The sequence below is a fragment of the Pseudomonas sp. WC1 genome, assembly GCF_050586565.1.
GTDB lineage: Bacteria > Pseudomonadota > Gammaproteobacteria > Pseudomonadales > Pseudomonadaceae > Aquipseudomonas.
Map to the genome: position 1 here is coordinate 1 of NZ_JBOBDQ010000045.1, position 48,639 is coordinate 48,639.

A 48,639-nucleotide genomic window follows, 5' to 3' on the forward strand; every position below is an offset into this window, starting at 1 on the left:
CATAGACAGCCCTGACACTCAGTCCACGACCACATGCGGCACGAACCGCGAGCTGTCCTTGGTGATCAGGGTGTCGTCTTCACGAATGCCGATCCCCGAGGCCAGATCACCGACTACCCACGAGCCGATCAGGGTGTAGCTGTCACCGAACTTCGGCAAAGGCGCAAAGCCTTGCAGGATATAGGGTGCATCGTCGTAGGGCCCGTCCTCGAACACCCGCTGGTCATCGGTGGTGCGGATATCCACGTTGGCCCCCTCGCGGGAGAAGTACGGCTTGCGCACCCAGCCCTTGGGCACCGGCCGCCGGGGGTCTTCGTCGAGGAAGGCCGGCAACAAGTTCGGGTGGCCCTCATGCCATTCCCACAACAACGGCAGGATGCCCTTGTTGGAGATCAGCGACTTCCACGCTGGCTCGACGAACTGGGTATCGCAATCGGCGATGGCCTGGCCGAAGTCCTCGTGGAAGATATGCTCCCAGGCGTGCAGCTTGAACAGGCGCGGGATCGGTCGGCCTTCGAGGTCGACGAAACGCCCCTCGTCGTTCAGACCGATATCCTCCAGGTCGATATGCCGCGTACTGATACCCACGTGCCCAGCCATCTTGCGCAGGAAATCCGTGGTGCCGCGGTCCTCGATCGAGCCGCCGATGGCCGAGAAGTAGAACGGGCTTTCACGCTCGAAGGCGGCAAAAGCCCGCACCAGGTCTTCAGCCAGGGTGTTGAACTGGCTGGCATGGGTCGGCAGCACGCCGCGCTCGATCTGCTGCTCAAGCCAGATCAGCTGGAACGCCGCGGCTTCGTACAGCGAGGTCGGCGTGTCGTAGTTGGCCTCGATCAGCTTGGCCGGGCCCGTGCCGTCGTAACTGAAGTCGAAACGCCCGTAGAGGTGTGGATGCCCCTCCTTCCACGAACGACGCACCAGGTCGAAGAACGCCGGCGGGATCGCCAGGCGGGTCATCAGCGCTTCGCTGTCGACGATGCGCGCCACCGCGTCCAGGCACATCGCGTGCAGCTCCTGGGTGGGCGCCTCCAGGTCACGGCTGACCTGGGCCTCACTGAACTGGTAGTAACCGCGCTCATCCCAGTAGCGCTCACCGTCGATGGTGTGGAAGGCGAAGCCCTCACGCTCGGCGGTGGCGCGCCAGTCCGGGCGTTCGTCGCAGTGGACCTTGCGCATGCTCAACCACCGAAACTGAAGCCGCCGCTGCTCTTGCCGCCCCAGCCGCTGCGCGCAGTGGCCTGGCTGCCGAAGCCGCCACGGGAGATCGACGAGGACACGCTGGAGCGGGTCGAGGTGCTGGACTTGTAGCTGCGGCCACTGGAGCTGCCGGAATAGTAGCTGGAATAGCTGCCACCGCTCTGCTGGGCCTGGTCGGAGCGCTCGAAGCGCTTGCCCTGGTCGATCTGCTGGCCGAGCGTGGTGTTGCGGTATCCACCGTTGCTATCACGGTACTGGTAGACCGGCTGCGAGTAGTACTGGCGATTGCCGCCACTGAGCACCTGGCCGAGCAGCAGGCCGGTAAGCAGGCCGTTGAAGTTGCTGCCACCGCTGCTGGCCTGGCCGCTGTTCTCGACCTGGGCGCGGGCCGCGTCGACCTGCGACTGGCTCACCTCACCCGACACCGCCAGCTCGAAACCGCCGAGGCGCGGCATGTAGCGGTTATCGCTGGTGACCTGGCAGTAGTCCGGCACGAAGTCGGCCTCGCAGGCGGCCTTGTCGCCGTAGGTCGGGGCGATGCGGCGGTGGTCGGCCAACGCCTGCATGTAGGCGTCGGAACACACGTCCACCGGCATCTTGTCATCGACACAGGCCTGGACGGTGGTGTAGTTGCTGCGCTTGCTGACCGTGTAGGTCTCCTCGGGCGCGCTGCACGCGGTGAGCGCCAGCGGCAGGGAACTGGCCAGCACCAGCTTGACGGAACTGCGTCTCATGTATGGCTCCTTGCGCGCAAACGGCTCAGACCGACGGGGTCATGCAGGCCGAATTGAGGAAGCCCACGCTGATCGCCACGGCGGCGGCGTAGATCGCGGCGGCCATCTCGCCCTTGGCGATGCGGCTGGCCAAGCCCTTGAGCACCAGGCTGGTGATCCCGAAGGCGAGCAGTTGCACCACGGCGGCGATCACCACCCAGACCACGAAGTCGAGCAGGCTGACGCTGTAGGCGATGATGTTGCTGGCCGGCAGCGAGAAACCGATCAGCGCACCGCCCAGGGCGATGGCCGCAGCGCTGTTGTTGTCGCGGATCAGGGCGAATTCGCGGTGCGGGGTAAGGTGCGTATAGATGAACTGGAACAGCCAGAACAGCACCAGCGCCACGCTGATGTAGAGAATGAAGCCGATCACTGCCTGGGCGTTGAGCGACATGCGAAGTGCGTCGAGCATGGTGAATCCTTGTCAGATGACGTTGAAGTCCGTTGATTGCAGGGTGACACCCACCGAAGTGGTCAGGCTGACATTGCCGTCCTCGTCTTCCTCCACCGACAGCAGGAGGAATTCGCGGCGGTCGGTCAGACCGGTTTCGCGGGCATACAGCATCGACAGGTGCTGGATGCGGTAGCTGGTTTCGGGGCTGGTGACCCACTCGCTGATCGGCGTGAGCTCGGTCTGTCCCTCTTCGCTGCCCCACTGGCGAACGAACTCGTAGCCTTCGTGCTCGTAGTACGGCAGGCCGATGTTCGACTCGGGGCCGACCAGGCGTTTGAGTTCGGCGTCGCTGGTGACCGGCACCACGCTGTAATAACCGAACAGGATGATGTCACGGACATCGTCAGCGGACGCGCCGTTCATCACCACCTGCAGCCAGTAGTCCTCGTCTTCCATATAGAAGCGCGCCAGGCGCACCGACTGGCCGAGGTCGACTTCACCGACCGCCCAGACCACTTCCTGCTCGGGGACCTCCAGCTCGGAATGCCCGTCGAGCAGCAGTTTGAGCGAGCGATCGAGCTTGAGCATGCGCCCGCTACCCAGGCCAAATGGCAGGTTGCCTTGGGCCTGGCTGCCGGCGGCAGGTTTGGGGGCTTCGAAGCCCATGAAGCGTTTCAACCAACCCACGGGGCATCTCCTGGGTGAAAGGGGGACGGAACAGGAGCCAATCGCGGAGCTGTAGCGAACAGGCTGGGCCTGTCGGGAGAAGGCGACATTGAAAATCCCTTGGGTCGCGGCAGTCCTTTGGCGGGGGCGACACGATACTGCTTTTCGTGCGCCCCGCCAACGGGTCTGCAGCAGGGTTTTGCGCCAGCCGGGCCGGCTCCATCGCGGGGCAAGCCCGCTCCCACGGGCCCACGATAGGCCGGCCCGGTCAACGAATCACTCCGCCGGCTTGGCCGCCTTGGCCTTCAAGCGTGCCAGCACATCGTCGGCACCACTGTTACTGGCGCCGATCCCGGCCGACTTCAGGCGTGCTTCCAGATCGCTGCCGTCAGCCTTGCCTGCCAGTTCCGCCGCCGCTTCCAGCTCGGCGGCACGCTCGGTCTGACGCTTCTTGATGCGATCCAGCGAGCCGACCGCCGTTTCCAGGCTGCCATTGGCACCGCCGGTGGCCGAGGCCGCACTGACCTGGGCACGCTGCACGCTCTCGCGGGCCTTGACCAGGTCCACCTGCTGCTTGAGGCCCTTGATCTGCGCCTCGGTCTTGCTCACGGTGGCGGTCAGGGTCGTCACCGACGCACCGAACTGGTCGGCCAGCGCCTGCTCGCTGTCACGCTGGTTGGTCAGGTCGGCGATGCGCGCCGCGCATTCGTGAGCCAGGCCTTCCTCGCCCTTGTCCAGCGCGGCAATGGCCTTCTGCTCCCAATCGCCGATGGTCTTGTCGAACTCGGTGATGCGCTGCTGCGCGGTCTTGTGCTTGGCCATGATCTTGACCAACTGGTTGCGCGCATCGATCAGGTTGTTGTCCGCGTCGCGGATCTCCTGGTCGAGGATGCGCAGGGCCTGGGAGTCGACGATCGCCTCACCGACTTCCGAAGCGCCGCCACGCAGGGCGGTGACGATCTTTCTCAACAAACTCATGGTGCAATCTCCGGAATCAGTGGGTGAAGTAGTCTTCGAAATCTTCGGCGGCGGTGATGACGTTGTCGGCCAGGGTGTGGATCTCCTGGACGATGTTGTCCAGCGACGAAGCCGCGCTCAGGGCGCCGAACATGGTGTACACCGACTCGCCCGATGGCAGTGTGTGCAGGCCGATGGACGACAGCGGGAACACGTCGCGGGTGCGCAGCACCGCATCGTTGAATGCAGCGCGGTCTTTCACCTGGTTGGCTTCCACCAGCAGCGTATCGACCAGGATCTGCTCACCGGCCACGGCGATGTACAGCGGCAGGCCGTCCAGTTCGTTCATCACCAGCTTGAGGCTGGGCTCGGCGCCCTGTTGCAGGGACAGGCCGATCGACCCGTCGCGCACCTCGTCCAGGCCTTGCAGGGCGCCGTGCAGCGTTTCGATCGTCCAGTGGGTGTGCTCGGTCATGAAATCCTCCGTTCTGACCTGTTTGCCCGCGTGGGGCTGACGTAAAGCCTTCTCTATACCGCGCAGGGCGGCGGCGTGCTCGGGCAGGATCCACAGCTCACGCTTGACCAGGCCCGCGGCCTTGAGCCGGGCGCGCATGTCACGCATGTAGTCGGTGGAGCTTTTCTTGCCTGCCATCGAAGGGGGTATCCTTGTCTCACATGTGATGCACGTTACGCCTGGATCACGAGCTGCGCAAGCATCACATGTGAGGAGCAATGTCCGCACGGTGCGCCCGCCCCAACCTACCCCGCCACTCGCGTCAGCCGCTGCAGCGCCTCGATCACCTGCGGATCACGCGCCTCGAGCACATCCATCTGGATCCTTGCGATCACCGCCTTGAGTAGCTCGGTTTGGCTCATCCGGGTTTGCCCCAGCAGCGTCAGGAAATCCTCGGCCATGTGCGCGTTGACCTTCATCGACAACCGCCGCGTGGCTCCGGACGCCGGCAACCCCCTCTGACGCCGCTGCGCGTCGAGTGCCTGGACGAAGGCCTCGTGGCCGGGCTGCAGACCCGCGCCCTGGCGGGCCTGCACCAGCCAATGGAAATAATGGGCGAGGAACAGCTTGCGCAGGTGTGCCCCTGCCTCGCTGCTGACCGCTTGCATCGCCGCGTCGAGCACATCGAGATACACCGCCGGAAGCCTCGCCTCGATGGACTTGAGCTGCTGCTTGCGCGCCTCGCGGATTGCCGGAGTGGACTGCGGCGGGATGGCCACCACCGTATCGCAGCCATCGCACACGCCCACCAGGATGTCCCGCGCCACGCCCAGGCCGTCACTGAAAGGCACGTCGCGCCGGGTGTAATGCATGGCGACCAATGCCTGGCAACGCTCGCACAGGGCCTGGCCGGTGTCGCCCTCGAACAGGATATTCATGCTTGGGTTACTCATTGGTGAACACTGATGAACCACGTCTGCGGCTCGATGAAATAGAACTTGATGTACCAGTCGGAGCGCCTGAGCACATGGACTTCGATGGCTGGCACGGCATGGTGTGGGCTGCAGCTGTAGTGAGTGCCATTGCAAGCACGGATGACCTCGATGATATCGCCCGCACTAACCGCGCCAAGGGCCAACAGGTTCTTTACCTCGATATCGCCCCGCGCTGCATGCAGGTACTTCCCGGATTCGAGCGCGGCAATCACCGCGCTCTTGGCTGCCTTGAAGCCTTTTGGCATGACCCCTCCCTGGCATTACGAAAATCATCGTACATTTTTCTGGCCAAATCCAGCTTGCGCTGCGACTCAGTCGACCAACGGCGCTGTCGCGCACCGATGAAGCCTGGGCATGAACTATGGCCGCGGGCGCGCAAGTGTGTGGCCTGGATGTGTAACCGGCGCTTTCGGGGAAATACAGCGTGTTTCGCGCGATCCTTGCCGACTCGATGATGACCCGCTGATCCGTGCGCCTCGATTGCCAGGTAATGCGCTGCGATAGCTGGGGCTGGCTATCAAACGGCGATCCCGGAAACAGCATTGACGCCTTCCAGCGTCGCGAAGGACATATCCTTTGCCGTGAGCAGGAAGTCGCTTACATAAGGCACTTCGAGCATGTCGCTGCGGACCGCCGCATACAGTTTTGCCTGCAGCCCCTTCTCCCCCAGTCGCTTGGTGGTCACGTAACCGCGCGAACTGTATTCATGCACGGCCCAATTCGGCAGGCAGCACACACCGCGGCCGCTGGCCACCAGTTGCATCATCATGATCGTCAGCTCCGAGGTGCGTACTTGCGCCGGCTCGATGTCGGCCGGGTCAAGGAAGCGGGTGAAGATGTCCAGCCTGTTGCGCTCGATCGGGTAGGTGATCAGCGTCTGGCTGGCAATATCGGCGGGCTCGAGGTACGGCCTTGCGCACAAGGCGTGGTGATTGTCGATGGCCAGCAGTGCCTCATAGCCGAACAGTGGCACGTAGCTGATCCCCGGCAGTTTCATCGGGTCGGACGTCACCACCAGGTCCAGATCGCCCCGCTCCAACGCCGGCAGTGGCGCGAATGAAAACCCCGACGCCAGGTCCAGTTCGACCTCCGGCCAGGCACCGCGAAATTCGTCCACCGTCGGCATCAGCCATTGATAGCAGCTGTGGCACTCGATCGCGATATGCAGCCGCCCAGCCGTACCGCCCGCCAGCTTGCCCAGGTCCCGCTCGGTGGCGCGGATCTGCGGCAGCACCTGCTCGGCCAGCTCCAGCAGCTTGAGACCGGCGCTGGTAAAACGTACCGGCTTGGACTTGCGCACGAACAGCGGCATGCCAATACGGTCTTCGAGCTCGCGGAACTGGTGCGACAGCGCCGATTGGGTCAGGTGCAGCCGCTCGGCGGCTTCGTACAGGCTGTCGGTTTCGCGCAAGGCATGGATGGTGCGCAGGTGCCTCAGATCGATCATGAGCAAAACTACACTTGTATGCAAAAAAAATGAGTTTGTCTCATGAAGAGCTGATCTTTGACAATCCCCTCATCGAATTTGCGTGAGCGAGAAAGGCAGCCTGGCTTGGCGCGACCGCCATGACCTCAACCCTGGCCTTTCTTGCCTCGCTTCAGACATCAGGGTACACGACCACCATGAATAACGAGTTTGCATTCACCCTCAAGCGTATTTGTTTCGATGAGCACTACCAACCTTCGGACAAGACCCGCACCACCACCAACTTTGCCAACCTGGCCAGGGGCAAGAGCCGCCAGGAGAATCTGCGCAATACCTTGAGGATGATCGACAACCGCTTCAATGCCTTGGCGCACTGGGATAACCCCAAAGGCGACCGCTACACGGTCGAGCTCGACATCATTTCAGTGGAAATGGATATCGGCTTCTCGGGCACTGCCCCTGCCCTGCCCTTGATTGAAATATTGAAAACGACGGTGGTCGATCGACAAACCAACGAGCGTATCGACGGCATGGTCGGGAATAATTTTTCCTCGTACGTGCGCGATTACGATTTCAGCGTGCTGCTGCAGGGGCACAACAAGGATCGGCAAACCTTCAGCACACCCGATGATTTCGGAGACCTGCACGGAAAACTGTTCAAGTGCTTCGTGAGTTCGAGCGCCTACAAGGAGCATTTCAGCAAGCCCCCCGTCATCTGCCTGAGCGTCTCGAGCAGCAAGGTTTATCACCGCACGGAAAACCAGCACCCGGTCCTGGGCGTTGAATACCTGCAGGCTGAATACTCGCTGACCGATGAGTACTTCAAGAAGATGGGTTTGAAGGTGCGCTACTTCATGCCGCCCAACAGTGCCGCGCCGCTGGCGTTCTATTTTGCCGGCGATTTGCTGGGCGACTACACCAACCTGGAACTGATCAGCACCATCAGCACGATGGACACCTTCCAGAAAATCTACCGGCCTGAAATCTACAACGCGAACTCCGCCGCCGGCAAAACCTACCAGCCCAGCTTGCACCACCAGGACTACTCGTTGACGCGCATCGTTTACGACCGCGAAGAGCGCAGCCGGTTGGCTGTCGAACAGGGGAAGTTTGCGCAAGAGCATTTCATCAAGCCCTACCAGGCGATCCTCGAGCAGTGGTCCGCCCGTTGCGCGCTTTGACTCAACCAGACACAAGGTTTTCCAGTATGAAAAAGCTGTTACCCACCTCCACTGCCGGCAGCCTGCCCAAACCCGCCTGGCTCGCCGAGCCCGAGAAGCTCTGGTCGCCATGGAAGCTGGAGGGTGATGAACTGATCGAGGGCAAGCAGGATGCGCTGCGCTTGTCCTTGCAAGAGCAACAGCACGCCGGCATCGATATCGTCAGCGATGGCGAACAGACACGTCAGCATTTCGTCACGACCTTTATCGAACACCTCGACGGTGTCGATTTCGAGAAGCGCGAGACTGTCAGAATCCGCGATCGCTACGATGCCAGCGTGCCGACGGTCGTAGGCGCTGTTGCGCGCCGCAAGCCTGTGTTCGTCGATGACGCCAGGTTCTTGCGTCAACACACCTCGCAACCCATCAAGTGGGCGCTGCCAGGCCCCATGACGATGATCGACACACTGTATGACGCCCACTACAAAAGCCGCGAAAAACTGGCCTGGGAATTCGCCAAGATCCTCAACCAGGAAGCCCGCGAACTCGAAGCGGCGGGTGTCGACATCATCCAGTTCGACGAACCCGCCTTCAACGTGTTCTTCGACGAGGTCAATGACTGGGGCGTGGCCACCCTGGAGCGCGCCATCGAAGGGCTCAAGTGCGAAACCGCCGTGCACATTTGCTACGGCTACGGCATCAAGGCCAACACCGACTGGAAACAGACCCTCGGCTCGGAATGGCGCCAATACGAAGAAGCCTTCCCCAAGCTGCAGAAATCCAGCATCGATATCGTCTCGCTGGAGTGCCACAACTCCCACGTGCCGATGGACCTGATCGAGCTTATCCGTGGCAAGAAAGTGATGGTTGGCGCCATCGATGTCGCCAACCACGCCATTGAAACCCCCGAGGAAGTTGCCAATACCCTGCGCAAGGCCCTGCAGTTCGTCGACGCCGACAAGCTCTACCCTTGCACCAACTGCGGGATGGCGCCCCTGCCGCGCCAGGTGGCAAGAGGCAAGCTCAATGCGTTGAGCGTGGGCGCGGAGATTGTTCGCAGAGAACTGGCAAACCAGCGCTGAGCCCAGGTCGGAGGTAACAGGCGAAGGCCCGGACAGATGCGGGCCTTCCCACACCTTCGAGCGGCACCCACACCCAGGACCTACTATGTCACTCCCTATCGAGCCATCGAGCTTTCGCGAAGCGCTCGGGCACTACGCCTCCGGTATCACGGTCATTACATCGCACACCGATGACGAGCCGATCGGCTTCACTTGCCAGTCGTTCTACAGCGTGTCGATGAACCCGCCACTGGTGTCATTCAGCGTGATGGCCAGTTCGGCCAGCTACCCCAGGATTCGCCAGGCCGGCCGCTTCGCGGTCAACATCCTGGCGGGTGAGCAGATCGAGATTTCCAACCAGTTCGCGCGGCGCGGCACGGACAAGTGGCACAAGGTGCAATGGCAACCGTCACCGCTGGGCAATCCGATCATTACCGGTAGCCTGCACTGGATCGATTGCGAGATTCACGCTGAACACGCCGCGGGCGATCACCTGATCGTCATCGGTGAAGTGAAGGCGTTGAACTTGCAGCAAACCACGTCCTCGCAGCCTTTGCTGTATTTCAAGGGGCAGTATTGCAACCTCGCGGCGCAGGGTGCGACGAGCGCCTGACGCTATCGCCAACAAGCCATGGCCATCAGAACAGCCCACCCATGGTCAACGCCAGGCCACCGCCCGCCTGCACGCCGATGTTGAACCCGGCGGAGAAGATCACGCCCTTGGCCGAGCGCAGCAGGCGCGGCAAGGTTTCCTGCGGCAGGAACGCGCCGCCGCCACCAATCGCGGCGGTACCCAGGACCAATAGCTTGGGATCCAGGCCGAACAGCACGCCCGAGCCGCTGCCACCGCCAACCAGGCCCAGCCCGCCTTCGAGGAACACGCACCCGCCCTTGAAGTCGTCGCGCACCAGGCCCCGGGCCGCGACCGATTCGGCCACCAGCACCGTGCCGACCGCCGGGAAGTCTTCATTGGCGCCGACCGCACCCACGCTCTTGCCCGCCACCAGCAAGTTGATCTTGCCTACCCGCGGCAAGCGTGCGCCTACGCCAACACCGACCCCGAGCGAGCCATAGCGAAACTGCTGCTCGGCCTGGTTGGGATCGGTCAGGGTCAACAAGCCACCGTTGGCGGCGGCAAACATCACCGTCAACCCACCCCCGCTGGCAGTCTTGTATTTCCAGTCGCTGACACTCAGCGGCAATGTGATCTGCATGTGCACCTCCGTGTAGTGGCAGCGCCATTCGACGCCGGCCAATCCCTGTGTCCAGATCGACAGCAGCATAGCAACCCGCGCATAGCCAAGCCCATAGCTCCAATTAGCTATTGCCTGGCGCTTGCAAGGCATCTACGCCTCCTGGCCGGCTATCAACAGGCGCCGATATCAAGCGCCGACGCTGCGAGCCTCGCCAACTCGAGCCGACCGCCTGGCTCGATACCGTCTTCGAGCATCCAGGTCACCGACAACCCAGTCCATGCAAGCACCCATTGCAGAAGCCTGCGACGATCAATACCGGAAGCGTCCGAGATCAGCGCTATCCGGCGCGCAAAGCATCCCGGTGCCAGCGCACTCGCCTCGTCTGGGTTGCATAAAATATTGGCATAGTCGAAGCCCCGTTCACCGTGCAGCCCCTTGGGATCGATGGCGAGCCATCCCGCCTCGTCGAAATCAAGCACATTGCCGTGATGAATGTCGCCGTGCAGCACTCCCACGTCGCGGGGAGCCGCCAACAACGCCCTTGCAGCCGCTGCACAGTGCGCAAGAACCCCGGCGTGAGCTGCCGCTGCGCTCCACAGCGCGGCGAACCATTGCTCCAGCGGAACCAGTGCAGGCACAGGCTTGCAACGTGGCGCATGCAGGCGCGCCGCCACGGCACAGAGAATGCGCGTGGCCTCGTCATCCCTGCCATCTGCGACCATCTGCGCAAGCGACGCCGAACCTTGCGCCCGCTTCATCAGCAATGCCTCGCCGGCATGGGCCAGCACAGGGGCTGCACCTTCGCCTGCCCACCAGGCCATCAGCTGGCTGCCGGCCTGCTCTTCCGGCGCCTGCGAGACTTTCAGCATCGCCGGTGTATCGCCTTGGCGAACGGGCAATAGATTGCCATTGAGTGAAACGAAAGCTTCCCCATCGATGGTCAGCCCCCACTGCTTCAGGTATCGATCAAACATAGGCTCGCTGGTACTCACGCTTTCCATTTAATATGCCGTTTGCTCCTGTGGACCTAGGGTCTGTACGAAATGTGTCTGCGCGAAGGCCAGACAAGGCGAAACGGGGGGAGGAAGCGGAGTGTACTGGAGTACATGAGCATTCCGAGCCCCGTTTCAACGCAGTATGGGCGAGTGCAGATACATTTCGTACAGAGCCTAGGGTTGCCAGGTACGGCCAGTGAAACAGAGTCCCGAGTCGGTGACGGAGCACGATGAAAAATATCCCGGGACTGAATGTGGTTGTGGTGGGGGCAGGTATCGTGGGGCCTCCGTTGCCTACCACCTTTCCTGCCAAGGCGCGCAGGTGACCATCGTGGAGGCTGGCCATGTAGCGTCTGGTGTGACCTCCACTTCCTTTGCATGGATCAATTCCGCCTGCAGTGACGCAGACCCTGTCGCCGCACTGCGGGCCGCAGCCGTATCGGACTATCGTCGCCTCGAAGCGCAGTTGCCAGACCTACACATTCAATGGACCGGTTCGCTAACCTATGGTCTCCAGGAAGTACCGGCCACCCCTGCCACGGCTACAGGGATCTCAACGGTATCCCGAGCTCAGATCCTCACCCTGGAACCTAATCTGAAACACCCTCCTGCCCAGGCCAACCATGCTCCAGAGGAAGGCGCGCTGAACGCAGTAGCGGCCACCCGGGCCTTGATCAAAGGCGCTCAAGCCCGAGGCGCCAGGTTGCTGGAGCAGACACAGGTGGAAGGGTTCACGGGTAGCGCAGAGAACGTCTCAGGCGTGAAAACCACCCAAGGGGTAATCGATGCGGATCTGGTGGTGATTGCGGCGGGAACGGGTACCACGCTATTGACGGACTTGTTGGGCTACCCACTTCCACTGGAAGCCTCTCCTGCCATCTATATCCGCTACAACTCGCCGCCCCACCTTGTCCGAGGGATCCTTTCCAACGCAACCATGGAGGTACGGCATGCTGATGACGGCAGCCTGTTGGCGGCAGAGGATTATCTGGACGATGCCGCAGATAACCAACCAGGCGCGATTGCACTGAGAACCGCCGAGGCCATCAGAGCAGAGTTGCATGGCGCCGTTTCACTCGACGTGGAAAAGGCGTGCGTGGGTTTCAGGCCAATACCCAGCGATGGTGCACCGCTAGTTGGTTATCTGCCGGGTATCAGCGGCGTTTACGTTTGTGTCATGCATCCTGGTGTCACGCTGGCCGCTACCGTAGGCCGCCTCGTGAGCATGGAAATCGCCAGTGACACGCCATCGCCCGATTTGGCGTCGTGCAGGCTTGGTCGATTTGGCCGGTGAAGTGGGGCCTATTGCAACTTGATACCTAGGCTCACTAATGCGGCCAACTCCAGTGGGTTAAACTGGTTGAGGTTGGTGCTACGATCCGTGATGCTAAGATCACCAGTAACTTTGAACTGCATATTAATATCGGGCATATCAAGTTTCGCGCGAAGTAAACTGATCAGCTTGTCAGCCACGACCTCAGCGCGGACCAGACGGCACAGTAGCTCATTGTCATCATCGGCCTCTCCCACTAGCATGATAGCCGCCCCCACAACCTCATGTGCCCGCTGACCGAAATGACCTTCTAGTTGCTCAAGAATCTTGTGTGCCTCGTCAGCACCCAATTTATTTATATGCTCCTGAAACCCTTCGATAATGAAGCAACTCTGCGCTTCAGCATCCATCACCACCTTGGAATTACTGGCTTTTTCGAACCAACGGCTTTCCTGTTCGTGTATGAATGCCAACAGTCCACCTAGAAATATGCTTGTATTTGGACGCTGGCTGGCCAAGTTCGCTAGTGCTGCCTTGACTGAGGGCTGATGGGAGTCAGCAACATGAGTCAAGCTCAATGCGAGGGTTCGCACACATTGCAAGTCCCCGCGGGTTTCCACCATCATCTCAATTTCTTTGAAATTTGCACGCCCCTCGACAATGGCACCTTGCAAGCTATTAATCTGCTCGGCTTTCAGCGTTACATCGAAGCGTTTGTGATCAACTTTGGAGGCAGTAGCGAGCAGGCTTACTGCATCGAGCGCGGCCTTGAAGCCATTGCCGAAACTGCGGCGAAAAGGCGCTGCGGTGCCGGTCGGTTCGGCGTGTTGCGGGTGTAGATCCTCCGCCGCGCCCGGGGCCGCTGCGCTTCGGCCGAGAAAACTGGCCAACCATTGGAGCAAGTCCTTCAGCGGCTGGGTCGTGGATATATTCAGGTAGTGGAGCAAACTCTTACCTGCACTATATTCAATTCGCTTGGCCAACCGATTGGCCTCTGGCGAGGTAGTGACCACGCTCACCTGCGCCTCACCAACGGTACCTGAATAAGTCTGCTCGCTGATTTGGCTGGGCAGGTACTGGAAGCTCTGATAACCATTGATCAGCATAGGTAACTCCTTGGTTTAACCTAGCCATCAATGTATGACCCTGGGCAATGCAGCGGCTATCAATGCTGATCGGTTTGTTTTAGGTGGCGCCTGTCCCCACACCCTGTTCCCGAAAAGCGTCGATGTGGATCATCAACAATCAGATTTTGCCCCTTCCTTGTAGTCCATTCCCCAAACATACTGCTGCCGCCTGTTTTCCGTTGCGGCTGCTCTGTGGGCGCTCTAGTCTCGGCCTGTCGTTGCACATCAACGACACAGCTTTGACAGGCTGTGACGGTAGAATCACGCAGGCAGTCCCCGTTCAATGGTGGCTGTACGTGTGGGCACGCTTGCGTGCGCCGGAACTTTTGCGTGATTTACCGCCGGTCTGTCGGAACTGGCACGAGATAAACTGAGTAATTTTGTCAACAATGGTCAAATTTCATCCATTTTGACGGAGGCGCCGAATAATAGCGATTATATTTGTTGAACGGATACTGCTCACCATTAGCCTGCAGCTGGTTATTGTTCAGCCCGCTTTTATTGGTCGGCATGCTGGTACTGCCCAGCCACAGCTCGACCCGTGCGATGCCACTGTTGCTGGGCAACGAAACCGAAATGGTCTGGGTATCGGTACCCGGAACAAAGCCCAGTGAGGCCAAGCCGGCATTGGCAGTGGTACCTGGAACAGTAATGCGTGCAGGGGGTTGGCTTTTGCTCCATACCACATTGACAGTGGCATTGTTGTCACTACCTGCAGAGTTATAGATGAAAATCCCGTAAATCTGGCCAAGGCGCAACGTCGTACAGGTAGCCGTATCACCCGGAGTCAAAGTAATCCGCTGGCCACCGTTCCAGTTTATTTGTGAGGCTGCGATAGCGAAGCTTTCCATGGGATAGTCCTTTAGTAGATGCAGCATGATAGACGCGCGTACTTCCCTAACATCCGTTGCGCGACTACGAGCTTAGCCATCACAAAAAATATGCTACGGAGCATTAGAATCATTGGCGATCAGTGAATAGTGGCTAAGAGACATTTATCTTTCAGCACAAACCTGAACACCACTTATACTAAAGTGATTACTGGAATAGCACTTTCTACAACAAGCTGACACCATTACTTTTCAGCGTTCGTTGAAACACTCGACCATTTGGCTTTCACGATAGAAATACATGCGATAACGGTTGATCGCTTTATTCAGACTATCGTCCCGCCATAGATATCGCTTGGCGCTGTACGAAATCCCGAGAACGCCAATCGTCATCCCTCGGCCGCTGAGATACTGTCAATTCCGTGCACGCCCTCACCTGGGCTGAAAAGCCTGCAGGATTAATCACGCCCCAGCGTAACGGGAGAAGAGCGGTTGGCAGATCTTCTGATATCTGACTGCTCAGAGGCGTGCGGGCAATCGGCCTGATCGTCTCGCATCTCGGGACATGTAACGAAGACCCCAGGCCTGCCCCTTGCTGACCAGGCACGTCGATCAGCAAGGGCGGAGAGAAGAATGGGCACCCAAAGAGTGCCGAGGAGGCGTCATTCCAACCCACAGCCCATCTTTCCATACACCTCGGAAAACGGCATCAAGGATTGGAAGTCGCCATTACCGCCGTTGGCAGATCTTCAACCGTCAATCCCCGAGTAATCAGGAATCCGTGTTTATCCTCACTGGCCAAGTAATCCGTACTTGCCAAAGAGGCACGTAGCAGCGGGTAGTTGAAGGAATCCGGCCCCATAAGAACACGGCTGCCCGGATGCTGCTTGATGGTGGCACTGAGACAGGCGATGTCCGGACAGAGCCGATGGCGCTTTTCCAAATCCGGCAGCAGGGCAATGAACTGGTAGTTGGTAATGATCAAGCCGTCGCCCAGATTATCGATATCGGTATAGGCCAAGTGGTTGACTGTAGGCCAGACAATTTCACGACGGGCCTCTTTGGCTGCCTCCAGATAGCGCGCCTCGCCCACTACCAACTGCAACAGGCCAGCGAAGACTACGGCGATAATCAGCCCCATGAGCTGCAATGTCGCACTGCCACGGGTACGTTGACGCCACAGGGCACTCTGCGCCGATCCAAAGGCTCTCTGTAGCGGCACCAGTTCGCGCATCAATGCACCCTCAAGGATGGACGCGCCGCAGATCGCAGACATACCCAGCAGCGCCATCAAGAACCAGCCGTTGCGTTCATCATAAGCGCAGCAGTTCGAATAGACGCCGAAGGCCACGGCCGAGCATACCAGGTAGATCAAACCGATCTGGTTGACCAGGCGCTTCAGGGTGAATACGTTGAATGCGGCCAAGGTCAGCATGAGGAACAGCGGGAAGCGCCCAAACATGCTAGTCACCAAGCTCCAGCCATGCTCATAGATCCCCCCCCCATCGGATGCCCGCGAGGTCAGACTCATGAGAAAACTGAGATTCCCCAAAGCGGTCGGCATCGAAGGCGCGGAGTAGAAGATGATCATGAACGTTGTAGGCGGTACGACAATCAGCAGCAACCGCGCCAAGTACCAGCTAAGCCCTTTAGATGAGCGCAAACCGATCAGGATCAGGCTCAATGCGATCGCGACCGCACCAATTGCACCCGGCTGCTTGGTAATAGCACCGATACCAGCAAACAACGCGGCGCACAGGGTGTAGTGGTCGACCCGCTCGTCTTGACGACCAAAGCAGGTCGCCAAATACAACACCGTACCCGCGATCAGCGTGAGCATCATCACGATCGGGTCGGTGATGCCGGCCAATAGAGTCGGGTTGAGCATGAAAATGCCCCACACCAGGAGAAACACAAGCAGCGCCGCCAGCGGCCGGCGGGCATTGGCTAAAGAACCAATTTGCACAACCAGCAACAATGGGAAGACACACAGCAACAAACGGGTCATGACCCATACCATCGGGTTGGCTTGGGCCTTGTACACAAGCGACCACAGCCCCGGCAGGAACAAAGGATAGGCGGCGGTGTATGGGGAATAGGCGTTGTTGAACAATTGCATGGCCCAATTGTTCCAGGAGGCATTGACGTCCCATCCGGAGAGAACAATTTCTCCGCCAAAGATTGGCTTGAGCGCTCCTAACGGACTCAACAGCAGGCCGAGCGACATGAATGCCAGCATCAGCATCAGCCCGCCAAAACTGAAGGCGACGCTGGCGTCGTTCCCCTTGAAAAAACGGCGCACGGTCACCATTACCACCAGTATCAGTATCGGCAACGACAGGTCGCTCAAGTTCAGCCAGTAGGATACGAATACCACCAGCCAGCTCAACCAAAGCGACCTGGCCACAGTCAACGTTGCCAAGCATGCGCCATCAATACGCCCCCTGATCGGCCAAATGTACCCGATCAGCAACATGAACAGCACGACCGCCATGAAACCAAAAAATAGCGTCATTTGTTGTCTCCAGCGCCGACGTAGGGCACAAACTTGATGCTAGACAGCATCACGGATGCCTTGGGGTCGGCGTAGTTGAGGCTAAAAGCGATCTTCATGTAGTGGGCATTGGGTGGGATACGGTTCGGTCCCTGCCCGGTTGGTGAAAACACACCACTTAGACTAAGTCGCCCATTGGCACGGGTAATCATGTGATTCGCGGCCACGCCAAACATGTGCGATTGCGGGTCGAGGATGATGTTCTTGTGCTGGTCGTAGAACATCAAGCCGGCGTACGTGGAGGAGCCCTCGTCGTCAGAACCATCGGCGACAGCCATCAGATCAAAACTCATCTGGTAGCTCTGGCTGCTGTCGATGGGCAACAACTGACGGCTGTAAAGGTCGTTAGGACCTACGAACAGCGCACCACTACGGTAGCCCTGGCGGACCAAGAACAACTGGTTTTGGAACAACTGTTCGGTGTCACGAGCGTCGCTATAGCGGGAGTAATTCACCGCATTGATGTCGAAGTTGTCCCACAATCCAAAGCGTATGGACAACTCTTGCCGATACAGGTAGCTCGCGCCGATGAAAAACCACAGCGCCAGTAATGCCGCGATCACGCGAAAAGTGCGCACAGGCAGTTGTACTTCGTTGCCCGGTGAGGAAAGGGGCGCTTGATTGATCCGATTCATGTCTGACTCGCAAAAACAGGGTAGAGGCGGCGACTTAGAATGGAAGCCGCTGGCCGAAGGCCAAAGCATCAGGGATGAGATGCTTTGGCCTGGCCTGGCCTGGGCTGGGCTGAAAGGAATTACCGAGTTGCTTCGGTACTTGGCAACACAGGTGTCACAGACGTGCCCGCAGTGGCCGGCTTGAAGATAACGGCTTTTTGTACGAAGAAATTGAAGAAGAACAGGCTCAGTGTACCGACTATATAGGTCAGCACCTTCGGCATTTCGAACTGTTCTTTGGCCAGATCGATTAACGGCGCCAGAATTGAGATATTCAGGAGCACCAGAAGGAGGTACTTTATGAAGGTTCTGACAGTGTCCCCTCCAACCTTGTATATAAAGCTTCGGGCAAGATAGAAGTAGCCCAGGGTACCAACAGTACGGGCCACGACCACAGACAGCAGGGTGGAGCCTGTCAACGAATCGAGTAGGTGGAACGTCAGAAAGTCCATCAGGGCGAGGAGCAACGAGACCATGCCCCCACGCAATAGCACGGCATAGATCTTGGCGGAATCCTGCAGTTTACGGAAGTGTGAAGACGGGTTGCCCGGTTCATAGACAGTTTGAATCACGACTTCCTGCAGTTTGTTCCTGCGCGCGAAGAGAATCAATGCCGCCAGTTCGAAGTCATATCTGTCCTTGGGGATACCCAAGAGATCCTCATAAAAAGCTGGAGGAATGAATCGCAAGCCCGTCTGGGTGTCATTAACGCGTTTTCCGTGCACCAAGTGGAAGATCCGGATAGTCAATTCGTTGCCGAACTTGGAGCGCAGCGGCGTGGTCTTGTCAAACACTCGGCGCCCCAGAATCACTGAATCGTCGGCCTCAATGCCGGCCGCCATTACCCGGAGAATATCTACTGGCAGGTGCTGACCGTCGGCGTCAGCGGTTACCACGAAGGGCATTCCTCGAGCACGTGCGATCGCGATGCCGGTTTTCAATGCCCCGCCCTTTCCCTTGTTTTCAGGATGGGTCACAACCTCGACGCCCAGTGCCTCCAGATCGGCAAACACCTGGAGCGCACCTTCCCGACGGGAACCGTCATTGATAATGAGCAGCGGCACGTTCTGCTGGGTGGCGCGCATCATCTCAGTTAGTTCATTTACTAGCTTGACTAGGGTTCCATCAGGTTCGTACGCAGGAATCAAGATCACGACAAAAATCCGTATTTTAGGTCGAGGGCGGCGAATTCTATAGCCGAACGAAAGTGCCGTCAATCGGAAATGGAATAAAAAAATGAACTTAAAAACGAAAACGATGTCCTCTCGACCGCAAAATGCAAGCCATTGATTTACAGATAAAAACCAGAGCAAGAATCAGCACCACAACATCTTACAGCGATGAAAAAACCTCGAGCATGGACACCCCCAGACAGAAGACCCAAGCCACGGTGCTTCTATCGACACATAAATGATTGCCCCAACCAACCTCGCTGCTTTCAGTCGTGAAACGCGCCCTTATGCTCCCTGAAAAAACCAACAATAAAAATCCTGGCATCATCTGGAACTGTTCCAGATACAAAACACAATCAGCCCTCTTGGCCGAATCGCTTGACGCCAATATATTCAAAACCAAATAGTATCAAAATAAACAGCGAGACCAGTTCATGAGGCAAGGCCAACAAACATCACCCTACTTGCCAAGCAACTCCTATTATCGCCATATCTCATGACAGCTGAATGTTACAGAGATTGACTTAACTGCGCCCAGCCAAGCAGTCCGATATCATTGATTCAGGCACTGAACTAACACTGCACTGCGACCATCGCAGCGAAGCTTTCCGCCAGCTTGCACTTGGGTATATACGAAATATGTCTCAAAGGCCAGACAAGGCGAAACGAGGGAGGAAGCGGAGTGTCGGAGTACATGAGCATCCCGAGCCCCGCTTCAACACAGTATGGGTGACTGTGAATGCGTTTCGTACAGAACCTATGAGGTTCAACCGCTTGACCACCTTGTTGTAGGCCTTCGGGTTCTGCCAGCCTCGCGGCTGAAGGCCTGCTTTCCTGATAGACTGCGAGCCCTTCCTATGAGATGCGGATCTGGGCGGTGAGGCCCGATGCCCTATCCTTGCACCTGCGCAGCGTGATGACTCCCTTGGAACTGCCACACGGCTGATTCGGGTTGCTACATTGTGGTAATGGGCATGAGGGGAGGAATAAGCAGAAATGATAGCAAACCGCATCAAATGAGAGATTCGAAAATGCAGCAGGCTCAGACAGAAAACACCGGCAAACCAGCAGATACGGTAGTTAGGAGGTTTTCTGTCGCACCGATGATGGATTGGACTGATAGACACTGTCGCTTCTTCCTGCGCCTGCTCTCCCAGCACGCCCTGCTCTACACCGAAATGGTCACCACCGGCGCCCTGCTGCACAACGACGCCCAGCGTTTCCTGCGCCATGACGTGTCCGAGCACCCGCTGGCCCTGCAACTGGGCGGCAGCGTGCCGGCGGACCTGGCCGCCTGCGCACGCCTGGCCGAGGACGCCGGCTATGACGAGGTCAACCTCAACGTCGGCTGCCCCAGCGACCGGGTGCAGAACAACATGATCGGCGCCTGCCTGATGGGCCACCCGGCGCTGGTGGCCGATTGCGTCAAAGCCATGCAGGACGTGGTCAGCATTCCGGTCACGGTCAAGCACCGCATCGGCATCAACGGCCGCGACAGCTATGCCGAGCTGTGCGACTTCGTCGGCCAGGTACGCGACGCCGGGTGCCGCAGCTTCACCGTGCACGCGCGCATCGCCATCCTCGAAGGGCTGTCGCCCAAGGAAAACCGCGAAATCCCGCCACTGCGCTATGACGTGGCGGCGCAGTTGAAGGCCGACTTCCCGGACCTGGAGCTGGTGCTCAATGGCGGCATCAAGACCCTCGGCGAGTGCCAAACCCACCTGCAGACCTTCGATGGCGTGATGCTGGGACGCGAGGCGTACCACAACCCGTACCTGCTGGCCGAGGTCGACCAGCAGTTGTTCGGCAGCGCAGCGCCAGTGGTCAGCCGCGCCGAGGCCATTGAAAAGCTGCGCCCGTATATCGTCGCGCATATGCAAAGCGGCGGCGCGATGCACCATATCACCCGGCATATCCTCGGGCTGGGCCAGGGCTTCCCGGGAGCGCGGCGCTTCCGCCAGCTGCTGTCGGCGGACATTCACAAGGCCAGCGAGCCGCTGAAGGTGCTGGACCAGGCCGCCGAGCTGCTGCAAGGGCGCTGAGGGAACCTGCGGCGGGGTTGGCACTCGAAGGCAATGCCTTTTGCTGCAGGCCCGGTGTGAGCCGGGGCTGCTTTGCAGCCTAATGCGGGCAAGCGCGCGCCTACAGAAGGATCGTGTTGCCTGCGAGGGCTTTCCCGATACGCCTGCGACGGGCCTTGAGTGGCTGTCGGGGCTCGGGTAATGTCGAGTCATTGCACAGGACAGAGCACGCCCATGACCTCCAAGCTGGAACAACTCAAGCAGTTCACCACCGTGGTCGCCGACACCGGCGACCTGGACGCCATCACCCGCCTCAAGCCGGTCGACGCCACCACCAACCCGTCGCTGCTGCTCAAGGCCGCGGCCATCCCGGATTACGCCGACCTGCTCAAGCAGGCCAAGGCCTACGCCAAAGGCAATGTCGACCTCGCCTGCGACAAGTTCGCCGTGTTGGTGGGCTCGGGCATCATCCAGGCCATTCCGGGACGCATCTCCACCGAGGTGGACGCGCGGCTGTCGTTCGACGAGCCGGCGCTGCTGAAAAAGGCCCGTCAGCTGATCGAGCTGTATGAAGCAGCCGGTGTGCCGAAAGACCGCGTGCTGATCAAGCTGGCCTCCACCTGGGAAGGCATCCGCGCCGCCGAGAAGCTGGAGAAGGAAGGCATCCAGACCAACCTCACCCTGCTGTTCTCCTTCGCCCAGGCCCAGGCCTGCGCCGACGCCGGGGTGTTCCTGATCTCGCCGTTCGTGGGGCGCATCTACGACTGGTACAAGAAGAGCACCGGCAAGGAATACGTCGGCGCCGAGGACCCGGGCGTGGTATCGGTCACGCGCATCTACGACTACTACAAGACCAACGGCTACAACACCGTGGTCATGGGCGCGAGCTTCCGCAATATTGGCCAGATCGAGCAACTGGCCGGCTGCGATCGCCTGACCATCAGCCCCGAGCTGCTGCAGCAGCTGTCGGACGACCAAGGCGATCTGCCGCGTATCCTCAAGCCGGGCAATGCTGGCGAGGCCAAGCAGCAGTTGAACGAGAGCAAGTTCCGCTGGGCAATGAACGAGGACGCCATGGCCACCGAGAAGCTGGCCGAAGGCATCCGCCAGTTCGCCCGCGACCAGGAGAAGCTGGAAGCGCTGATGGCTGGCTGACAAAGCCTGATACATCTTCGGCTTGATCGACGGGCGGTTAATGCAGAGCATTTCCGCCCGTTTTCGCTGGGGCCGCATTCCCCATAACCAGTGGGAGCGGGCTTGCCCCGCGATAGCGTCATAGCAGACAAAGCCGAGCCATAGATGATCCCCAGCACCACCCTCCCCCTCGTCCTTGCCGGCCCGGTACTGCGCCGCCTGGAGCCCCAACGCCTGGCCATCTGGCTGGTCGGCTCGCAACCGCTGCAAGCCGAATTTCTCCTGGATCAAGCCGGCATCGGCGCCACTGTGCACTGCGAGATGATCCCGGTCGGTACCCACGCCTTCATCCACCTGCTGGATATCCACTTCGAGCAGCCGCTCCCCAGCGACGTGGCGCTCGAATACGACCTGCGCCTGGCCAACGGCCAAGGCATCGCCGACTGGGCCCCACACCTGCTCTATCCCGGCGCCAGCCGCCCTAGCTTCGTGCTACGCCAGCGCCTCGACCAAGTGCTCCACGGCTCCTGCCGCAAGCCTCATCACCCGGCCGCCGACGGCCTGCTGTGCGCCGACCGCCTGCTGGCCACCGGCCCGCGCCCCGAGGAGCGCCCCGCCGTACTGTTGATGAGCGGCGACCAGGTCTATACCGACGATGTCGCTGGCCCCATGCTGCGTGCCATCCACGGGTTGATCGAGCGCCTGGGGCTGTTCGACGAGGCACTGGACGGCGCCCTGGTCGACAGCGGCGCCGCGCTCTACCAGCACCCAGCCTGCTATTACCACCGCGCCGACCTGCTGCCGGCCCAGGAAGGCAACGAGACCCTGCGTGAGCGCTTCTTCGGCGGCAAGCGCAAGCCGATCTTCTCCTCCAGCAACGCCGACAACCACCTGGTGACCTTCGCCGAAGTCATGGCCATGTACCTGCTCGTCTGGTCGCCGCTGCCCTGGTCGCTGGTGGGCATGCAGATGCCACCCGGCCTCACCGACAAGCGCCAGGCCCGCTACCGCCACGAGCTGCCGCTGATCGAGTCCTTCCGCGATGGCCTCGGCCAGGTAGCGCGGGTCATGGCCCACCTGCCCTGCCTGATGATCTTCGACGACCACGACATCACCGATGACTGGAACCTGTCGGCGCAGTGGGAACAGACCGCCTACGGCCATCCGTTCTCGCGGCGGATCATCGGCAACGCCCTGCTCGGCTACCTGCTGTGCCAGGGCTGGGGCAACGACCCGGACGGCTGCGCGGCGCTGGCCCGACAGTGCCGGCAGGTGGGTGAGGCGCGAGATGAACTGATTGGCGAACTGCTGCGCTTCCAGGGCTGGCAATACGCGCTGCCGAGCAACCCGCCGCTGCTGGTGCTGGACACCCGCACCCGGCGCTGGCGCAGCGAGCGCAATCTGGCCAAGCCTTCGGGCTTGCTCGATTGGGAGGCACTGAGCGAGCTGCAGCAGGCGCTGCTCGATCACCCGTCGGCGATCATCGTGTCGCCGGCGCCGATCTTTGGGGTCAAGCTGATCGAGACCGTGCAACGGGTGTTCAGCGCCCTGGGCTACCCGTTACTGGTAGATGCCGAGAACTGGATGGCGCACCGGGGCGCGGCGCAGGTGGTGCTCAATATCTTCCGCCACTCGCGCACGCCGGGGCATTACGTGGTGCTATCGGGCGATGTGCACTACTCATTCGTCTACGAAGTGCTGATCCGCCATCGCCAGGGCAGCCCGCACTTGTGGCAGGTGACCAGCAGCGGGATCAAGAACGAGTTTCCCCGGCGCCTGCTGGATGTGCTCGACCGGCTCAACCGCTGGCTGTATTCGCCGCGCTCGCCACTCAACTGGTTTACCAAGCGTCGGCAGATGGAAGTGGTGCCGCGTACGCCCAGCCGCAGCAAGGCCGGGGAACGACTGTGGAACAGCGCGGGGCTGGGGCAGGTATTCTTCGATGACCAGGGGCGGCCCGCGCGGGTGTATCAGTTGAATGCCGACGGTTCGCCGGCTACGGCGTTCATCAAGGACTGAAGCCATCGCGGGGCAAGCCCGCGATGGGGTCAGGATCTTTCCAGCGCGCTCACCAGGTCATGGAACGCCTCGCGGTTGGAGTCGTTCAAGCCCATGAGAATCTTGTGCGCCTCCAGCACCTTGGAGCGCACCACGCTCTCGTCCTGGTCCTGGGACGGCAGGTCGGTCAGGCACTCCGGGCACGGCACCGGGCGGTCGACGATGTTGAACACCTGGTCGAAACCCATGGACTGCAACAGCCGGGAGATGTCCGGGTTGGTGGTAACCACGGTCGGCAACAGGCCGACCTTTTGCCGGGACAGGATCGACAGCTTGGCCAGCAGGCCCAGGGTGGTGCTGTCGATGCTTTCGGTTTCGGTCAGGTCGATGACGATGGCCGAGAAGTTCAGCGCGGTGAAGATCTTCTCGATCGTCGCATCCAGTGCCGAACACAGGGTCAGGCGCACTTCACCGACAAATTTCAGAACGAAGGTCCCGCTTTGCTCGGCGAACTGGATTCTACCAGTACTCATTCAAGGTTCCTGCTCAACACCAATAGGGCGATATCATCCGGCATCTCCCCAAGCGTAGCCAATTCGAATCGTTGGCGCAGCCCCTCCAGGCTGCCCCCCGCCGCCTTGACGATTTCCGGCAAGGCAGCTTCCTTATCTTTGAGTGTGTCCCCGGGCAAAAGGTCCAGAATGCCATCGGACATCAGGGTGAGGCTGAACTGCGCTGGCAGTTCCAGCACCAGGTCCTGGTAGCTGGCCTCGTCGAACAACCCCACCGGCAGGCCGCGGCCTTCGAGGTAGCGGGCCTGGCCCGGGGTATACAGCACCGGCAGCGGCAAGTGGCCGCCGACGCTGTAGGTGAGCAGGCCGGTGTCCTCGTCGATGACCCCACCGACCATGGTCACATGCTTGCCCAGCTTGCAGTTGATCAGGCCACGGTTGATGTGGCTGAGCACCTGCGAAGGCTTGAACTCACGCATCTTGCCGCCACGCTTGAATTCGAACAGCAAGCGCGTGGTCATGAACTTGAGCAGCACCGTGACGAACGCCGACGAGGCACCATGGCCAGACACGTCCGCCAGGTAGAAGGCAATGCGCCGGTCGTCCACGCGGAAGTAGTCGGCGAAATCCCCCGATAGGTACAGCGACGGGATGATCTGGTGCTCGAAAGCGAAATCGCCGGCCACCCAGGGGTTTTCCGGCAGCATGTTCATCTGCACCTGGCGCCCGGCGGTCTGGTCCTCCTGCAGCAGGTGCAGGCTGGCCTCCAGTTCGCGGTTGGCGGCTTCGAGCTTCTCGCGGTAGCGCTGGTTCTCCAGCACCAGGCGCGATCGGTCGAGCGCGCGGCGCACCGAGTGCTCGAGCACGGCCAAGTCTTCCAGGGGCTTGATCAGGTAGTCCGCCGCGCCCAGGCGCAAGGCTTCGACCGCGTCGCTCATCACGCCGGCACCGGACACCACGATCACCGGCAACTGCGGCGCGAGCTCGCTGATCCGGCGGATCAGTTCGAGGCCGCCCATCTGCGGCATGCGCAGATCGCAGATCACGAGGTCGGGCTGGTGTGCTTCGAAGACCTGGAGGCCCTGCTGACCGTTACCGGCCTGGAGGACGCTGAAGCCGCTGTCTTCCAGATAAGCGGCGAGGCTGGCACGGACCACCTCGTCGTCATCGATGATCAGCAGCGTTGCACTGGGTTTCTGCATGTGGGCGAACGGCGCCAGATTTGGGTTGGCGTAGCGGCTGTGGAGAACCGACAGACGGCTACTGGAATGCTCTCTAGCCACTCTCTACTTGAGTTGTAGGACAAGAAGACTGGTCCGGCAAATAGCGAGGTGCCCTGTAAGGCGCTGACGGTACTCCCATCCGCCTGGCGTTTCAAGCATGGGCAGGTAGACTTCCCTGCACTTTACAGGGCAAATCACCCGGCGTTATAAGAATGTGGAGCAGCGCAACCTGACGAAAGGATGCAAGCATGTCCCAGCACCCCGTGGATTACAGCGAAAAACGTGATTTCATTCGCATGCGTATCGATGCCGAGGTCCAGCTGCTGCAGGCCGACCAGGTGATCAGCGCTGTGTGCATCGACCTCTCCAGCACCGGCATGCAGGTGCAGGCGCCGCAGCGTTTCCAGGTAGGCGACCGCCTTGAGGTACGCATCGACTCCGACCACACGGCCCTTGCCGGGCTGCATGCCAGCACCGAAGTGGTATGGATCGCCGACCAGCCAGGCGGTGCGCAGCGCTTCGGCTTGCGCATACTGGCCATGCATTGAACTGTTACGCAAAAGGCGACCCGAGGGTCGCCTTTTGCGTAAGCAGTGTCAGAAGTCGTCTTCGACCTCGCCGTCCTTGACCTTGAACTCGCGGTTCTGCAGGTAGGCGTTGCGCAGGAAGATGTATTTGTCGCCCTGCATCAGCTTCTCTGCCGACAGCAGGCTGGCGCGGGTGTCGATCACGTCGAGGGCGAGGATCGAGTTGCGCGTCGGCACATGGTCGATGTAGCGGTAGGGCTCGGTGTAGGAGTCCGGGTACTTGGCCAGGCCGTCACGCACGGTGCTTGGGCCAAGGAACGGGATGACCACGTACGGCCCGCTGGGCACGCCCCAGTAGCCGAGGGTCTGGCCGAAGTCTTCATCGTTGCGCTGCAGGCCCATCTTGGTGCCGACATCGAAGAAGCCGCCCAGGCCGAAGGTGGTGTTGACGATCAGCCGCGCCGTGTCGACGCCCGCCGCACGGGGCTTGAGCTGCAACACGTTGTTGGCCAGGTTGGTGACGTCGCCCAGGTTGCGGAAGACGTTGTGGATGCCATCTTCGAGGAACTGCGGGGTGACGTATTGATAACCCTGCGCCAACGGCTTGAGGGCATAGGTGTCGAGGACGTCGTTGAACCGGAAGATCGGCCGGTTCACCGCCTCCCAGGGATCCTCCTCCGTGGCTGCCTGAGTAGCCGCCACGGGCGCCAGCAGCAAGCTGGCGCAGACACAGGCCTGGGTGACTCGCTCGATCACTCCGGCACCGATCCTACGCATAGATGTTTCTCCATCGGATTTCACGGCGGCAACGGCCTTTGGCACGCTGCTCGATAGGGCGCAAGTATACTGGCTTGCTGACCGAACGATAGTTTTACATATCAGCGTCAAGAATTTGTGAACAACTGTAGGCTCTGTACGAAATGTATCTGCACTCGCCCATACTGCGTTGAAACGGGGCTCGGAATGCTCATGTACTCCAGTACACTGCGCTTCCTCCCCGTTTCGCCTTGTCTGGCCTTCGCGCAGACACATTTCGTACAGACCCTGGCCGTCATCCGTCGGTAACAATCGCTGGATAGCCTGCGGGTTATTTAGGGACGTTGCCATGCAAGACGCACCCGCCTTCACCGCTGTGCTGTTCGGCCTGCGCGGCTGCCTGGTACAGGCGACCGACGGCGGCCCCCTGCCCGCCCCCGGCGCCCTGGATTCCCTGCTTCGCCTGCGCTCGCAGCAGGTGCCGTGCATCTGGCTTGACGAACTCAGCGCCACCCTGGGCAAACGCCTGAGCAGCGTGCTGCCCGACTGGCTGCCGGGCCACTGCGCCAATGGCAGCAAATGGCCCACCCCCAATGCCTGCTGGCAGGCGCTGATGAACTTGCAAAGCCAGCGCCTGGACGGCTGCGTGCTGGTCAGTGGCGAGCCGCTGCTGTTGCAATCGGGGCTCAATGCCGGCCTGTGGACGGTGGGGCTTGCGGCCTGCGATCAGGGCTCAGCGCAATGGCAGGCACTGAGCCGGCAGGAACAGGAGCTGGCCCGCGGCAAGGCCACCCTGGCGCTGTTCGGCCTGGGCGTGCACTCGGTGATTGACCACCTCGAATCCCTTGATGCCTGCCTCGCGGATATCGCCCAGCGCCGGCAAAAAGGCGAGAAACCCTGATACATCCCCGTTGATACGGGTCATGCAAAGCGCCGGCAGGTGGATTACGCTAGAAGACAGGCCCGAACCTTTGCCGCTTCGCTGAGGTCCATGCCTTGCCAAGTCATTGATGGAGTAAGAACAATGCCTGCCCGCGAACTGCAAGAGCGCCTGAATAGCCTGCGCGAGCAACTGGATCGCAATGTGCCGCTTTCGGAAGAGGAGCTGGCCAGCCTGCATGAAGAAGCCAGGCAGATCGAGGCCCAGCTGAAGCTTGAGGAAGCCACCCCGGACAACAACCTCGTCGACGGCGTGAACCTCGCCATCGAACGCTTCGAGGCCGAACACCCCGACCTTACCGCCACCCTGCGCAGCATTGCCAACTCGCTGCACAGCATGGGGATCTGAACCCAACGGGCTGCGTTGCAGCCCATCGCCGGCAAGCCGGCCCCCACAGGGATTGCGCCAATCTGCTCTCTGTGGGAGCTGGCTTGCCGGCGATGGGCCGCTTCGCGGCCCGGTTACATTACTGCCGCACCAACCGCAGGTTCTGTGGGTTGATCGCCCCGGTGCTGCGGTACGGGTTGATATCCAGCCCACCCCGGCGCACATACCGTGCATACACCGTCAGGTGCTCAGGCTTGAGCAGGTTCTTCAGGTCCAGGTAGATCCGCTCCACGCACTGCTCGTGGAAGTCAGCATGCTGGCGGAAGCTGATCAGGTAGGTCAGCAGGCTGGCATGGTCCAGCGCCCGGCCCTTGTACTCCACCACCACGCTGCCCCAGTCCGGCTGGCCGGTAACCGGGCAATTGGATTTGAGCAGGTGGCTGTGCACGGTCTCTTCCATCACGCGATCCGCCGCGCAGCGCAGCAGTTCAGGCTGCGGTTGCTCGTAGTTGCTGATGCTCACATCCAGCGCATCGATGCACTGGCCCGGCAAGGCGCTCACGCCTTGGCCTTCGACCTCGGCCAAGGTGCTGACCTTGACCGCGACCGGTTTGCCCGCAGCGGCAGACAAGTCGTTCGCCAGGCACGCCTGCAACTCGGCCACCGAGGCGAACACGGTCTGGTTCAGCGAGTTGAGGTACAGCTTGAAGGACTTGGACTCGATGATGTTCGGCGAGTCGCAAGGGATGGCGAACTCGCCGATGGCCACCACCGGCTTGCCCGAAGGCAGCAGCCAGGACAGCTCGAAGCAGTTCCAGAAATCCACGCCCTGCCACGGCAGCGCGTCGCCACTCACGCCCAGCTCGGCCCACTTGGCCAGGCGCGGGATAGGGAACAGCAGCGAGGGGGTGTAAGTGGCGATGTATTCGCTGGACTTGCCCAGCGGGGAGTGTTCGGCGGCGGGATGCATGGAAACTGACCTGAAGGTTCGAAATTGCCCCTAGTCTACCGGTTTTGCACCCCGCCTTGGAGCCGATGTCACTCGATGGTCAGCGGCCCGACCATGCCGGCCTGGTAATGGCCCGGTACGTTGCAGGCGAACTCGATGGGCGCCGATTTGCGGAAGGTCCAGGTCAGCTCCGCGCGCTGGCCAGGCTGCACCAGCACGGTGTTGCCGGTGTCGTGGCCATGGCCGCCGCCCATCATCTGGCTGTGGTCCATGCCTTCGTGATTCATGCCGGCGGCAAAGATCTTGCCCTGCATGGCGACCATTTCCTTTTGATGTGCGGCATGCATGGCCTTGTCGCCGAGATTGAACTCGTGGGGCAGCTTGCCTTCATTGACCAGCGCGAAACGTACGGTTTCGCCGGCCTTGACCTTGATGCTCTTGGGTTCGAAGGCGATGTCCTTGAGCACCACCTCGACAGTGCGGGTGGCCTTGGCTGCCGGCGCCGGCTCGCCGAAAGCGAAGGGTTTGGCTTCGCCAGCGAAGGTGGGCAGGCTGGTCAGGGCAAGCGCGGCGGTGAGCAACAGGTGTTTCATGGGTGACTCCAGATCAATGCAGCGAAGATGGCACCATTGTCGAAAAGGCTGGCTGGCAGCTGGCTGACGGGAAGATTACAACTTTGTCAGCTTGGGCAGGCCGCCAGATCGTCACGTATCATTTCGGCATCACGTTGGCCCGAACCGTTGGTAAACACATGAAACTGCTGATCGTCGAAGACCAGGCCAAGACCGGCCAGTACCTGAGCCAGGGCTTGAGCGAGGCCGGCTTCGCCACCGAACTGGCCAGCGACGGCGAAACCGGCCAGCACCTGGCCCTGAGCGGCGACCACGACCTGCTGATCCTCGACGTGATGCTGCCGGGGCGCAACGGCTGGCAGATCCTCCAGGCGGTGCGCCAGGCCGGGCTGGACACCCCGGTGCTGTTCCTCACCGCCCGCGATGCCGTCGAGGACCGCGTGCACGGCCTGGAGCTGGGCGCCGACGACTACCTGGTCAAACCCTTCGCCTTCTCCGAACTGCTGGCCCGTGTACGCAGCCTGCTGCGCCGTGGCGCCAGTGCCAGCCAGGATACCTGCCTGGCCCTGGCCGACCTGCGCCTGGACCTGATTCGCCGCCGCGCCGAGCGCGCCGGTCAGCGCATCGATCTGACCGCCAAGGAGTTCGCCCTGCTCGAACTGCTGCTGCGCCGCCAGGGCGAGGTGCTGCCCAAGTCGCTGATCGCCTCGCAGGTGTGGGACATGAATTTCGACAGCGACACCAACGTCATCGAGGTGGCCATCCGCCGCTTGCGCCTGAAGATCGACGACAGCCATGCCGCCAAGCTGATCCATACTGTGCGCGGCATGGGCTACGTGCTCGAAGAGCGCCACGACTGATGCGCCGCCTGTCCCTGGGCAGCCGCCTGGCGCTGCTGTTCGCCGCCTGCACCGCGGCCGTGTCGCTGGGCGCCGGCCTGCTGTTCAACCGCGCCAGCGAGCAGCATTTCGTCGAACTCGACCAGCAACTGCTCAGTGGCCGGCTTTCGCTGATGAGCAGCCTGCTTGCCGGTGTCACCACCCAGCAGCAACTGGCCACGCGTCTGCCGGCGCTGCTCAACGAGCTGAGTCACCAGTCCGACCTGGCCTTGCGTGTGCGCGGCGCCGACGGCGAGCCGTGGTTCGCCAGCCGGGGCGAGCTGCCGCAGGCCCCCACCCCTACCGGCCTGGCCACGCTGCACAGCCACGGGGTCGATTACCGCAGCCTCAGCGCGCCACTGGTCGACGGCCAGCCCGCTTCGCCACAACTGACCCTGTTCCTCGACATCACCCACCACCAGCACTTCCTGCAAGGCATGCAGCGGTTGATCTGGTTCACCGTCGGCCTGTCGGCGCTGGCCACCGCGCTGCTCGGCGCCTGGGCCGTACGCCGCGGCCTGAAACCGCTGCGGCAGATGGGCAAGGTGGCCGCCAGCGTCACCGCCGGCTCGCTAACCACGCGCTTGCCGGCCGCCGAGATGCCCGAGGAACTGGCCGAGCTGGCCGGCACCGTCAACGCCATGCTGCAGCGCCTGGACGACGCGTTTCAGCGCCTGTCGGCGTTCTCCGCCGACATCGCCCACGAACTGCGCACGCCGCTGTCCAACCTGCTGACCCACACCCAGGTCACCCTCACCCGCCCGCGCAGCCTCGAGGAGTACCGCGAGGCCCTGCACGGCAACCTTGAGGAGCTGCAATGGATGGCCCAGCTGGTCAACGACATGCTCTACCTGGCCAAGGCTGACCACGGCCTGCTGATGCCCAGCCGCCAGGCGCTGGACCTGGCAACGGAGGCCGATGCGTTGCTGGAGTACTACGCGCCGCTGGCCGAGGACGCCGAGGTGCGTTTGTTGCGTGAGGGCCAGGCCCATGCCAAGGGCGACCGGCACATGCTGCGCCGGGCGCTATCGAACTTGCTGGACAACGCCCTGCGCTTCACCCCCGCCGGAGGGGAGATCCGGGTAAGCTTGGAGCCTGGGCTGCGCATCGTGGTAGCCAACACCGGGCCGGCGATTGCGCCGCAACTGCTGGAGCGATTGTTCGACCGCTTCTACCGGGCGGATCCGGCGCGCCAGGAAGGCAGCAGCGAGCATGCGGGGTTGGGGCTGGCGATCACCCGCTCGATCGTGCAGGCACATGGGGGACGCATCAGGGCAGAGTGCGCGGATGGCTGGACGCGGTTTGTGATCGAGTTGTCCGAATAGGGGCTGCTACACAGCCCATCGCTGGCAAGCCAGCTCCCACAGGGCTCTTGCAAGCCTGTACTTTGTGGGAGCCGGCTTGCCGGCGAAAGGGGCGCCATGCCTTACTCGTAACGCAACGCCATGGCCGGTTCGATCTGCGAGGCGCGGTACGCCGGGTAGATCGTCGCCAGGAAGCTCATCACCAGCCCCGCCACGCAGATGATCGCCACATCGCCCCATTGCAGCTCCGACGGCAGGCTGCTGATGAAGTAGATGTCGGAGGTGAAGATATGCTGCCCGCTGACCCGCTCGAGCCAACCGACCACCGCGCTCACGTTCAGCGCCAGGATCACTCCCAGCACCCCGCCAAGCAAGGTGCCGACGATGCCGATCAAGCTGCCCTGGACCATGAAGGTGCCCATGATCTGCGCCGGCGTGGCGCCGATGGTGCGCAGGATGGCGATGTCCGCGCCCTTATCGTTCACCACCATCACCAGGGTGGCGATGATGTTGAACGCGGCCACGGCGATGATCATCATCAGCAGCAGGCCGATCATGGTCTTTTCCATCTTCATCGCGCTGAACAGGCTGCCCTGGGTGTGCGACCAGTCATCGGCGCGGTAGCCTTCGCCCAGGCCCGCGGCGATGGCCTTGGACACCTGTGGCGCGGCATACAGGTCATGCAGCTTCAGGCGCACGCCCTGCACCTGGCCCGGTGCCCAGCGCTGCATTTCGCCGGCATCGGCGACGTGAATGTAGGCCTGCGAGCCATCCAGTTCGGCACCCACCTTGAAGATGCCGACCACGGTGAGGCGCTGCATGCGCGGAGTGATGCCGCCCGGTTCCTTGCTGATCTCCGGGACGATCAGGGTCAGCTTGTCACCGGTGTTCAGGCGAAAACGCCGCGCCGTCAATTCACCGATGACCACGCCATACTCGCCCGGCACCAATGCCTGCAAGCTGCCCTGGACGATGTGCTGGGTGACGATGGAGACCTTGCCTTCCTCGGTCGGATCGATGCCGGCGACCTGGATCGGCTGCATCGCCCCCTTGTACGAGAGCATGCCTTCCATCTCGGTGATCGGCGCGGCAGCCATCACCGCCGGATTGCCTTCGGCGGCGGCGGCGACCGTGCGCCAGTCGTCCAACGGCTGCGCGCCGAGGATCGCAGCGTGTGGCACCAGGCCAAGCACCCGCGAACTCATCTCGCGCTGGAAGCCGTTCATCACCGACAACACCGTGATCATGGCCAGCACGCCGAGCGACAGGCCGATCATCGAGGTCATGGAGATGAACGAGATGAAGTGGTTGCGGCGCTTGGCACGGGTGTAGCGGGCACCGATGAACAAGGACAAGGGTCTGAACATGAACGGGAACACCCAAGTAGAAAAAGAACCGGGGCCGCCTCACGGGGCCCCGCGCAAGCGACTCAGATCGCCACCAGGTGCCCGTCTTCCAGGCTCAGCACACGGTCCATCTGGCGCGCCAGGTTGAGGTCGTGGGTCACTACCAGGAAGGCGGTCTGCGAGTGGGTCGACAACTCGCGCATCAGCTCCTGGATACCCTGGGCGGTGTGGTGGTCGAGGTTGCCGGTGGGCTCGTCGAGCATCACCAGGCCGGGGCGGTTGACCAGGGCGCGGGCAATCGCCACACGCTGGCGCTCACCACCGGACAGCTCGGCCGGCTTGTGATTGAGGCGGTGGCCCAGGCCGACGCGCTTGAGCAGCGCCTCGGCGCGCTCGCGGGCCTCGCTGATCGGGGTCTTGCCGATCAGCAACGGCATGCAGGCGTTCTCCAGGGCGGTGAACTCTGCCAGCAGGTGGTGGAACTGGTAGACGAAGCCCAGCGCGCGATTGCGCAGCAGGCCGCGGGCCCGCTCGCCCAGTGCCGACAGCTCTTCGCCGGCCAGCCAGACACTGCCCTGCGTCGGCGTGTCGAGACCGCCCAGCAGGTTGAGCAGCGTACTCTTGCCCGAACCCGAGCTGCCGACGATGGCCACCCGCTCCCCCGGGTGCAGTTCGAGGTTCAACCCTGACAACACCTGCACCGACTCCGGGCCTTCCTCGTAGCTCTTGCCCAGGTTGCGGCAGCTCAACACGGCTTTATCACTCATGCGCGACTCACTCATAACGTAGCGCCTCTGCAGGCTGGGTGCGCGAGGCGCGCCAGGCCGGGTACAGGGTGGCGAAGAAACTCAGGACCAGCGCCGCACCGCAGACCATGTACACGTCCTGGGCCTGGATCTGCGACGGCAGGTAATCGATGAAGTACACGTCGGCATTGAGGAACTTGTGCCCGATCAGGGCTTCGATGCCGGCGATGGCCGCGCTCACGTTGAGCGCGCCGAGGATGCCCAGCACCGCGCCGATCAGCGTGCCAACCACGCCGATCACCGTGCCCTGGACCATGAAGATGGCCATGATCTGCCCGGGCGTGGCACCCAGGGTGCGCAGGATGGCGATGTCGCCGCGCTTGTCGTTGACCACCATCACCAGGGTGGAAATGATGTTGAACGCCGCCACCGCAACGATCAGCAGCAGCAGCAGGCCGATCATGGATTTCTCCATGCGGATTGCCTGGTACAGGTTGCCGTGGGTGCGTGTCCAGTCCCGCGGGTAGTACTCCTGCTCGCCCAGCTGCTGGGCAATGGCCCAGGTGGCGCGGGGGGCCTGGAACAGGTCGTCGAACTTCAGGCGCACGCCCTGGACCTGATCGGCCTTCCAGCGATGCAGGCGCGACAGGTCGGCAATGTTGGTCAGGCCCAGGTAGCCGTCGATCTCGCCGGCACCGACATGGAAGGTGCCGACCACGGTGAAGCGCTTCATGCGCGGGAACATGCCCGCCGGGGTCACGCTGACCTCGGGGGCGACGAAGGTCAGCTTGTCGCCGATGGCCACGCCCAGCTTCTGTGCGGCCTTGTCGCCGATCATGATCCCCCACTCGCCCGGCGCCAGCTTGTCTAGGCTGCCGTCGAGGACGAACTTGTCGATGATCGACACCTCGCGCTCGCGGGCCGGGTCGATGCCGTTGAGCAGCACCTTCTGCACCTTGCCCTCATGGGTCAGCAGGCCCTGCATCTGGGTGAAGGGCGCGACCGCCAGCACCTGCGGATTCTGCTTTACTTTAGAGGCGAGGGCCTGCCAGTCGTCGATCGGCTGACCGGTCTCCAACGTGGCGTGAGGAATCATACCCAGCACGCGGGTACGCATCTCGTGGTCGAACCCGTTCATCACCGACAGCACCACGATCATCACCACCACGCCCAGGGCGAGGCCGATCATCGAGGTGAGCGAAATGAACGAGACGAAGTGATTGCGGCGCTTGGCACGGGTGTAGCGCGTACCAATGAATACGAATAGAGGTCTGAACATGTCGGGGCTTGTTCGGATGAAAGGGAACGTCCTTGTGGCGAGGCGCCTACGGCGGCTTTACACTCGGACCACCGCCGTAACCTTGGGTTCGCCATGACGACATTAGACGAAGAAGATCGCCGCGAATACTACCGCATCGAAGATCGGATCGCACTTCAAATCAGCCCCCTCAGCGCGGCCGAAGCCCTTGAGACAGAACTGTTGCAGGATGATTCGGAGCTGTTCAACCTGCTCAGCGAACTGCACCTGTCCGACTTCGAGTCGCAACACCTGCTGCGCCAGTTGAGCGAGAAGGACCGCACCCTGGCCGCCTTCCTGCGCGCCCAGAACAAACGCCTCGACCTGCTGAGCGCCGTGGTCGCGCAAACCTTGATCGGCGAAATCGGCCAGCCGATGCCGGTGATCATCTCCGAAGGCGGCATCGAGTTCGCCCAGGCGCAGAAGATCGCGCCCGGCACCCGGGTCAAGGTGAAGATGGTGCTGATGCCCCGTGCCCATGGCCTGTTGCTGCGCGGCCGGGTCACCCATTGCGACCCGCGCCCGGACGGCGACTTCGAGGTTGGCACCGAATTCATCGACATGACCGACGCCCAGCGCCAGCTCCTGGCCCGCTACATCCTGCAGCGCCAGCAACAGCAACGGCGCCAGGCGCTGGAGCAGAACGAGCCGGACGCATAAGCCCTTTTTCCCTGTTTTGAAGGAACGAACGTGACCCTGATCTATGGCCACCGCGGCGCCAAGGGCGAAGCACCCGAGAACACCCTGCAGAGTTTCCGTCAGTGCCTGTCCCATGGCGTGGACCGCTGCGAACTCGACCTGCACCTGTCGGCCGACAACGAGCTGATGGTGATCCACGACCCGAGCCTCAAGCGCACTACCGGCAGGCGCGGCAAGGTGGTCGAGCACACCGCCGCCGAGCTGGTGACCTACGACGCCCGCAAGGGAGGCCCGGGCCATGTACAGCCCTGCCACATCCCACGGCTCGAGGAACTGTTCGAGAAGTGCCCGTTCGAGCATTGGCAACTGGAGGTCAAGAGCGCCTCGCGCACCCGCGCGGCCAGCACGGTGCTGGCGATCCGCGAACTGGCCCTGCAGCACGGCCTGCTGGACAAGGTGACCATCACCTCGAGCTCACGGGAAGTGCTCGGCGCCGCCCAGGAGCTGGTGCCCGACGTGAAACGCGGGCTGGTCGCCGAGTACGCCTGGCTCGACCCGCTGAAGGTCGCGCAGAACTACGGCTGCGAGATGCTGGCGTTGAACTGGACGCTGTGCACCCCCGAGCGCCTGATCAAGGCGCAGCGCCAGGGTTTGCACGTGTCGGTGTGGACGGTCAACGAACCGGCACTGATGCGCCGGCTCGCCGACTTTGGCGTGGACAGCCTGATTACAGACTTTCCCGGTTTGGCCAGGACCACCCTCGGGTAGGGCTGAAATCGGTCTCCCCGACCGGCTCAGGCCACCGGTCGGAGCCGCTCAAAAAAGCCGGTTCAGACCATCATAGGCGGCTACCCGATAGGCCTCGGCCATGGTCGGGTAGTTGAAAGTGGTGTTGACGAAGTACTTCAGGTTGTTCTGCTCGCCCGGCTGGTTCATCACCGCCTGGCCGATGTGGACGATCTCCGAGGCCTGGTAGCCGAAGCAGTGCACGCCGAGGACTTCCAGGGTCTCGCGGTGGAACAGGATCTTCAGCATGCCTTGCGGCTCGCCGGCGATCTGTGCGCGGGCCATGCTCTTGAAGAAGGCCTTGCCCACTTCGTAGGGCACCTTGGCCTGGGTCAGTTCCTGCTCGTTCTTGCCGATCGAGCTGATCTCCGGAATGGTGTAGATGCCGGTCGGCACATCGTTGACGAAGCGCCAGCTGCCGTTGTCGACGATGCTGCCGGCCGCCGAGCGGCCCTGGTCATGGGCGGCGCTGGCCAGGCTTGGCCAGCCGATCACGTCACCGGCACCGTAGATGTTCGGCACGCTGGTGCGGTAGGTCTCGTCGACCTCGATCTGGCCGCGGCTGTTGACCTTGATACCGATGTTCTCCAGGCCCAGCTTGTCGGTGTTGCCGGTACGGCCATTGCACCACAGCAAGGCGTCGGCCTTGATCTTCTTGCCCGACTTCAGGTGCAGGATCACCCCGTTGTCCAGGCCCTCGACACGGTCATACTCCTCGTTGTGGCGCACGGTGATGTTGTTGTTGCTGAAGTGGTAGCTCAGCGCCTGGGAAATCTCCGAATCCAGGAAGCTCAGCAGCTGGCCGCGGTTGTCGACCAGTTCCACCAGCACACCCAGGCCGCTGAAGATCGAGGCGTATTCGCAACCGATCACCCCGGCGCCGTAGACGATCAGCTTGCGTGGGGTATGGCTGAGGCTGAGGATGGTGTCGCTGTCATAGACGCGCGGGTGGTGGAAGTCGATGTCGGCCGGGCGGTATGGGCGCGAGCCGGTGGCGATGATGATGTGCTTGGCGTTGAGCTTCTCGACCACGCCGTTGGGGCAGACCACTTCGACGGTCTGCTCATCGGCGAAGCTGCCGGTGCCGACGAACACATCGACGCGGTTGCGCGCGTAGTAGCCGGTGCGCGAGGCGACCTGCTTGCTGATGACCTTCTCGGCGCTCTTGAGCACATCAGGGAAGGAGAACCAGCGCGGCTCGCCGATGGCGCGGAACATCGGGTTGGTGTTGAACTGCATGATCTGCCGCACGGAGTGACGCAGCGCCTTGGACGGGATGGTGCCCAGGTGGGTGCAGTTGCCACCGACCTGGCGACGGCTGTCGACCATGGCCACCTTGCGCCCTGCTTTGGCGGCGTTCATTGCCGCGCCCTCTCCGGCCGGGCCGGAACCCAGCACCACTACGTCGTAGTTGTAGACAGCCATGCGTACTCCTTCAGAACTGGCCCGCCGGCCGGATGGCCGCGGGGCGCGATCATGTCGCCGGGGCGCCATGAGAAAATTCGGGTGCAGTCTAATCAAGCGTGAACGCCGCGCACATTAACCCTTGGTCGCGTCGTAGGCCATTATTGCCTGCACTACATGTCGTTTCACCGTTTCCCTGGCTTCGATCATCCGTGGCTTGCCTTTCACTTGCCTTTCACCCGCCGCTCGAAGGCCGGCGTGGAACGAGAGACGAAACCACCCTCGACCCGGGTCACCAGCACTGCGGCGATACCGTGCGCGATGGCGAAATCCCAGCCCTGCTGCGGCCCGAGGATCAACAACAGGGTCGAGTAGCCGTCGGCCAGCAGCGCCGAAGCGTCGAGCACCGTCACCGCCGCCAGGTCGTGCGCGACCGGGCGCCCGAGGCGGGCGTCGAAGGTGTGTGAATAGCGCCGGCCATTGTCCTCGAAATAATGCCGGTAGTCACCCGAGGTCGACACGGCCAGGTCCTGCACGTCGATGACCTGGCGGGCGATCTGGCGATCCTCGCGCGGCAGTTCCAGGGCCACCCGCCAGGCGCTGCCATCGGGCTTGCGGCCCACGGCCTTCAACTCACCGGTGGCCTCGGCAAGAAAGTTGTCGATGCCCATGGCGCGCAGGCGCTGGGCGATCAGGTCGACGGCGTGGCCGGCGGCGATGCTGTTGAAATCCAGCTCGACGGCGGCGTCCTTGCACAGGGCCTCGCCCTCAAGGCGCAAGTGGCGGTAACCCACGCGCAGGCGCTCCCTGGCCAGCGCCTGCGGCTCCGGCACCTGCATTTCGCGGGCCTGCGGGCCGAAGCCCCAGAGGTCGAGCAGCGGCTCGACGGTAAGGTCGAAGGCGCCCTGGCTCTGTTCGGCCAGGTGCTGGCCGAAAGTAACCAGTTCCAGCATGTCGGCATCGATGGGCAGGCACTGATTGGCCGGCAACTGGTTGAAACGGCTGACGATGGAGTCGCCGCGGTAGGTGGAGTAATGCGCGTCGACGGCCTGCAGGATGCTTTCGACCGCCGACTGCACCTGCTCCGGCGCCGGGCCGCCGGGCTGGCGCACGTACTGGATGCTGTAGCTGCTGCCCATGGTCGGGCCGCCGAAGCGCTCGAGGGTCGGGGTTGGCTTGCAGGCTGAAAGCAGCGTAAGGATGGACAACAGTAGTATCGCGCGCAAACGAGAGCTCTCAGGAGACAGCACTGGCCTCATCGCCGGCAACGGCTCCCACAAAAGGCTCGGCGCCAGCGCCTCTGTGGGAGCCGGCTTGCCGGCGATGAGGCCGGTACAGGCACAGCAGTTATCAGGCAAAAAAAACGGGAACCCGAAGGTTCCCGTTTTCTCAACGCATTACAAGCGGATCAGCGTGGAAACGCTGGCGGGTTCACACCGGCCATGTCTTCCATCACGCGCACCACCTGGCAGCTGTAACCGAATTCGTTGTCGTACCAGACGTACAGGACAACACGGTTGTCGTTGCAGATGGTCGCCTCGGCGTCGACCACACCGGCGTGGCGCGAACCGACGAAGTCGGTCGATACCACTTCCTGGGAGCTGACGTAGTCGATCTGCTTGTGCAGCTCGGAGTGCATGGCGGTCTGGCGCAGGTACTCGTTCAGCTCTTCGCGGTTGGTGGCCTTCTCGAGGTTCAGGTTGAGAATGGCCATCGACACGTTCGGCGTCGGCACACGGATCGCGTTGCCGGTCAGCTTGCCCTTGAGCACTGGCAGCGCCTTGGCGGCGGCAGTGGCGGCACCGGTCTCGGTGATGACCATGTTCAGCGGCGCGGCGCGGCCACGGCGGCTGCCCTTGTGGAAGTTGTCGATCAGGTTCTGGTCGTTGGTGAACGAGTGAACGGTTTCGACGTGCCCGTTGACGATGCCGTACTGGTCGTTGATGGCCTTGAGCACCGGCACGATGGCGTTGGTGGTGCAGGACGCCGCCGAGATGATCTTGTCGTCGGCGCTGATGTCGCCGTGGTTGATGCCGTGCACGATGTTCTTCAGCGCGCCCTTGCCAGGTGCGGTGAGGATCACGCGGGCGGCGCCCGGGCAGGCCAGGTGCTGGCCGAGGCCGTCGGCGTCACGCCAGACACCGGTGTTGTCGACGATCAGCGCATCGTTGATGCCGTACTGGGTGTAGTCGACTTCGCTCGGGCTCTTGGCGTAGATCACCTGGATCAGGTTGCCGTTGGCAGTGATGGTGTTGTTGGCTTCATCGATGACGATGGTGCCGTCGAACGGACCGTGCACCGAGTCGCGGCGCAGCAGGCTGGCGCGCTTGACCAGGTCGTTCTCGGCGCCCTTGCGCACAACGATGGCGCGCAGGCGCAGGCCGTCGCCGCCACCGGTCTTCTCGATCAGGATACGCGCCAGCAGGCGGCCGATGCGGCCGAAGCCGTACAGCACGACGTCGGTGCCCTTGCGTGCGGAAGCGTTCTGCTGACCCACGACGTCGGCCAGTTCGTCACGGACGAACTGTTCGGCGCTGCGGCCATTGCCTTCGACCTTGAACTTGTTGGCCAGCTTGCCCAGGTCCACCGAGGCGGCGCCCAGCTTCAGCTCGCTCATGGCCTTGAGCAGGGGGAATGTCTCGTGGACGGACAGCTCGGTCTCGTCGGTCTGACGGTGACGGGCAAAGCGGTGTGCTTTGAGGATCGAGATAACCGAACGGTTGATCAGGCTGCGGCCATAGATCGAGCTCACCACGTTGTTGTTGCGGTAGAGCTGACCGATAAGCGGGATCATCGCTTCAGCCAGGGCTTCACGATCGATCCACTCACCAAGACACTGGTCGGGCTTCTGAGTCACGGTAACCTTCCACATGTAGGGGAACAAAAAAGGGGCTACATTATGACGCCCCGCGGCGTATCGGGCAATGAGCGCCTGTCGCCGGCGCCAGCCCCCGTCGCCAAGCCCTTTCGAACCTGACAGCGCGCCTCGTCACCGGTACAATCGACCTCTTTGCCGCAACGCTTGGAGTCCGATCTCCCGTGTCAGTTCTGCGCCTACCGCAAATGTCGGCCACGGCCGGCAAACAAACCTGGGGCAACCTGCCCGGCGCGGCCTTGAGCCTGGCCGTCGCCGAGGCTGCCAGTACCGCCGGTCGCTTCACCTTGCTGCTGACCGCCGACAGCCAGGCGGCCGACCGCCTGGAGCAGGAGCTGCGCTTCTTCGCGCCAGAACTGCCGGTGCTGCCTTTCCCCGACTGGGAAACCCTGCCCTACGACCTGTTCTCGCCGCACCAGGACATCATCTCCCAGCGTATCGCCAGCCTCTACCGGCTGCCGGAGCTGGACCACGGCATTCTCGTCGTGCCGATCACCACCGCCCTGCACCGCCTGGCCCCCACGCGCTTCCTGCTGGGCAGCAGCCTGGTGCTGGACGTCGGCCAGAAGATCGACGTCGAGCAGATGCGCGCGCGCCTGGAAGCCAGCGGCTACCGCTGCGTCGACACGGTCTACGAGCATGGCGAGTTCGCCGTGCGCGGCGCGCTGATCGACCTGTTCCCCATGGGCAGCAAGCAGCCGTACCGCATCGACCTGTTCGACGACGAGATCGAGACCCTGCGTACCTTCGACCCGGAGAGCCAGCGCTCGATCGACAAGGTCGACTCGATCCGCCTGCTGCCGGCGCGCGAGTTCCCCATGCAGAAGGACGAGGTGACGCGCTTCAAGGCGCGTTTCCGCGAACGCTTCGACGTCGACTTCCGCCGCAGCGCAATCTTCCAGGACCTCACCAGCGGCATCATCCCCGCTGGCATCGAGTACTACCTGCCGTTGTTCTTCGAAGAAACCGCCACCCTGTTCGACTACCTGCCGGCCGACACCCAGGTGTTCTCGCTGCCGGGCGTGGAGCAGGCCGCCGAACACTTCTGGAACGATGTGCGCGGGCGCTATGAAGAGCGCCGCGGCGATATGAGCCGGCCGCTGCTGCCACCGGCGGAGCTGTTCCTGCCGGTGGAGGATTGCTTCGCCCGCCTCAAGCAGTGGCCACGAGTGGTGATCAGCGGCGAAGATGTCGAGGCCGGCGCTGGCCGTGAGCGCTTCGCCGCCCGCGCCCTGCCCAACCTGGCCATCGAGGCCAAGGCCCACCAGCCGCTGGCGGAGCTGGCCAACTTCCTCGACCAGTTCAGCGGCCGCGTGCTGTTCACCGCCGAGTCCGCGGGCCGCCGCGAAGTGCTGCTCGAGTTGCTCGAACGCCTCAAGCTGCGCCCGCAGACCGTCGACGGCTGGGCCGACTTCGTCACCGGCGGCGAACGCCTGGCGATCACCATCGCACCGCTGGACGACGGCCTGCTGTTGGACGACCCCGCCATTGCCCTGGTAGCGGAAAGCCCGCTGTTCGGCCAGCGCGTGATGCAGCGCAGGCGCCGCGAGAAACGCGGCGAGGCGGCCAACGACGCGGTGATCAAGAACCTCACCGAGCTGCGCGAAGGCGCGCCGGTGGTGCACATCGACCATGGCGTGGGCCGCTACCTGGGCCTGGCCACCCTGGAAATCGACGGCCAGGCCGCCGAGTTCCTCACCCTCGAATACGCCGAGGGCGCCAAGCTCTACGTGCCGGTGGCCAACCTGCACCTGATCGCGCGCTACACCGGCAGCGACGACGCCCTGGCCCCGCTGCACCGGCTGGGCTCCGAAGCCTGGCAGAAAGCCAAGCGCAAGGCCGCCGAGCAGGTGCGCGACGTCGCCGCCGAGCTGCTCGACATCTACGCCCGCCGCGCCGCACGCAAAGGCTACGCCTTCGCCGACCCGGCCGCCGACTACGCCACCTTCAGCGCCGGCTTCCCGTTCGAGGAAACCCCCGACCAGCAGACCGCCATCGAGGCGGTGCGGGCCGACATGCTCGCCGGCCAGCCCATGGACCGCCTGGTGTGCGGCGACGTCGGCTTCGGCAAGACCGAGGTGGCCATGCGCGCCGCCTTCATCGCCGTGCACAGCGGCCGCCAGGTGGCGGTGCTGGTACCCACCACGCTGCTGGCCCAGCAGCACTACAACAGTTTCCGCGACCGCTTCGCCGACTGGCCGGTGAAGGTCGAGGTGATGAGCCGCTTCAAGTCGGCCAAGGAAGTCGCCAGCGCCGCGGCGGAACTGGCCGAAGGCAAGATCGACATCCTCATCGGCACCCACAAGCTGCTGCAGGACGATGTGCGCTTCAAGGACCTGGGCCTGGCCATCATCGACGAGGAACACCGCTTCGGCGTGCGCCAGAAGGAACAGCTCAAGGCGCTGCGCAGCGAGGTGGATATCCTCACACTGACCGCAACGCCGATCCCGCGCACGCTGAACATGGCAGTTTCGGGCATGCGCGACCTGTCGATCATCGCCACCCCGCCAGCGCGGCGCCTGTCGGTGCGCACCTTCGTCATGGAGCAGAACAAGAGCACGGTGAAGGAGGCGCTGCTGCGCGAACTGCTGCGCGGTGGCCAGGTGTACTACCTGCACAACGATGTGAAGAGCATCGAGAAGTGCGCCGCCGAGCTGGCCGAGCTGGTGCCCGAGGCACGTATCGGCATCGGTCACGGGCAGATGCGCGAACGCGAGCTCGAGCAGGTGATGAGTGACTTCTATCACAAGCGTTTCAACGTGCTGATCGCCTCGACCATCATCGAGACCGGCATCGACGTGCCGAGCGCCAACACCATCGTCATCGAGCGCGCCGACAAGTTCGGCCTGGCGCAATTGCACCAGTTGCGTGGTCGGGTCGGGCGCAGCCACCACCAGGCCTATGCCTACCTGCTGACGCCACCGCGCCAGCAAATCAGCGCCGACGCCGAGAAACGCCTGGAGGCCATCGCCAACACCCAGGACCTGGGCGCGGGCTTCGTCCTGGCCACCAACGACCTGGAGATCCGCGGCGCCGGCGAACTGCTCGGCGAAGGCCAGAGCGGGCAGATCCAGGCGGTCGGCTTCACCCTGTACATGGAGATGCTCGAGCGCGCGGTCAAGGCCATACGCAAGGGCACCCAGCCGAACCTCGAACAGCCGCTCGGTGGCGGCCCGGAGATCAACCTGCGCCTGCCGGCGCTGATCCCCGAGGACTACCTGCCCGATGTGCATGCGCGCCTGATCCTGTACAAGCGCATCGCCTCGGCGGCCGACGAAGAGGGCCTCAAGGACCTGCAGGTGGAGATGATCGACCGCTTCGGCCTGCTGCCGGAGCCGACCAAGAACCTGATGCGCCTGACCCTGCTCAAGCTGCAGGCGGAAAAGCTCGGCATCAAGAAAGTCGATGCCGGCCCCAACGGCGGCAAGCTCGAGTTCGAGGCCGAAACCCCGGTCGACCCGCTGACCCTGATCAAGCTGATCCAGGGCCAGCCCAAACGCTACAAGTTCGAAGGCGCGACCCAGTTCCGCTTCCTGGTGCCGATGGAACGCCCCGAAGAACGTTTCAACACCCTGGAAGCGCTGTTCGAGCGCCTTACCCCACAAACACACTAAGGAAGCTTCATGCGTGCCATCCGCTGCCTGACCTTGCTGCTGACGCTGATCGCGCCGGCCGCCTTCGCCGCAGGCCCGTATCAGGTGGAAATGGTCCTGATGCGGCAGAACGCCGTAGCGGCCATTACCAGCCCGTTTGCCCCGGAAGACTGGAGCGCCGGCGCGCCACGCCTGAACAAGGGCGCTGAACGCCCGACCGGCCTGGGTGACGAGGTCACCCGCCTGCAGGCCACCGCCGACTACACCGTGCTGCTGCACAAGGCCTGGCAACAGGATGGCGAAACCGTTGCCCTGAGCGCCGGTGACGAACAGTTCGGCCACTTCCCGATCGAAGGCAACCTGCGCATCAAGGAAAGCCGCTTCATCGCCGTTGACGCCAACCTCTGGGTCAACCAGCTCGACAGCAATGGCAGCGTGCTGCGCAGCGAGCAGTTCAAGCAGAGCAACAGCAACATGAAGGCCGGGCAGCTGACCTTCCTCGATGGCGGGCACCTGGCCGTGCTGCTCAAGGTTTCACCGGCCGGCATGCGCAAGATGCCGCTGCCCGACCCGGAAATGATGGAGCAGTGAAACCGTGAACGCCGATGTGCAGAAGCTGGCGGCCGAGAACCCGAGCTGGAAGCGCGACTTTTCCGCGGCCACCCTGCAACGTGGCGAGCGCTACGCCGAACAGGGCCTGGTGCAGATCCAGTCCCACGGCGATTCACGCATCGAGTCCACCTGCCGCGGCAGCGGCGGCAATGTCTACCGCCAGCGGATCATCATCACCGCGGGGCCATCCGGGCAGTGCCACGTGCGCGGCAACTGCTCCTGCCCGGTCGGCGAGAACTGCAAGCACTGCGCCGCCGCGCTCTACACCCTGGCCAGCAGCTACGGGCGCGGCGCGGCCAGCGGCGAGCAACTGCCCCATCACCTGCAGCATTGGTTGCAAGGCCTGGAGCAGCCCACCCCCAGGCAAGACGGCGCTGAAGACCGGCGCGGGCGCATGGTCTGCTACCAACTCATGCTCAAGGACGACAAGAGCTGCGCCTTGCGCGTGCGCAAAGGCACCCGCGAAGAGCATGGCATTCGCTACAGCCGCATCCATTCGCTGTACGAACTGCTCTACGAGCCACCGAAATACGTCAAGGAAGAAGACCTGCGCATCCTGCGCCAGCTGTCGGCGCAGAACGCGCCCTTCGGCCAGGAACGCGGTTTCGCGCTCAAGGGGCACGAAGGCGGCGAACTGCTGCAGCGGGCACTGGATACCGGGCGCCTGATGTTCATCGAAGACTTTCCCTTGATGGTTCAGGGCGCCCCGCGCCAGGCGCAATTCCGCTGGGTACGCCTGAACAGCGGTGACTATCGGGGCATGTGGTACAACGGCGAGGAACCGCTCAATTGCGTGCTGCCGCTGGTGCCGCTGTTCTACTTCGATGTCGACAGCCAAGAAGTCGGCACCGTCACCCACACCCTCGACCCGCACACCGCCCTGCAGCTGTCCCTTGCCCCCGATGTACCGGAACACCTTATCGTGCCCCTCAGCCACAAGCTCAACGCGCTCAACCATCGCCTGCCGACCCCCACCGCCGTGCAGGAGGAACAGCTCGACGGCATCGAGCCGACCCCACACTTGACCCTCGGCAGTCTTGAATTCAGCGCCTACACGCCCAAGACCGGGCGCATGCAACGCCAGATGCAGCACCGCGCCGCGTTGGCGTTCGACTACGACGGCCTGCGTGCCAGCGGCAGCGACGACAAGTCACTCAGCCGCCTGGTGGGCACCACCAGCCAACGCATCCAGCGCCAGCCACAGGCCGAGCAGGCCCTGCGCATGGCCCTGCGCGACCACGGCTTCAAGGTGGCGACCCGCCAGAGCAAGGCCCTCCCCGACAGTGCCGGCGAAATGTACCAGTTGCCCGACGACGAAGCCTGGCTGCGCTTCGCCCGCGAAGGCCTGCCGCGTCTGCGCGAGGCGGGCTGGGCGATCGACGTGCACCGCGACTTCGCGTTCAACCTGCACGAGGTCGACGACTGGTATGCCACCATCGAGGAAGCGCCAGGCCACGAATGGTTCGACCTCGAGCTGGGTATCGTGGTGGACGGCCAGCGCCACAGCCTGCTACCCATTGTCCTGCAACTACTGCGCACCAGCCCGGAACTGCTGCGGCCCAGCGAACTGGCGCGGCGCAATGACGACGAGCACCTGCTGATTGACCTCAACCGCGCCCGCCATGACGGCCCGGCGCTGCGGGTCGCCCTGCCCTACGGGCGCATCAAGGCGGTGATGGGCACCCTGGGCGAACTGTACCTGCACGAGGACGCCGTGGGCCCGAGCCTGCGCCTGGACCGCACCGATGCCGCACGCCTCAACGAAATCGACCACCTGCCGCTGCAATGGGAAGGCGGCAGCCATGTGCGCGACCTGGGCCGACGCCTGCGTGACGCTCGCGACCTGCAGGTGATGCCGCCCAAAGGCCTGAACGCCACATTGCGCCCCTACCAGCAGCAAGGCCTGAACTGGCTGCAGGCCCTGCGCGAGATGGGCACCGGTGGCATCCTCGGCGACGACATGGGCTTGGGCAAGACCCTGCAGACCCTGGCCCACCTGCTGCTGGAGAAAGAAAGCGGGCGCCTGGCACATCCGGCGCTGGCGGTGATGCCCACCAGCCTGGTGCCCAACTGGCTCGACGAAGCCCGGCGCTTCGCCCCCGACCTGCGCGTGCTGGCCTTGCACGGCCCAGGCCGCAACAAGCACTTCGCTAATCTGGCCGACTATGACCTGGTGCTGACCACCTACGCCCTCGCCCCCCGTGACCTCGAACCACTCAAGGCCCAGCCCTGGCACCTGCTGGTGCTGGACGAGGCGCAGAACATCAAGAGCAGCACCAGCAAGGCGGCCCAGTCCGTTCGCGAGCTGCAGGCCAGCCAGCGGCTGTGCCTGACCGGCACGCCGATGGAGAACAACCTCGGCGAGCTGTGGTCGATCTTCCACTTCCTGATGCCTGGCTGGCTAGGCGACAGCAAGCGCTTCACCCAAGACTACCGTACCCCGATCGAGCGTCACGGCGACGCTGAGCGCATGGCCCATCTGGCCAGCCGCATCCGCCCGTTCCTGCTGCGCCGTACCAAGGAACAGGTGGCCACCGAACTGCCGGCCAAGACCGAAATGATCCACTGGGTCGAGCTCAGCGACGCCCAACGCGACACCTACGAGGCGCTGCGGGTGGCAATGGACAAGAAAGTCCGCGACGAGATCGCCCGCAACGGCGCCGCGCGCAGCCAGATCGTCATCCTCGACGCGCTGCTCAAGCTGCGCCAGGTGTGTTGCGACCTGCGCCTGGTCAAGGGTACCGAGGCCAAGGGCACATTCGCCGACAAGGGCAAGCTGGGCAGCCTGCTGGAGATGCTTGAGGAGCTGCTCAGCGAGGGGCGCAAGGTGCTGCTGTTCTCGCAGTTCACCTCGATGCTCGCGCTGATCGAGTTCGAGTTGGAGAAGCGCGGCATTCGCTACAGCCTGCTGACCGGCGATACCCGTGACCGTCGCGCCCCCGTGCAGCAGTTCCAGAATGGCGACAGCGAGGTATTCCTGATCAGCCTCAAGGCCGGCGGCACCGGGTTGAACCTGACTGCCGCCGACACTGTGATCCACTACGACCCGTGGTGGAACCCGGCCAGTGAAAACCAGGCCACCGACCGCGCCTACCGTATCGGCCAGGACAAACCGGTGTTCGTGTTCAAGCTGATCACCCGGGGGACGGTGGAAGAGAAGATCCAGCAGTTACAGCATGAGAAGGCGGCACTGGCAGCCGGGCTGCTCGATGGCGGGCAGGCCGGGCAATGGCGTTTGGGGGATGAGGAAATCGAGGCGCTGTTCGCGCCGCTGCCGGGTAAAAGGAGTAAATAAC

The 48,639-nt window shown here is 62.5% G+C and carries 43 protein-coding genes and 1 pseudogene; 17 read left to right on the top strand and 27 right to left on the bottom strand.

What is annotated here, in order from left to right:
* Positions 1-18: 18 nt before the first annotated feature.
* The 9 genes from ACQ4OD_RS18965 to ACQ4OD_RS19005 form a co-directional block, all read right to left on the bottom strand.
* The gene (locus ACQ4OD_RS18965; RefSeq protein WP_102684517.1) at positions 19-1,176 is read right to left on the bottom strand and encodes a glutathionylspermidine synthase family protein; all 1,158 of its coding nucleotides are present in this window, start codon (positions 1,174-1,176) and stop codon (positions 19-21) included.
* Positions 1,177-1,178: 2 nt separating this feature from the next.
* Positions 1,179-1,931, bottom strand: a complete 753-nt coding sequence (locus ACQ4OD_RS18970; RefSeq protein ID WP_139672193.1) for a DUF1190 domain-containing protein — start codon at positions 1,929-1,931, stop codon at positions 1,179-1,181.
* Between the two features lie 25 nt (positions 1,932-1,956).
* Positions 1,957-2,382, bottom strand: a complete 426-nt coding sequence (locus tag ACQ4OD_RS18975) for a DUF350 domain-containing protein (RefSeq protein ID WP_023631082.1) — start codon at positions 2,380-2,382, stop codon at positions 1,957-1,959.
* Positions 2,383-2,394: 12 nt separating this feature from the next.
* Positions 2,395-3,051 (bottom strand): DUF2491 family protein, encoded by a 657-nt coding sequence (locus ACQ4OD_RS18980; protein ID WP_046856318.1) that lies wholly within the window; start codon positions 3,049-3,051, stop codon positions 2,395-2,397.
* Between the two features lie 255 nt (positions 3,052-3,306).
* On the bottom strand, positions 3,307-4,008 hold the full coding sequence (locus tag ACQ4OD_RS18985) for a PspA/IM30 family protein (RefSeq protein ID WP_046856319.1): 702 nt from the start codon (positions 4,006-4,008) through the stop codon (positions 3,307-3,309).
* Between the two features lie 16 nt (positions 4,009-4,024).
* Positions 4,025-4,639: a YjfI family protein gene (locus ACQ4OD_RS18990; RefSeq protein WP_139672196.1), complete on the bottom strand. Its 615-nt coding sequence runs from the start codon at positions 4,637-4,639 to the stop codon at positions 4,025-4,027.
* Between the two features lie 107 nt (positions 4,640-4,746).
* Positions 4,747-5,379: a hypothetical protein gene (locus ACQ4OD_RS18995; RefSeq protein ID WP_139672199.1), complete on the bottom strand. Its 633-nt coding sequence runs from the start codon at positions 5,377-5,379 to the stop codon at positions 4,747-4,749.
* Between the two features lie 11 nt (positions 5,380-5,390).
* Complete coding sequence (locus tag ACQ4OD_RS19000; protein WP_139672202.1) at positions 5,391-5,681, bottom strand: hypothetical protein; 291 nt, start codon at positions 5,679-5,681, stop codon at positions 5,391-5,393.
* Between the two features lie 272 nt (positions 5,682-5,953).
* Positions 5,954-6,883, bottom strand: coding sequence for a LysR family transcriptional regulator (locus ACQ4OD_RS19005; protein WP_102684513.1), 930 nt, complete (start codon positions 6,881-6,883; stop codon positions 5,954-5,956).
* A 176-nt stretch (positions 6,884-7,059) separates the two neighbouring features.
* Between ACQ4OD_RS19005 and ACQ4OD_RS19010 the strand changes: the two genes are divergently transcribed.
* From ACQ4OD_RS19010 to ACQ4OD_RS19020, 3 genes are all read left to right on the top strand, one after another.
* On the top strand, positions 7,060-8,043 hold the full coding sequence (locus ACQ4OD_RS19010) for a DUF1852 domain-containing protein (RefSeq protein ID WP_139673174.1): 984 nt from the start codon (positions 7,060-7,062) through the stop codon (positions 8,041-8,043).
* A 26-nt stretch (positions 8,044-8,069) separates the two neighbouring features.
* Positions 8,070-9,104, top strand: a complete 1,035-nt coding sequence (locus ACQ4OD_RS19015) for a methionine synthase (RefSeq protein WP_430944755.1) — start codon at positions 8,070-8,072, stop codon at positions 9,102-9,104.
* 85 nt (positions 9,105-9,189) lie between these two features.
* Positions 9,190-9,696, top strand: a complete 507-nt coding sequence (locus tag ACQ4OD_RS19020) for a flavin reductase family protein (RefSeq protein ID WP_111533003.1) — start codon at positions 9,190-9,192, stop codon at positions 9,694-9,696.
* Between the two features lie 25 nt (positions 9,697-9,721).
* Here ACQ4OD_RS19020 and ACQ4OD_RS19025 read toward each other — a convergent pair whose 3' ends face one another.
* Entirely contained in the window at positions 9,722-10,297 is a 576-nt protein-coding gene (locus ACQ4OD_RS19025) for a hypothetical protein (RefSeq protein ID WP_111533013.1), read from the bottom strand.
* Positions 10,298-10,449: 152 nt separating this feature from the next.
* Positions 10,450-11,253 carry an aminoglycoside phosphotransferase family protein gene (locus tag ACQ4OD_RS19030; protein ID WP_111533014.1) on the bottom strand — a complete coding sequence of 268 codons (804 nt, stop codon included), beginning with the start codon at positions 11,251-11,253 and terminating at the stop codon, positions 10,450-10,452.
* 251 nt (positions 11,254-11,504) lie between these two features.
* On the opposite strand from ACQ4OD_RS19030, the pseudogene ACQ4OD_RS19035 reads away from it, so the two are divergent.
* A pseudogene (locus ACQ4OD_RS19035) lies at positions 11,505-12,568 on the top strand (NAD(P)/FAD-dependent oxidoreductase).
* An 8-nt stretch (positions 12,569-12,576) separates the two neighbouring features.
* Here ACQ4OD_RS19035 and ACQ4OD_RS19040 read toward each other — a convergent pair.
* The 5 genes from ACQ4OD_RS19040 to ACQ4OD_RS19060 all read right to left on the bottom strand — a co-directional run bounded on the left by ACQ4OD_RS19040 (position 12,577) and on the right by ACQ4OD_RS19060 (position 18,886).
* Positions 12,577-13,653, bottom strand: a complete 1,077-nt coding sequence (locus tag ACQ4OD_RS19040) for a hypothetical protein (protein ID WP_198753879.1) — start codon at positions 13,651-13,653, stop codon at positions 12,577-12,579.
* A 404-nt stretch (positions 13,654-14,057) separates the two neighbouring features.
* Positions 14,058-14,525, bottom strand: coding sequence for a hypothetical protein (locus tag ACQ4OD_RS19045; RefSeq protein ID WP_430944756.1), 468 nt, complete (start codon positions 14,523-14,525; stop codon positions 14,058-14,060).
* Positions 14,526-15,213: 688 nt separating this feature from the next.
* Complete coding sequence (locus tag ACQ4OD_RS19050) at positions 15,214-17,019, bottom strand: hypothetical protein (protein WP_430944757.1); 1,806 nt, start codon at positions 17,017-17,019, stop codon at positions 15,214-15,216.
* A complete protein-coding gene (locus ACQ4OD_RS19055) occupies positions 17,016-17,693 on the bottom strand; it encodes a hypothetical protein (RefSeq protein ID WP_198753876.1) in 678 nt (225 codons plus the stop codon). Before ACQ4OD_RS19055 ends, ACQ4OD_RS19050 begins: the two co-directional genes overlap by 4 nt.
* A 119-nt stretch (positions 17,694-17,812) precedes the next feature.
* Complete coding sequence (locus ACQ4OD_RS19060) at positions 17,813-18,886, bottom strand: glycosyltransferase (protein ID WP_430944758.1); 1,074 nt, start codon at positions 18,884-18,886, stop codon at positions 17,813-17,815.
* Between the two features lie 1,049 nt (positions 18,887-19,935).
* Here ACQ4OD_RS19060 and dusA point away from each other — a divergent pair.
* The 3 genes from dusA to ACQ4OD_RS19075 all read left to right on the top strand — a co-directional run bounded on the left by dusA (position 19,936) and on the right by ACQ4OD_RS19075 (position 24,078).
* Positions 19,936-20,946, top strand: a complete 1,011-nt coding sequence (dusA, locus tag ACQ4OD_RS19065) for a tRNA dihydrouridine(20/20a) synthase DusA (RefSeq protein ID WP_430944759.1) — start codon at positions 19,936-19,938, stop codon at positions 20,944-20,946.
* A 213-nt stretch (positions 20,947-21,159) separates the two neighbouring features.
* The gene (gene tal / locus ACQ4OD_RS19070; protein ID WP_430944760.1) at positions 21,160-22,080 is read left to right on the top strand and encodes a transaldolase; all 921 of its coding nucleotides are present in this window, start codon (positions 21,160-21,162) and stop codon (positions 22,078-22,080) included.
* 144 nt (positions 22,081-22,224) lie between these two features.
* Positions 22,225-24,078 carry an alkaline phosphatase D family protein gene (locus ACQ4OD_RS19075; RefSeq protein WP_430944761.1) on the top strand — a complete coding sequence of 618 codons (1,854 nt, stop codon included), beginning with the start codon at positions 22,225-22,227 and terminating at the stop codon, positions 24,076-24,078.
* A 29-nt stretch (positions 24,079-24,107) separates the two neighbouring features.
* Here the strand turns inward: ACQ4OD_RS19075 and rssC are convergent, their stop codons facing one another.
* Both rssC and rssB read right to left on the bottom strand, forming a co-directional pair.
* Positions 24,108-24,590, bottom strand: coding sequence for an anti-sigma factor antagonist RssC (gene rssC / locus ACQ4OD_RS19080; RefSeq protein ID WP_023631332.1), 483 nt, complete (start codon positions 24,588-24,590; stop codon positions 24,108-24,110).
* Positions 24,587-25,771, bottom strand: coding sequence for a two-component system response regulator RssB (gene rssB, locus ACQ4OD_RS19085; protein ID WP_102684499.1), 1,185 nt, complete (start codon positions 25,769-25,771; stop codon positions 24,587-24,589). The genes rssC and rssB overlap by 4 nt, the downstream gene beginning before the upstream one ends.
* A gap of 269 nt (positions 25,772-26,040) precedes the next feature.
* On the opposite strand from rssB, the gene ACQ4OD_RS19090 reads away from it, so the two are divergent.
* The gene (locus tag ACQ4OD_RS19090; protein WP_102684498.1) at positions 26,041-26,340 is read left to right on the top strand and encodes a PilZ domain-containing protein; all 300 of its coding nucleotides are present in this window, start codon (positions 26,041-26,043) and stop codon (positions 26,338-26,340) included.
* 48 nt (positions 26,341-26,388) lie between these two features.
* Here the strand turns inward: ACQ4OD_RS19090 and ACQ4OD_RS19095 are convergent, their stop codons facing one another.
* Positions 26,389-27,096: an MlaA family lipoprotein gene (locus ACQ4OD_RS19095; protein ID WP_139672352.1), complete on the bottom strand. Its 708-nt coding sequence runs from the start codon at positions 27,094-27,096 to the stop codon at positions 26,389-26,391.
* A 328-nt stretch (positions 27,097-27,424) separates the two neighbouring features.
* On the opposite strand from ACQ4OD_RS19095, the gene ACQ4OD_RS19100 reads away from it, so the two are divergent.
* Both ACQ4OD_RS19100 and ACQ4OD_RS19105 read left to right on the top strand, forming a co-directional pair.
* Positions 27,425-27,976, top strand: a complete 552-nt coding sequence (locus tag ACQ4OD_RS19100; RefSeq protein WP_139672355.1) for a phosphonoacetaldehyde phosphonohydrolase-related protein — start codon at positions 27,425-27,427, stop codon at positions 27,974-27,976.
* 123 nt (positions 27,977-28,099) lie between these two features.
* Entirely contained in the window at positions 28,100-28,363 is a 264-nt protein-coding gene (locus tag ACQ4OD_RS19105; RefSeq protein WP_031315272.1) for a DUF4404 family protein, read from the top strand.
* 118 nt (positions 28,364-28,481) lie between these two features.
* Here the strand turns inward: ACQ4OD_RS19105 and queF are convergent, their stop codons facing one another.
* Together queF and ACQ4OD_RS19115 are read right to left on the bottom strand one after the other, a co-directional pair.
* Positions 28,482-29,312, bottom strand: a complete 831-nt coding sequence (gene queF, locus ACQ4OD_RS19110; protein WP_198753870.1) for an NADPH-dependent 7-cyano-7-deazaguanine reductase QueF — start codon at positions 29,310-29,312, stop codon at positions 28,482-28,484.
* Between the two features lie 68 nt (positions 29,313-29,380).
* A complete protein-coding gene (locus tag ACQ4OD_RS19115) occupies positions 29,381-29,884 on the bottom strand; it encodes a cupredoxin domain-containing protein (RefSeq protein ID WP_430944762.1) in 504 nt (167 codons plus the stop codon).
* Positions 29,885-30,042: 158 nt separating this feature from the next.
* Between ACQ4OD_RS19115 and ACQ4OD_RS19120 the strand changes: the two genes are divergently transcribed.
* Together ACQ4OD_RS19120 and ACQ4OD_RS19125 are read left to right on the top strand one after the other, a co-directional pair.
* On the top strand, positions 30,043-30,723 hold the full coding sequence (locus ACQ4OD_RS19120) for a heavy metal response regulator transcription factor (protein WP_198753869.1): 681 nt from the start codon (positions 30,043-30,045) through the stop codon (positions 30,721-30,723).
* The gene (locus tag ACQ4OD_RS19125; RefSeq protein WP_430944764.1) at positions 30,720-32,066 is read left to right on the top strand and encodes a heavy metal sensor histidine kinase; all 1,347 of its coding nucleotides are present in this window, start codon (positions 30,720-30,722) and stop codon (positions 32,064-32,066) included. The genes ACQ4OD_RS19120 and ACQ4OD_RS19125 overlap by 4 nt, the downstream gene beginning before the upstream one ends.
* A gap of 101 nt (positions 32,067-32,167) precedes the next feature.
* Here ACQ4OD_RS19125 and ACQ4OD_RS19130 read toward each other — a convergent pair whose 3' ends face one another.
* From ACQ4OD_RS19130 to ACQ4OD_RS19140, 3 genes are all read right to left on the bottom strand, one after another.
* Positions 32,168-33,412 (bottom strand): lipoprotein-releasing ABC transporter permease subunit, encoded by a 1,245-nt coding sequence (locus tag ACQ4OD_RS19130; protein ID WP_102683170.1) that lies wholly within the window; start codon positions 33,410-33,412, stop codon positions 32,168-32,170.
* A 62-nt stretch (positions 33,413-33,474) separates the two neighbouring features.
* Positions 33,475-34,158: a lipoprotein-releasing ABC transporter ATP-binding protein LolD gene (lolD, locus tag ACQ4OD_RS19135; RefSeq protein WP_172670900.1), complete on the bottom strand. Its 684-nt coding sequence runs from the start codon at positions 34,156-34,158 to the stop codon at positions 33,475-33,477.
* A 7-nt stretch (positions 34,159-34,165) separates the two neighbouring features.
* Positions 34,166-35,416, bottom strand: a complete 1,251-nt coding sequence (locus ACQ4OD_RS19140; RefSeq protein ID WP_046856390.1) for a lipoprotein-releasing ABC transporter permease subunit — start codon at positions 35,414-35,416, stop codon at positions 34,166-34,168.
* 93 nt (positions 35,417-35,509) lie between these two features.
* Between ACQ4OD_RS19140 and ACQ4OD_RS19145 the strand changes: the two genes are divergently transcribed.
* Positions 35,510-36,094 (top strand): PilZ domain-containing protein, encoded by a 585-nt coding sequence (locus ACQ4OD_RS19145; RefSeq protein WP_102683159.1) that lies wholly within the window; start codon positions 35,510-35,512, stop codon positions 36,092-36,094.
* A gap of 30 nt (positions 36,095-36,124) precedes the next feature.
* Positions 36,125-36,841 (top strand): glycerophosphodiester phosphodiesterase, encoded by a 717-nt coding sequence (locus ACQ4OD_RS19150; RefSeq protein WP_102683158.1) that lies wholly within the window; start codon positions 36,125-36,127, stop codon positions 36,839-36,841.
* Between the two features lie 48 nt (positions 36,842-36,889).
* Here ACQ4OD_RS19150 and sthA read toward each other — a convergent pair whose 3' ends face one another.
* The 3 genes from sthA to ACQ4OD_RS19165 all read right to left on the bottom strand — a co-directional run bounded on the left by sthA (position 36,890) and on the right by ACQ4OD_RS19165 (position 41,135).
* A complete protein-coding gene (sthA, locus tag ACQ4OD_RS19155) occupies positions 36,890-38,284 on the bottom strand; it encodes a Si-specific NAD(P)(+) transhydrogenase (RefSeq protein ID WP_023631920.1) in 1,395 nt (464 codons plus the stop codon).
* A gap of 203 nt (positions 38,285-38,487) precedes the next feature.
* Entirely contained in the window at positions 38,488-39,522 is a 1,035-nt protein-coding gene (locus ACQ4OD_RS19160; RefSeq protein ID WP_430944763.1) for an FAD:protein FMN transferase, read from the bottom strand.
* A 149-nt stretch (positions 39,523-39,671) separates the two neighbouring features.
* On the bottom strand, positions 39,672-41,135 hold the full coding sequence (locus ACQ4OD_RS19165; protein ID WP_046856393.1) for a glyceraldehyde-3-phosphate dehydrogenase: 1,464 nt from the start codon (positions 41,133-41,135) through the stop codon (positions 39,672-39,674).
* 167 nt (positions 41,136-41,302) lie between these two features.
* On the opposite strand from ACQ4OD_RS19165, the gene mfd reads away from it, so the two are divergent.
* The 3 genes from mfd to ACQ4OD_RS19180 all read left to right on the top strand — a co-directional run bounded on the left by mfd (position 41,303) and on the right by ACQ4OD_RS19180 (position 48,638).
* Positions 41,303-44,752 carry a transcription-repair coupling factor gene (gene mfd, locus ACQ4OD_RS19170; RefSeq protein WP_102683156.1) on the top strand — a complete coding sequence of 1,150 codons (3,450 nt, stop codon included), beginning with the start codon at positions 41,303-41,305 and terminating at the stop codon, positions 44,750-44,752.
* Positions 44,753-44,761: 9 nt separating this feature from the next.
* Entirely contained in the window at positions 44,762-45,322 is a 561-nt protein-coding gene (locus tag ACQ4OD_RS19175) for a CsiV family protein (protein WP_139672369.1), read from the top strand.
* Between the two features lie 415 nt (positions 45,323-45,737).
* Complete coding sequence (locus tag ACQ4OD_RS19180) at positions 45,738-48,638, top strand: DEAD/DEAH box helicase (RefSeq protein WP_430944765.1); 2,901 nt, start codon at positions 45,738-45,740, stop codon at positions 48,636-48,638.
* Position 48,639: the final 1 nt, after the last annotated feature.

Bases quoted from the DNA above. Each gene is read 5' to 3' on its own strand.
- ACQ4OD_RS19160 (WP_430944763.1), bottom strand. From the start codon at position 39,522: ATGAGGCCAGTGCTGTCTCCTGAGAGCTCTCGTTTGCGCGCGATACTA.
- ACQ4OD_RS19005 (WP_102684513.1), bottom strand. From the start codon at position 6,883: ATGATCGATCTGAGGCACCTGCGCACCATCCATGCCTTGCGCGAAACC.
- ACQ4OD_RS19095 (WP_139672352.1), bottom strand. From the start codon at position 27,096: ATGCGTAGGATCGGTGCCGGAGTGATCGAGCGAGTCACCCAGGCCTGT.
- rssB (WP_102684499.1), bottom strand. From the start codon at position 25,771: ATGCAGAAACCCAGTGCAACGCTGCTGATCATCGATGACGACGAGGTG.
- ACQ4OD_RS19000 (WP_139672202.1), bottom strand. From the start codon at position 5,681: ATGCCAAAAGGCTTCAAGGCAGCCAAGAGCGCGGTGATTGCCGCGCTC.
- ACQ4OD_RS19045 (WP_430944756.1), bottom strand. From the start codon at position 14,525: ATGGAAAGCTTCGCTATCGCAGCCTCACAAATAAACTGGAACGGTGGC.
- ACQ4OD_RS19055 (WP_198753876.1), bottom strand. From the start codon at position 17,693: ATGAATCGGATCAATCAAGCGCCCCTTTCCTCACCGGGCAACGAAGTA.
- ACQ4OD_RS19175 (WP_139672369.1), top strand. From the start codon at position 44,762: ATGCGTGCCATCCGCTGCCTGACCTTGCTGCTGACGCTGATCGCGCCG.
- ACQ4OD_RS19015 (WP_430944755.1), top strand. From the start codon at position 8,070: ATGAAAAAGCTGTTACCCACCTCCACTGCCGGCAGCCTGCCCAAACCC.
- ACQ4OD_RS18995 (WP_139672199.1), bottom strand. From the start codon at position 5,379: ATGAATATCCTGTTCGAGGGCGACACCGGCCAGGCCCTGTGCGAGCGT.
- sthA (WP_023631920.1), bottom strand. From the start codon at position 38,284: ATGGCTGTCTACAACTACGACGTAGTGGTGCTGGGTTCCGGCCCGGCC.
- ACQ4OD_RS19115 (WP_430944762.1), bottom strand. From the start codon at position 29,884: ATGAAACACCTGTTGCTCACCGCCGCGCTTGCCCTGACCAGCCTGCCC.
- ACQ4OD_RS19165 (WP_046856393.1), bottom strand. From the start codon at position 41,135: ATGTGGAAGGTTACCGTGACTCAGAAGCCCGACCAGTGTCTTGGTGAG.
- ACQ4OD_RS18990 (WP_139672196.1), bottom strand. From the start codon at position 4,639: ATGGCAGGCAAGAAAAGCTCCACCGACTACATGCGTGACATGCGCGCC.
- ACQ4OD_RS19105 (WP_031315272.1), top strand. From the start codon at position 28,100: ATGCCTGCCCGCGAACTGCAAGAGCGCCTGAATAGCCTGCGCGAGCAA.
- ACQ4OD_RS19090 (WP_102684498.1), top strand. From the start codon at position 26,041: ATGTCCCAGCACCCCGTGGATTACAGCGAAAAACGTGATTTCATTCGC.
- ACQ4OD_RS19120 (WP_198753869.1), top strand. From the start codon at position 30,043: ATGAAACTGCTGATCGTCGAAGACCAGGCCAAGACCGGCCAGTACCTG.
- ACQ4OD_RS19010 (WP_139673174.1), top strand. From the start codon at position 7,060: ATGAATAACGAGTTTGCATTCACCCTCAAGCGTATTTGTTTCGATGAG.
- ACQ4OD_RS19050 (WP_430944757.1), bottom strand. From the start codon at position 17,019: ATGACGCTATTTTTTGGTTTCATGGCGGTCGTGCTGTTCATGTTGCTG.
- ACQ4OD_RS18985 (WP_046856319.1), bottom strand. From the start codon at position 4,008: ATGAGTTTGTTGAGAAAGATCGTCACCGCCCTGCGTGGCGGCGCTTCG.
- ACQ4OD_RS19020 (WP_111533003.1), top strand. From the start codon at position 9,190: ATGTCACTCCCTATCGAGCCATCGAGCTTTCGCGAAGCGCTCGGGCAC.
- ACQ4OD_RS19180 (WP_430944765.1), top strand. From the start codon at position 45,738: ATGGTCTGCTACCAACTCATGCTCAAGGACGACAAGAGCTGCGCCTTG.
- ACQ4OD_RS19130 (WP_102683170.1), bottom strand. From the start codon at position 33,412: ATGTTCAGACCCTTGTCCTTGTTCATCGGTGCCCGCTACACCCGTGCC.
- ACQ4OD_RS19075 (WP_430944761.1), top strand. From the start codon at position 22,225: ATGATCCCCAGCACCACCCTCCCCCTCGTCCTTGCCGGCCCGGTACTG.
- ACQ4OD_RS18965 (WP_102684517.1), bottom strand. From the start codon at position 1,176: ATGCGCAAGGTCCACTGCGACGAACGCCCGGACTGGCGCGCCACCGCC.
- ACQ4OD_RS19030 (WP_111533014.1), bottom strand. From the start codon at position 11,253: ATGTTTGATCGATACCTGAAGCAGTGGGGGCTGACCATCGATGGGGAA.
- ACQ4OD_RS19040 (WP_198753879.1), bottom strand. From the start codon at position 13,653: ATGCTGATCAATGGTTATCAGAGCTTCCAGTACCTGCCCAGCCAAATC.
- ACQ4OD_RS19025 (WP_111533013.1), bottom strand. From the start codon at position 10,297: ATGCAGATCACATTGCCGCTGAGTGTCAGCGACTGGAAATACAAGACT.
- lolD (WP_172670900.1), bottom strand. From the start codon at position 34,158: ATGAGTGATAAAGCCGTGTTGAGCTGCCGCAACCTGGGCAAGAGCTAC.
- queF (WP_198753870.1), bottom strand. From the start codon at position 29,312: ATGCATCCCGCCGCCGAACACTCCCCGCTGGGCAAGTCCAGCGAATAC.
- ACQ4OD_RS19100 (WP_139672355.1), top strand. From the start codon at position 27,425: ATGCAAGACGCACCCGCCTTCACCGCTGTGCTGTTCGGCCTGCGCGGC.
- ACQ4OD_RS18975 (WP_023631082.1), bottom strand. From the start codon at position 2,382: ATGCTCGACGCACTTCGCATGTCGCTCAACGCCCAGGCAGTGATCGGC.
- ACQ4OD_RS19140 (WP_046856390.1), bottom strand. From the start codon at position 35,416: ATGTTCAGACCTCTATTCGTATTCATTGGTACGCGCTACACCCGTGCC.
- ACQ4OD_RS18970 (WP_139672193.1), bottom strand. From the start codon at position 1,931: ATGAGACGCAGTTCCGTCAAGCTGGTGCTGGCCAGTTCCCTGCCGCTG.
- rssC (WP_023631332.1), bottom strand. From the start codon at position 24,590: ATGAGTACTGGTAGAATCCAGTTCGCCGAGCAAAGCGGGACCTTCGTT.
- tal (WP_430944760.1), top strand. From the start codon at position 21,160: ATGACCTCCAAGCTGGAACAACTCAAGCAGTTCACCACCGTGGTCGCC.
- dusA (WP_430944759.1), top strand. From the start codon at position 19,936: ATGCAGCAGGCTCAGACAGAAAACACCGGCAAACCAGCAGATACGGTA.
- ACQ4OD_RS19145 (WP_102683159.1), top strand. From the start codon at position 35,510: ATGACGACATTAGACGAAGAAGATCGCCGCGAATACTACCGCATCGAA.